Source organism: Vibrio sp. Vb1127, from assembly GCF_033338735.1.
GTDB classification, from domain to species: domain Bacteria; phylum Pseudomonadota; class Gammaproteobacteria; order Enterobacterales; family Vibrionaceae; genus Vibrio; species Vibrio alginolyticus.
The window spans coordinates 1-57,671 of sequence record NZ_JAWOTF010000011.1 but is presented as its reverse complement, the minus strand read 5'-3'; the positions used below and the strand labels follow the sequence as shown (position 1 = coordinate 57,671).

The 57,671-nt window shown below is 43.3% G+C and carries 48 protein-coding genes (1 of these 48 running past the window's edge); 23 read left to right on the top strand and 25 right to left on the bottom strand.

Annotation, left to right across the window (positions count from 1 at the left end; translation table 11 throughout):
* The 3 genes from R7H07_RS15455 to R7H07_RS15445 all read right to left on the bottom strand — a co-directional run.
* Positions 1 to 784, bottom strand: partial view of a tripartite tricarboxylate transporter permease gene (locus R7H07_RS15455; RefSeq protein WP_042523757.1) — the 5' portion only. Its footprint begins 743 nt before the window's first position; 784 of the gene's 1,527 nt are visible here — the first part of the coding sequence; its start codon is at positions 782 to 784; its stop codon lies beyond the left edge, outside the window.
* A 19-nt stretch (positions 785 to 803) separates the two neighbouring features.
* Positions 804 to 1,298 carry a tripartite tricarboxylate transporter TctB family protein gene (locus tag R7H07_RS15450; RefSeq protein WP_005388179.1) on the bottom strand — a complete coding sequence of 165 codons (495 nt, stop codon included), beginning with the start codon at positions 1,296 to 1,298 and terminating at the stop codon, positions 804 to 806.
* Between the two features lie 238 nt (positions 1,299 to 1,536).
* Positions 1,537 to 2,508 (bottom strand): tripartite tricarboxylate transporter substrate binding protein, encoded by a 972-nt coding sequence (locus tag R7H07_RS15445; protein ID WP_005388181.1) that lies wholly within the window; start codon positions 2,506 to 2,508, stop codon positions 1,537 to 1,539.
* Positions 2,509 to 2,773: 265 nt separating this feature from the next.
* On the opposite strand from R7H07_RS15445, the gene R7H07_RS15440 reads away from it, so the two are divergent.
* The 10 genes from R7H07_RS15440 to R7H07_RS15395 all read left to right on the top strand — a co-directional run bounded on the left by R7H07_RS15440 (position 2,774) and on the right by R7H07_RS15395 (position 16,285).
* A complete protein-coding gene (locus R7H07_RS15440) occupies positions 2,774 to 3,172 on the top strand; it encodes a GFA family protein (protein WP_017633774.1) in 399 nt (132 codons plus the stop codon).
* A gap of 263 nt (positions 3,173 to 3,435) precedes the next feature.
* Positions 3,436 to 4,149 (top strand): GntR family transcriptional regulator, encoded by a 714-nt coding sequence (locus tag R7H07_RS15435; RefSeq protein WP_005377279.1) that lies wholly within the window; start codon positions 3,436 to 3,438, stop codon positions 4,147 to 4,149.
* Between the two features lie 12 nt (positions 4,150 to 4,161).
* Positions 4,162 to 5,058 (top strand): methylisocitrate lyase, encoded by an 897-nt coding sequence (gene prpB, locus R7H07_RS15430; protein WP_206959820.1) that lies wholly within the window; start codon positions 4,162 to 4,164, stop codon positions 5,056 to 5,058.
* A gap of 132 nt (positions 5,059 to 5,190) precedes the next feature.
* Entirely contained in the window at positions 5,191 to 6,333 is a 1,143-nt protein-coding gene (gene prpC / locus R7H07_RS15425; protein WP_005377283.1) for a 2-methylcitrate synthase, read from the top strand.
* 156 nt (positions 6,334 to 6,489) lie between these two features.
* Entirely contained in the window at positions 6,490 to 9,081 is a 2,592-nt protein-coding gene (acnD, locus tag R7H07_RS15420) for a Fe/S-dependent 2-methylisocitrate dehydratase AcnD (protein ID WP_206959822.1), read from the top strand.
* 9 nt (positions 9,082 to 9,090) lie between these two features.
* Entirely contained in the window at positions 9,091 to 10,287 is a 1,197-nt protein-coding gene (gene prpF, locus R7H07_RS15415) for a 2-methylaconitate cis-trans isomerase PrpF (protein ID WP_206959824.1), read from the top strand.
* A 97-nt stretch (positions 10,288 to 10,384) separates the two neighbouring features.
* A complete protein-coding gene (locus tag R7H07_RS15410) occupies positions 10,385 to 12,262 on the top strand; it encodes a propionyl-CoA synthetase (protein WP_206959826.1) in 1,878 nt (625 codons plus the stop codon).
* Between the two features lie 189 nt (positions 12,263 to 12,451).
* Positions 12,452 to 12,931: a GNAT family N-acetyltransferase gene (locus R7H07_RS15405; protein WP_005377290.1), complete on the top strand. Its 480-nt coding sequence runs from the start codon at positions 12,452 to 12,454 to the stop codon at positions 12,929 to 12,931.
* A 191-nt stretch (positions 12,932 to 13,122) separates the two neighbouring features.
* Positions 13,123 to 14,454 (top strand): trypsin-like serine protease, encoded by a 1,332-nt coding sequence (locus tag R7H07_RS15400; protein WP_031781180.1) that lies wholly within the window; start codon positions 13,123 to 13,125, stop codon positions 14,452 to 14,454.
* Between the two features lie 385 nt (positions 14,455 to 14,839).
* The gene (locus R7H07_RS15395) at positions 14,840 to 16,285 is read left to right on the top strand and encodes a bifunctional NUDIX hydrolase/phosphatase PAP2 family protein (protein WP_206959828.1); all 1,446 of its coding nucleotides are present in this window, start codon (positions 14,840 to 14,842) and stop codon (positions 16,283 to 16,285) included.
* Positions 16,286 to 16,445: 160 nt separating this feature from the next.
* Here R7H07_RS15395 and R7H07_RS15390 read toward each other — a convergent pair whose 3' ends face one another.
* On the bottom strand, positions 16,446 to 17,255 hold the full coding sequence (locus R7H07_RS15390) for a Cof-type HAD-IIB family hydrolase (protein WP_017821691.1): 810 nt from the start codon (positions 17,253 to 17,255) through the stop codon (positions 16,446 to 16,448).
* A 216-nt stretch (positions 17,256 to 17,471) separates the two neighbouring features.
* Here R7H07_RS15390 and queE point away from each other — a divergent pair, with 216 nt between their 5' ends.
* The gene (queE, locus tag R7H07_RS15385) at positions 17,472 to 18,122 is read left to right on the top strand and encodes a 7-carboxy-7-deazaguanine synthase QueE (RefSeq protein ID WP_005377296.1); all 651 of its coding nucleotides are present in this window, start codon (positions 17,472 to 17,474) and stop codon (positions 18,120 to 18,122) included.
* Positions 18,123 to 18,431: 309 nt separating this feature from the next.
* Here queE and queC read toward each other — a convergent pair whose 3' ends face one another.
* The 3 genes from queC to eamB form a co-directional block, all read right to left on the bottom strand.
* Positions 18,432 to 19,088, bottom strand: coding sequence for a 7-cyano-7-deazaguanine synthase QueC (gene queC / locus R7H07_RS15380; protein ID WP_005377298.1), 657 nt, complete (start codon positions 19,086 to 19,088; stop codon positions 18,432 to 18,434).
* 67 nt (positions 19,089 to 19,155) lie between these two features.
* Positions 19,156 to 19,494, bottom strand: a complete 339-nt coding sequence (locus R7H07_RS15375; RefSeq protein WP_005388200.1) for a helix-turn-helix domain-containing protein — start codon at positions 19,492 to 19,494, stop codon at positions 19,156 to 19,158.
* A 299-nt stretch (positions 19,495 to 19,793) separates the two neighbouring features.
* The gene (gene eamB / locus R7H07_RS15370) at positions 19,794 to 20,378 is read right to left on the bottom strand and encodes a cysteine/O-acetylserine transporter (protein ID WP_005388201.1); all 585 of its coding nucleotides are present in this window, start codon (positions 20,376 to 20,378) and stop codon (positions 19,794 to 19,796) included.
* Positions 20,379 to 20,490: 112 nt separating this feature from the next.
* On the opposite strand from eamB, the gene R7H07_RS15365 reads away from it, so the two are divergent.
* On the top strand, positions 20,491 to 21,390 hold the full coding sequence (locus R7H07_RS15365) for a LysR family transcriptional regulator (RefSeq protein ID WP_017821689.1): 900 nt from the start codon (positions 20,491 to 20,493) through the stop codon (positions 21,388 to 21,390).
* Between the two features lie 1,233 nt (positions 21,391 to 22,623).
* On the opposite strand, the gene R7H07_RS15360 is transcribed toward R7H07_RS15365, so the two are convergent.
* The 3 genes from R7H07_RS15360 to R7H07_RS15350 all read right to left on the bottom strand — a co-directional run bounded on the left by R7H07_RS15360 (position 22,624) and on the right by R7H07_RS15350 (position 28,021).
* Positions 22,624 to 23,553 (bottom strand): LysR family transcriptional regulator, encoded by a 930-nt coding sequence (locus tag R7H07_RS15360; RefSeq protein ID WP_137282041.1) that lies wholly within the window; start codon positions 23,551 to 23,553, stop codon positions 22,624 to 22,626.
* Positions 23,554 to 23,698: 145 nt separating this feature from the next.
* The gene (locus R7H07_RS15355) at positions 23,699 to 26,839 is read right to left on the bottom strand and encodes an efflux RND transporter permease subunit (RefSeq protein ID WP_025768140.1); all 3,141 of its coding nucleotides are present in this window, start codon (positions 26,837 to 26,839) and stop codon (positions 23,699 to 23,701) included.
* 12 nt (positions 26,840 to 26,851) lie between these two features.
* Positions 26,852 to 28,021, bottom strand: coding sequence for an efflux RND transporter periplasmic adaptor subunit (locus tag R7H07_RS15350; protein WP_025768141.1), 1,170 nt, complete (start codon positions 28,019 to 28,021; stop codon positions 26,852 to 26,854).
* A 378-nt stretch (positions 28,022 to 28,399) separates the two neighbouring features.
* On the opposite strand from R7H07_RS15350, the gene R7H07_RS15345 reads away from it, so the two are divergent.
* Both R7H07_RS15345 and R7H07_RS15340 read left to right on the top strand, forming a co-directional pair.
* The gene (locus R7H07_RS15345) at positions 28,400 to 29,323 is read left to right on the top strand and encodes a LysR family transcriptional regulator (protein ID WP_017821684.1); all 924 of its coding nucleotides are present in this window, start codon (positions 28,400 to 28,402) and stop codon (positions 29,321 to 29,323) included.
* A gap of 140 nt (positions 29,324 to 29,463) precedes the next feature.
* Positions 29,464 to 30,438 (top strand): porin, encoded by a 975-nt coding sequence (locus R7H07_RS15340; protein WP_005377322.1) that lies wholly within the window; start codon positions 29,464 to 29,466, stop codon positions 30,436 to 30,438.
* A gap of 608 nt (positions 30,439 to 31,046) precedes the next feature.
* On the opposite strand, the gene R7H07_RS15335 is transcribed toward R7H07_RS15340, so the two are convergent.
* The gene (locus tag R7H07_RS15335) at positions 31,047 to 31,391 is read right to left on the bottom strand and encodes a DUF3316 domain-containing protein (protein ID WP_005377323.1); all 345 of its coding nucleotides are present in this window, start codon (positions 31,389 to 31,391) and stop codon (positions 31,047 to 31,049) included.
* A 461-nt stretch (positions 31,392 to 31,852) separates the two neighbouring features.
* On the opposite strand from R7H07_RS15335, the gene R7H07_RS15330 reads away from it, so the two are divergent.
* The 4 genes from R7H07_RS15330 (at position 31,853) to R7H07_RS15315 (ending at position 35,651) form a co-directional block, all read left to right on the top strand.
* A complete protein-coding gene (locus tag R7H07_RS15330) occupies positions 31,853 to 32,641 on the top strand; it encodes a transporter substrate-binding domain-containing protein (protein ID WP_005377324.1) in 789 nt (262 codons plus the stop codon).
* 135 nt (positions 32,642 to 32,776) lie between these two features.
* On the top strand, positions 32,777 to 33,724 hold the full coding sequence (locus R7H07_RS15325) for an amino acid ABC transporter permease (RefSeq protein WP_005377325.1): 948 nt from the start codon (positions 32,777 to 32,779) through the stop codon (positions 33,722 to 33,724).
* Between the two features lie 14 nt (positions 33,725 to 33,738).
* A complete protein-coding gene (locus R7H07_RS15320) occupies positions 33,739 to 34,473 on the top strand; it encodes an amino acid ABC transporter ATP-binding protein (RefSeq protein WP_086047138.1) in 735 nt (244 codons plus the stop codon).
* 275 nt (positions 34,474 to 34,748) lie between these two features.
* Positions 34,749 to 35,651, top strand: a complete 903-nt coding sequence (locus R7H07_RS15315; protein WP_206959836.1) for a homocysteine S-methyltransferase family protein — start codon at positions 34,749 to 34,751, stop codon at positions 35,649 to 35,651.
* 151 nt (positions 35,652 to 35,802) lie between these two features.
* Here the strand turns inward: R7H07_RS15315 and R7H07_RS15310 are convergent, their stop codons facing one another.
* Positions 35,803 to 36,795, bottom strand: coding sequence for a zinc-binding dehydrogenase (locus R7H07_RS15310; protein WP_054728511.1), 993 nt, complete (start codon positions 36,793 to 36,795; stop codon positions 35,803 to 35,805).
* 346 nt (positions 36,796 to 37,141) lie between these two features.
* Between R7H07_RS15310 and R7H07_RS15305 the strand changes: the two genes are divergently transcribed.
* Positions 37,142 to 38,215, top strand: coding sequence for a permease (locus tag R7H07_RS15305; RefSeq protein WP_237667893.1), 1,074 nt, complete (start codon positions 37,142 to 37,144; stop codon positions 38,213 to 38,215).
* 98 nt (positions 38,216 to 38,313) lie between these two features.
* Here the strand turns inward: R7H07_RS15305 and R7H07_RS15300 are convergent, their stop codons facing one another.
* The gene (locus R7H07_RS15300) at positions 38,314 to 39,075 is read right to left on the bottom strand and encodes a transporter substrate-binding domain-containing protein (RefSeq protein WP_086046774.1); all 762 of its coding nucleotides are present in this window, start codon (positions 39,073 to 39,075) and stop codon (positions 38,314 to 38,316) included.
* Between the two features lie 120 nt (positions 39,076 to 39,195).
* Entirely contained in the window at positions 39,196 to 39,714 is a 519-nt protein-coding gene (locus tag R7H07_RS15295; RefSeq protein ID WP_054728508.1) for a cysteine hydrolase family protein, read from the bottom strand.
* A 120-nt stretch (positions 39,715 to 39,834) separates the two neighbouring features.
* Here R7H07_RS15295 and R7H07_RS15290 point away from each other — a divergent pair, with 120 nt between their 5' ends.
* On the top strand, positions 39,835 to 40,746 hold the full coding sequence (locus R7H07_RS15290; RefSeq protein WP_054728505.1) for a GlxA family transcriptional regulator: 912 nt from the start codon (positions 39,835 to 39,837) through the stop codon (positions 40,744 to 40,746).
* Between the two features lie 204 nt (positions 40,747 to 40,950).
* On the opposite strand, the gene R7H07_RS15285 is transcribed toward R7H07_RS15290, so the two are convergent.
* The 3 genes from R7H07_RS15285 to R7H07_RS15275 form a co-directional block, all read right to left on the bottom strand.
* Positions 40,951 to 42,000, bottom strand: coding sequence for an alcohol dehydrogenase family protein (locus R7H07_RS15285; RefSeq protein ID WP_054728594.1), 1,050 nt, complete (start codon positions 41,998 to 42,000; stop codon positions 40,951 to 40,953).
* Positions 41,997 to 42,518 (bottom strand): TetR/AcrR family transcriptional regulator, encoded by a 522-nt coding sequence (locus R7H07_RS15280; protein ID WP_053307056.1) that lies wholly within the window; start codon positions 42,516 to 42,518, stop codon positions 41,997 to 41,999. Before R7H07_RS15280 ends, R7H07_RS15285 begins: the two co-directional genes overlap by 4 nt.
* A 143-nt stretch (positions 42,519 to 42,661) precedes the next feature.
* Positions 42,662 to 43,843: an MFS transporter gene (locus tag R7H07_RS15275; RefSeq protein ID WP_206959837.1), complete on the bottom strand. Its 1,182-nt coding sequence runs from the start codon at positions 43,841 to 43,843 to the stop codon at positions 42,662 to 42,664.
* Positions 43,844 to 44,002: 159 nt separating this feature from the next.
* Between R7H07_RS15275 and R7H07_RS15270 the strand changes: the two genes are divergently transcribed.
* Positions 44,003 to 44,887 (top strand): LysR family transcriptional regulator, encoded by an 885-nt coding sequence (locus tag R7H07_RS15270; RefSeq protein ID WP_042523726.1) that lies wholly within the window; start codon positions 44,003 to 44,005, stop codon positions 44,885 to 44,887.
* 115 nt (positions 44,888 to 45,002) lie between these two features.
* On the opposite strand, the gene R7H07_RS15265 is transcribed toward R7H07_RS15270, so the two are convergent.
* Positions 45,003 to 45,908, bottom strand: coding sequence for a TIGR03571 family LLM class oxidoreductase (locus R7H07_RS15265; RefSeq protein WP_017635965.1), 906 nt, complete (start codon positions 45,906 to 45,908; stop codon positions 45,003 to 45,005).
* Between the two features lie 132 nt (positions 45,909 to 46,040).
* Positions 46,041 to 46,946 carry a LysR family transcriptional regulator gene (locus R7H07_RS15260; RefSeq protein WP_206959838.1) on the bottom strand — a complete coding sequence of 302 codons (906 nt, stop codon included), beginning with the start codon at positions 46,944 to 46,946 and terminating at the stop codon, positions 46,041 to 46,043.
* A gap of 112 nt (positions 46,947 to 47,058) precedes the next feature.
* On the opposite strand from R7H07_RS15260, the gene dkgB reads away from it, so the two are divergent.
* Complete coding sequence (gene dkgB, locus R7H07_RS15255; protein ID WP_053304418.1) at positions 47,059 to 47,859, top strand: 2,5-didehydrogluconate reductase DkgB; 801 nt, start codon at positions 47,059 to 47,061, stop codon at positions 47,857 to 47,859.
* Positions 47,860 to 48,057: 198 nt separating this feature from the next.
* Here dkgB and R7H07_RS15250 read toward each other — a convergent pair whose 3' ends face one another.
* From R7H07_RS15250 to R7H07_RS15225, 6 genes are all read right to left on the bottom strand, one after another.
* Positions 48,058 to 48,750: an SDR family oxidoreductase gene (locus R7H07_RS15250; protein WP_054577009.1), complete on the bottom strand. Its 693-nt coding sequence runs from the start codon at positions 48,748 to 48,750 to the stop codon at positions 48,058 to 48,060.
* 106 nt (positions 48,751 to 48,856) lie between these two features.
* Positions 48,857 to 49,555, bottom strand: coding sequence for an IclR family transcriptional regulator (locus R7H07_RS15245; protein WP_017635969.1), 699 nt, complete (start codon positions 49,553 to 49,555; stop codon positions 48,857 to 48,859).
* Positions 49,556 to 49,642: 87 nt separating this feature from the next.
* A complete protein-coding gene (locus R7H07_RS15240; RefSeq protein ID WP_206959839.1) occupies positions 49,643 to 51,613 on the bottom strand; it encodes a diguanylate cyclase domain-containing protein in 1,971 nt (656 codons plus the stop codon).
* Positions 51,614 to 51,800: 187 nt separating this feature from the next.
* Positions 51,801 to 52,154: a DUF2750 domain-containing protein gene (locus R7H07_RS15235; protein WP_005377352.1), complete on the bottom strand. Its 354-nt coding sequence runs from the start codon at positions 52,152 to 52,154 to the stop codon at positions 51,801 to 51,803.
* Positions 52,155 to 52,329: 175 nt separating this feature from the next.
* The gene (locus R7H07_RS15230) at positions 52,330 to 52,944 is read right to left on the bottom strand and encodes an OmpA family protein (protein ID WP_005377354.1); all 615 of its coding nucleotides are present in this window, start codon (positions 52,942 to 52,944) and stop codon (positions 52,330 to 52,332) included.
* A gap of 2 nt (positions 52,945 to 52,946) precedes the next feature.
* Entirely contained in the window at positions 52,947 to 54,257 is a 1,311-nt protein-coding gene (locus R7H07_RS15225) for a TolC family outer membrane protein (RefSeq protein WP_017635971.1), read from the bottom strand.
* A 400-nt stretch (positions 54,258 to 54,657) separates the two neighbouring features.
* Here R7H07_RS15225 and R7H07_RS15220 point away from each other — a divergent pair.
* On the top strand, positions 54,658 to 57,671 hold a 3,014-nt coding region (locus tag R7H07_RS15220), incomplete at its 3' end, for a tandem-95 repeat protein (RefSeq protein WP_242539611.1).

Sequence of the window (57,671 nt, the reverse complement as noted above, 5' to 3'; positions counted from 1 at the left end):
TTGAAGAGCGAATTGAAACAGGCGCAACATCTTTGATTTCTTCCTTGGTCACTTTCATTGAGCCAATGTTGCTCAGCTTTTCTTGTTCTTCATCGCTGGTGTCTTTTGATGGTTTAAGAATGCCCATCAGTGTCTCACCCAGTGCGAATGTCGCCATTGCAAGCAACAAGAAGCTAAAGCCATCCATTAAATCCGTTAAACCGAAGGTAAAGCGTTCAACGCCTACGCCTTTATCGATTCCAACTGTAGATAGCATCAAACCAAGAATGGTCATCATCCACGCTTTGATTACCTGACCTTTCCCCGCAAAAGCCGCGACTGCTGATAACCCAAGTAGCATCAACGCAAAATAGTCCGACGATTGGAAGCTAAGGGAGACGCTAGCCAATGCTGGTGCGGCAACAAGCAACATAATGGCAGATAGCGTACCGCCAGTGAAAGACGAATAAGCTGCCAAAGCTAATGCTTTACCTGCCTGGCCTTTTTGAGCCATTGGGTAGCCGTCGAATGCTGTGACCACGGTTGAAGAACAACCCGGCGCGTTAATTAAAATCGACGATGTAGAACCACCAAATACCGCACCGTAATAAACACCCGCCATTAAAATAAGGCCAGAGGAGGGCTCTAGGCCATAAGTAATTGGGATCATCAAAGCAATGGCTGAGATCGGCCCAAGTCCAGGTAACATGCCGATAAATGTACCGACGAAGCAACCAACGATCACCATCATAATGTTCATTGGCATTACTGCGGTGGATAAACCTTGTAGAATTCCATCTAACATAATTCAGTCCTTTCTTTGACTACCAGATGGTGAAAATCAAACCCGGTTCGAGATAGATGTCCAAACCTTGAGTGAGTAATAAGTAGAACGCGATCACGAATGGAAACGACGCGCCAAACAGAACGGGTTTACGTCTTTCCCCGAGCAGATAAAAGCCAGCCAATAAAAAGAAACCAGTAGCTATCACAAAACCTAGATAAGTCAGGCCCACTCCGTAGAGCGCCATTAAAATTAAAAAGGCAATCAGTAACTTCCAATTGAAGGTCAGCACTGCGCCACTTTGTTTGTCTGGTTGTCCTGTCACCAGCAATAGCAAAGAAAGGCCGACACCAACGTAAGTCAGGATGGTTGGCAGAGTGCGTGCGGTGAATGGTTCATACTCATCACCTGGAAACAATGGAATCTGCGAGGTTTGATAACCGTAGCAAAGACAGAAGAGTAGAAAGATCATTGCGCCGACGCGGTCACGACAGAGCAAGTACTCTTTGGTGAAAAAGTTGGTTGAACGAGGCATATTCAACTCCTAACAAAAGTAAAAAAGACCGCATATGGACGTCAATGAATAAACTAAACCATTAACAATTAAGCATTTCGCTGCTAGTCGAGCCGCTTTGGGTATATAAACAAAGGAGTGTGCATGCCGATTGTCGACAATGTCCATATGCGGTGAAACTTAGAGTGCAAATACAATGGGGAAATACCAACCTACGTTATTCATTGAGGTTGGTATCTGAGGGACCCCAATTCGACTGTTACTTCAGGAAGCCTAACTCGCGCATTAAGTCACCCATCTGTTGCTCTTGATCTTCAAGAAACGCGAAGAATGCTTTATCCGCTTTATAGTTGTCGATCCAACCATTGCGGTCTCGAACGACTTGCCATTCGTCGGTGTTATACATTTTAGTAAATGCGGCATTCCATTCATCTAGCTTTTCTTGGCTTGTGCCTGGTGCTGCAAAGAATCCACGCCAGTTAGCAAAGACAGTTTCATTACCATATTCGGTGAGAGTTGGAATGTTAGGCGCAGCTTCTAAACGTTTTGGTGCTGTAATCGCTAACACTTTCACTTGCCCAGACTTAGACATTTCGAGTACTTCACCTAGCCCTGTAGAGAGCAGTTGTGTTTCGCCTGAAAGTAGGGCAGCCATGGCTTTTCCACCTGCATCATAGGCAATGTAACGAACTTTGCGCGCATCAAAACCTTCACCTTTGAAAGCTGCTGCTATAACCAAATGATCCATAGAACCACGAGCAGAGCCACCAGCAACCTTCACCTTACGTGGGTTTTCTTTAAAAGCTTTAACGACATCTTCCCAAGAGCTATAAGGAGAATCGGCTGATGTAACAATGGCGCCATAATCGGCAACCGTTGCGGCAACAGGTGTCAAGTCGCGGAAAGATTGTGGGAAGATCCCACTGAGCGAACGAACGACGATCGGTGTTGAGTTCACCATGAGTGTATCTTCTTGACGATCAGCCGTTTCAATCAAATGTGCGATTGCTTTGCCACCGCCACCACCAGATAGGTTTTGAAATGATACGGTTTCGACGATGTCTGACTTTATTAATACATCACCAGTACCTCGGGCGGTCATGTCCCAACCGCCACCGGCACCTCCAGGGATAAGAAAGTGCATTTTTTCAATATCTGCAGCAAGAGCGTTGAATGAAAATGAAGCTGCGATGATTGAAGCGGCGAGCGTTGGTTTGAGTACCTTTAACATGTTCACGTTCCTTATGTTAGCGACTCTATTTAGTTGAGCCTTATTGTTTTTGCTCAGTTGTCATGCCTTGTAAGCGTTAAAGCTGAACTTGGTGTAAAGGTTAATTAAGTGTTAAATATCTGTCTGTAAAAGAGATATAAAGAGAATATTGAGCATTTCGGTTATTTTGTTCATAAAGTTCACGGCGAGAAGTTGGTGTTAGGTCACGCGGCTTTACGCTTTGGTAGGCCATAATAAAATGACGGAAATGAACGAGGAAAAGAGAATGAAAGGGACGTGTTTGTGCGGCGCAATTGAAGTCATCGCTGAGGTTAAAAATGAGGTTAGCCTGTGCCATTGCTCTATGTGTCGAAAATGGTCGAGTGGCGCACTTCATGCGGTGCATTGTGGGCCTAACGTGACGTTTAAAGGTGGCGAACCTAAACGTTATCAGTCGTCAGACTGGGGAGTGAGGGGGTTTTGCGGTGAGTGTGGTACAAACCTTTTCTACCATTTGTTGCCGACAGGTGAGTACATTCTTTCCGCTGGTTTGTTCGATAACCCAGATTTCAAACTCACTTTAGAGATTTTTACCGATGAAAAGCCAGCTTATTATGACCTCAATTCCGCTTCACAAAAGATGACTTCGCAACAAGTCTTTGATCAATTTGTACCTAAAGAATAGTTTTTATCCGATTATTGTTCGACAGCTGAGCTTTTAGTCTTTAGATCATAAGCTTAAAGGTTTATAAGTTGTCGACAATATGAACTCACTATTCTTTATTTCTGCTAAAAATGGCACTTAATGGGCATTTTAGGCCCATTTAAATTACGACCTTAGTCTAAATTGTCGACAATTTACTTGATTGTCGACACTTTGATCGACTACTTTATATTCAGGTTAAGAAATTGTAGACATTTCGATGTCGGTAACAAGAGTATCTGAATATGAACTCTGAGTTGAAAGCTCGTTATAAAGTGCTGGGTTCTGAGAAAGAACACACCAAATCCGAAACGCTGACCGAAACACTGATTGAAGTCATTGTTAATGGCGACGTGAAGCCTGGCCATAAGATATCAGAGCCTGAGCTAGCAAAGAAATATCAAGTCAGTCGTGGGCCTTTGCGTGAAGCATTGATGCGCTTAGAGGGGCTAGGGCTCATCGAGCGAATTCCTCATGTTGGGGCTAGAGTGACCACTTTTTCTCCGGAAAAGCTGATAGAACTTTATGCCGTTCGAGAAGCATTGGAAGGCATGGCGGCAAGGTTAGCTGCGCGACACATTACGCAAGAAGAGCTCTTAAGCTTGGAAATGCTATTGTCGACACATTCCAAGCATATAGACCAAATGGAAGGCGCGTCTTACTTCCATCAACATGGTGACTTTGATTTTCACTATCGCATCATCCAAGCGAGCAGAAACAGTAAGTTAATATCTCTGCTGTGTGATGAACTCTATCACTTATTACGGATGTATCGTTACCAGTCGCCACGTGCGCAATCTCGCCCGAATGAGGCGCTCACCGAACACAAATTCATTTTGGAAGCCATTCGCAATCGCGATGAAGAGCTTGCAGAAATGTTGATGAGAAGACACATATCAGGAAGTCGAAAGCTCATCCAATCTCAAATTATACATACAGAAAGTTTAGACAAAGACTAGAAGGAATTCGTCATGAGCTTAACACCGGGAGCGAAATTCAGACTCGCCATTGAACAAAATAATCCACTACAAATTGTCGGCACTATAAACCCGTATTGCGCCATGATGGCAAAAAACTTGGGTCACCAAGCGATTTACTTGTCTGGTGGCGGTATCGCAAATGCTTCATACGGATTGCCGGATCTCGGTATCACAACATTAAACGACGTTTTGGTTGACGTTGACCGCATCACTAACGCATGTGATTTGCCTCTTTTGGTTGATATCGACACGGGTTTTGGCGGTGCATTTAACATTGCTCGCACGATCAAAGCGATGGAAAAAGCAGGCGCGGCAGCGGTGCACATGGAAGACCAAGTCGCACAGAAACGTTGTGGTCATCGTCCGAACAAAGCAATAGTCAGCCAGCAAGAGATGGTTGATCGTGTAAAAGCCGCGGTTGATGCACGCAATGATGAAAGTTTCGTGATTATGGCTCGTACTGACGCGTTAGCTGTTGAAGGCATGGACAGCGCAATCGAGCGCGCGATTGCGTGTGTGGAAGCTGGCGCAGACATGATCTTCCCAGAAGCGATGAACAAGCTGGACCAGTACCTTCAGTTCTCAAATGCGCTTGAGCAAGCGACCGGAAAGTACGTTCCTATTCTGGCGAATATTACAGAATTTGGCGCGACACCGCTGTATGGCTGTGATGAGCTAGCGAAAGCAAAAGTGGACATGGTGCTTTATCCATTAAGTGCGTTCCGTGCCATGAACAAAGCTGCTGAAACGGTCTACAAACATTTGCTAGAAGTGGGTAATCAGGAAGCACTGGTTGATTCGATGCAAACACGTAAAGAGTTATATCAGCACCTGAATTACCACGACTACGAAGACAAACTTGACCAGTTATTCTCTGAAGGGAAATAGTGGGGGAAAAGTAAAAATAGACGGAAGCCCAAGAAAAAGATAATCGGAATTTATCTCATCTAATAACGTGAAATTCGTTTGGCTAAAAACACCCCAGAGAGGGAAAAGTCAGACAGAAAAGGAGTTCAAACAATGTCTCAAACTGCAGAAAAGAAAGCAGAATTAGGTGGCGCAGGCCTTCGTGGTCAAAGCGCAGGAAGCACAGCTTTATGTACTGTCGGAAAAACGGGAACTGGTCTAACTTATCGTGGATACGATATTACTGATCTTGCGAACAACGCACAGTTTGAAGAAGTGGCTCACCTTCTGTTACGCGGTCACTTGCCGAATCAACAAGAACTTGATGCGTACAAAACACACCTACTCAGCCTTAGAGGTTTGCCAGCCGAGCTAAAACAAGCTTTAGAGTTGATTCCTGCAAGCGCACACCCAATGGACGTAATGCGCACGGGTTGTTCTGTATTGGGTAACCTAGAGCAGGAAATGAGCTTCGAGGAGCAACTGAAAGCAACCGAACGTATGTTAGCCTTGTTCCCTGCCATCATCTGTTACTGGTACCGCTTTAGTCATGATGGCGTGCGTATCAACACCGAGGATCAGACTGAAGATTGCATCGGTGGTTACTTCTTGCGATTACTTACAGACAAAGCGCCATCTGCGCTGCACAAACAAGTGATGCATTGCTCGCTCATTCTTTATGCTGAACATGAGTTTAATGCTTCTACATTCGCAGCACGCGTTTGTGCATCAACGTTGTCAGACATTCATTCTTGTATCACGGCGGCAATCGGTACGCTTCGTGGGCCACTTCACGGAGGTGCGAACGAAGCGGCGATGGAAATGATTGAAGATTGGCAAACGCCCGACGAGGCGGAAGCGAACATCATGAAAATGCTAGCCAATAAAGACAAGATCATGGGCTTTGGTCATGCGATTTATCGTGAAAGTGACCCTCGCAACGCCTTAATAAAACGCTGGTCCAAAGAGTTATCGAAGCAAGTTGGTGATACACATCTATATGCGGTTTCTGAGCGTGTTGAATCAGTGATGAAGCGAGAGAAAGGTCTGTTCTGTAATGCGGACTTCTTCCATGCATCGGCTTACCACTTCATGGACATTCCAACCAAACTATTCACCCCAATCTTTGTGATGAGTCGTTTAACGGGCTGGGCTGCACACGTTTATGAACAGCGTGCCAATAACCGTATTATTCGCCCAAGTGCCGATTATACGGGCCCAGATCATCAAGAATGGGTGCCTATCGAGAATCGCTAGCGCGAAGGTCAACGAGGGCATTATATGCTTTGGTTGACCACCTCCTTCCTTTGTCATTCTCTCTAACAGAGGAAGGAGATCCTCTCATCACTGTGTTTCTGGAGCAATGGAAAACCTTGATGAAGGCAAGATGTAAAGACTGAATGGAAGCAAACCATGAACACAAATATTAATACCCAATATCGTAAGCCGCTTCCGGGAACTCAACTGGATTATTTTGATGCACGCGAAGCCGTCAATGCCATTTCTCCTGGAGCCTATGAAACACTCCCTTATACCTCTCGCGTGCTAGCTGAGCAACTGGTCCGCCGCTGTGGCCCGAACACATTGACAGATAGCCTGAAACAGTTAATTGAACGCAAACGCGATCTTGATTTTCCTTGGTATCCAGCACGCGTTGTTTGTCATGACATTCTTGGTCAGACCGCTCTAGTCGATTTAGCGGGTCTGCGCGATGCCATTTCAGATCAGGGCGGTGATCCTGCAAAAGTGAACCCAGTGGTTGAGACACAATTGATCGTTGACCACTCTTTAGCGGTTGAACATGCGGGCTTTGACCCTGATGCCTTCGACAAAAACCGCGCGATTGAAGAGCGCCGTAATGAAGACCGATTCCACTTTATTGAGTGGTGTAAAACAGCGTTTGAAAACGTCAGCGTGATTCCAGCTGGGAATGGCATCATGCACCAAATCAACTTGGAAAAAATGTCTCCTGTGGTACAAGCAAAGCAGGGCATTGCCTACCCAGACACCTGTGTGGGTACGGACAGTCACACGCCTCACGTAGACGCTCTTGGTGTTATTGCGATAGGTGTCGGTGGTCTGGAAGCAGAAACCGTCATGCTTGGCCGACCATCAATGATGCGTCTACCAGATATTGTCGGTGTCAAACTGACGGGTAAACGTCAACCGGGCATTACCGCAACGGATATTGTCCTTGCGATTACTGAGTTTCTGCGTAATGAGCGTGTGGTATCTTCATATCTTGAATTCTTCGGAGAAGGCGCACGTGATCTAACGATCGGAGACCGCGCAACGATTTCAAACATGACACCAGAATACGGCGCAACAGCTGGCATGTTTTATATTGATGAGCAGACCATCAATTACTTGAAACTAACTGGTCGAGATGAAGAACAAGTTGCTTTAGTAGAAAATTACGCAAAACAAACCGGTCTTTGGGCAGACGATCTTGATAGCGCCGTTTACGAGCGCGTACTTGAGTTCGATTTATCATCAGTTAGCCGTAACTTGGCTGGTCCGTCAAACCCTCATCGTCGTTTACCAACTTCTGAGTTGGCACAGCGCGGCATTTCTGGAGCGTGGGAAGAGAAAGAAGGCGAGTTGCCAGATGGTGCAGTGATCATCGCTGCTATTACCTCATGTACGAATACTAGTAACCCAAGAAACGTGGTTGCTGCTGGTCTTGTGGCGAAGAAAGCCAACGAACTTGGTCTTGTACGTAAACCTTGGGTGAAATCGTCTTTTGCTCCGGGTTCTAAAGTTGCACGCTTGTATCTGGAAGAAGCGGGCTTATTACCAGAGCTAGAGAAGCTTGGCTTTGGCATTGTTGGTTACGCATGTACAACTTGTAACGGTATGAGTGGTGCGCTGGATCCAAAAATCCAACAAGAGATCATCGACCGTGATTTATATGCGACAGCGGTGCTTTCTGGTAACCGTAACTTTGATGGTCGAATCCATCCGTACGCCAAACAAGCTTTTTTGGCTTCACCACCATTGGTTGTCGCTTATGCGCTGGCCGGTACGATTCGTTTTGATATCGAGCGCGATGCACTGGGCACTGACCAACATGGCAAACCAATTTACTTAAATGATTTGTGGCCAAGCGATGAAGAGATCGATGCAGTTGTCGGTACTCATGTTAAACCTGAGCAGTTTAAGCAAGTTTACATTCAGATGTTTAAGCTGAATGATCAAGAGCAAAATCCCAACCCGCTGTACGACTGGCGTCCGATGAGTACCTATATCCGCCGACCACCGTACTGGGAAGGTGCGCTAGCGGGAGAAAGAACATTGTCTGGCATGCGTCCATTGGCGATTCTGGGCGACAACATCACCACTGATCACTTATCACCATCCAACGCGATTCTCGCAAGCAGCGCAGCAGGTGAATACTTAGCGAAAATGGGTGTGCCAGAAGAAGATTTCAACTCTTACGCGACTCACCGTGGTGACCACCTAACGGCGCAACGCGCGACCTTCGCTAACCCAAAGTTGTTCAATGAAATGGTGAAGGAAAACGGCGAAGTCGTGCAGGGATCTCTGGCGCGTGTAGAGCCAGAAGGGCAGGTGGTTCGTATGTGGGAAGCGATTGAAACCTACATGAATCGTAAGCAACCATTGATCGTGGTGGCTGGCGCGGATTACGGTCAGGGGTCATCCCGTGACTGGGCAGCAAAAGGCGTTCGACTGGCAGGCGTAGAAGCCATTGTTGCTGAAGGCTTTGAGCGTATTCACCGTACTAACTTGGTTGGCATGGGCGTACTACCACTGCAATTTAAGTCGGGCGTTAACCGCAATACGCTAGAGCTGGATGGTACGGAACTTTACGACGTGGTTGGAGAAATCAAGCCGGGCGCTGATTTAGCGCTGGTTATCACACGCAGCAACGGCGATAAAGTCGATGTTCCGGTTACTTGTCGCTTAGATACCGCTGACGAAGTTCACGTGTACAACGCAGGCGGTGTTCTGCAGCGTTTCGCGCAAGATTTCTTGGCACAATAAGGAGTGCGTATGTCAAATAATACTCCGAATCAAACAAGCCAAATAAAAGTGCCCGCGACGTACATGCGTGGCGGCACAAGTAAAGGTGTTTTTTTCAGCCTTGAAGATTTGCCACCAGAGGCACAAGTCGCAGGTGCAGCGCGTGACAAACTGTTGTTGCGAGTTATCGGCAGCCCGGATCCTTACGCGAAGCAAATTGATGGCATGGGGGGCGCGACGTCAAGCACCAGTAAAACAGTGATTGTTTCGCGCAGCAGCAGAGCCGATCACGATGTTGACTACTTATTTGGTCAAGTGTCGATCGACAAACCATTCGTCGATTGGAGCGGTAACTGCGGCAACTTGTCTGCCGCTGTCGGTCCTTTCGCCATTCATGCTGGTCTGATCCCACAAGACCGTATTCCAGAAAATGGCATTGTGACGGTGCGTGTTTGGCAAGTGAACATAAGCAAAACGATTTTGATTCACGTGCCAATCGTCAATGGTTTCGTCCAAGAAACCGGAGAGTTTGAACTCGATGGTGTCACGTTTCCAGCGGCAGAGATTCAAGTGGATTTTGTTGATCCTTCCGATGGCGAAGGAAGTATGTTCCCAACGGGCAACTTAGTTGATGATTTAGTGGTGCCGGATGTGGGTACGTTCAACGCGACCTTTATTAACGCGGGCATACCAACCATTTTTATTGATGCTGAATCGATAGGATATCAGGGCACCGAGCTGCAAGACGATATCAATAACGATGACACAGCATTAGCAATGTTCGAATCCATCCGTGCATATGGCGCGTTAAAAATGGGCCTGATTTCTGATTTAGAAGAAGCTCAAACACGCCAACATACGCCGAAAATAGCGTTTGTTTCTAAACCGAAAAGTTACCTGTCTTCAAGTGGTAAAGCCGTTAATGAGTCGGATATTGATGTGCTCGTTCGCGCGCTGTCGATGGGCAAGCTACATCATGCAATGATGGGAACAGCAGCCGTTGCTATCGCTTCTGCTGCGTGTGTGCCCGGAACGTTAGTGAATTTAGCCGCTGGTGGCGGTGAAAAAGAGTCCGTGACTTTTGGTCACCCGTCAGGAACGTTAAAAGTTGGGGCACAAGCGAAACAAACTGAGCAGGGCTGGGTGGTGCAAAAAGCCATTATGAGCCGAAGTGCGAGAATACTGATGGAGGGATTTGTGCGTGTACCCTTCTATGTCTTCGATTAAAAGAGACGATCTTTGGATTAAAAGAGCGATCTTTGGATTAAAAGAGCGATCTTTGAGTAGAACGAGAGCAATGTCAGGACATACTGGAGGAAGCAATATGTCTTCATACGAAAAAGAATACTTATGGGCGAAGAATGAACCGGAGAGTTTTTGGCGCGCTCAAGCGGAGAATCTCGATTGGTTTGAATCTCCTAAAACTATCTTGAAATCTGATGAAAACGGCATAGAACGTTGGTTTCCAGATGGTGTAATGAATACGTGCTGGTTAGCATTAGATTACCATTGCGAGCAAGGACGTGGTGATAATACTGCACTCATTTATGACTCGCCAGTGACAGGTCGTAAAGCCACGTACACCTATAGCGATCTACGTGACCAAGTAGCCAAAATTGCTGGCATGCTGTCTGCTCAAGGTGTTGAAAAAGGCGACCGAGTCGTTATTTACATGCCGATGATCCCAGAAGCCGCAATGGCGATGCTTGCCTGCGCGCGTTTGGGGGCGATTCATTCCGTAGTATTCGGCGGTTTTGCACCTAATGAGCTTGCTGTACGAATTGAAGATGCAGAGCCGAAAGTGATCATGACGGCGTCGTGCGGGATTGAGATCAACAAAGTCATTCCATACAAACCAATGGTAGACAAAGCCATTATGGACAGCCGTTGGAAGCCTGAGAAAGTGTTTGTTTTCCAACGTCCAGAGTGCGACGCTGAGCTAAACCAAGATAGAGACTTAGATTGGCAGCGAGAGTACAAACAAGCGCTGCCACATGGTTGTGTTCCGGTGTTAGCAACCGATCCGCTCTACATACTTTATACATCGGGTACGACAGGTAAGCCGAAAGGCGTTGTGCGTGATAACGGTGGCCATGCTGTCGCGATGAAGTACTCCATGAGCGCAATCTATAACATTCCTCAAGATGGCGTCTTTTGGGCGGCATCTGATGTGGGCTGGGTAGTAGGGCACTCTTACATTGTTTACGCTCCACTGATTCACGGTTGCACTACTATCCTATTCGAAGGCAAGCCTGTTCGAACACCGGATCCTGGCGCATTTTGGCGAGTGTGTGATGAATATAAAGTAGATGCGTTGTTCTCTGCACCAACGGCGTTTCGTGCGATTAAGAAAGAGGACCCGGAAGGCGAGCACTTAAAACGGTACGACTTGTCGAATCTGAAAACCATCTTTATGGCGGGAGAACGCCTTGACCCTCCGACACTGGAGTGGGTTCAGAGCAAAGCGGACAAGCCCGTTATTGACCACTGGTGGCAAACCGAGACGGGCTGGGCCATCGCGGGCAACCCGACAGGTGTCGAAATGATGCCAGTTAAAGCTGGTTCTTCGACGAAGCCCATTCCGGGTTATCAGGTCGAGATTCTGAATGAACTTGGAGAGGCTGTCGGGCCTAACCAACAAGGCTTTGTCGCATTAAAACGTCCGCTACCACCAAGCTGTCTGCCAACGGTTTGGCGTAATCATGACCGTTTTGAAACTGGTTATCTTAGCCAATTCCCAGGCTACTACGTGTCAGGTGATGGTGGCTATCTGGATGAAGACGGTTACCTGTTTATTATGGGACGTATTGATGACGTGATTAATGTCGCGGGACACCGATTGTCGACAGGTGAAATGGAAGAAATAGTAGGAGGCCACCCAGCGATTGCAGAATGTGCGGTGGTTGGTATCCACGATGATCTAAAAGGTCAGCTTCCACTTGGTTTTGTTGTACTGAAAGACGGCGTCAAAGTGGATGAGCTAGACCTTGAAGGTGAGCTTGTTGGCAAAGTGCGTAGTGAGATAGGTGCAGTTGCTTGCTTCAAGCATGCGTTGGTTGTAGACCGTTTACCGAAAACACGTTCAGGTAAAATTTTGCGTCGAACTATACGTCAAATAGCTGATGGTGAAAAATACACCGTTCCCTCAACGATTGATGACCCAAGTAGCTTGAACGAAATTGAGCGAGTGCTACGACGCTGAGAAAAACTCAATTCTAACTAACCCCTGATCCTCGAACTCTGTTGGTTGGTTCTGCCTCTGTACGTTTATTAAGTGCAGGGGCCTTTTTGTTGTTCAAACAGTACAAACGTATCGTGAAAGCATTTGTGACTTGCCAATACGACGTTTTCCTCACAAACTACAGCCATTCCATTTTTAGTGACCCTTTGTATGACCACGTTTGCGATTAAACCTGCGTGTTTTAGCGACCTAGAGTTGCTCAACGATCTTATGTTCGAGCTTCATGATGAGCATCATCTTCAATCTCCTGAGCTTTTCAAAACGGCAGAGGAGATAGAACAAGAAAAAAGCATTGCTCGATATATTGACGACCCTGAGTGCCTTGTTTACGTAGCAAAACAAGGAGATGAAATTATTGGCTTTATCTCTGGTCACTTCTGTGAACTTATTTCTACCGTCAGCCAGCCAGTTATGATGGGAAGTGTGGATGAGCTCTATGTGCTGCCTGAATATCGAAAACAAGGTACGGCGCAGGCATTGATTAATAAAATTGAGTCAACGTTCTCTGATTACGGTGCAAAACAGATGTTTGTTGAAGTATGGCATTTTAACCAGGGCGCAATATCTTTGTATGAAAAACAAGGATTTGCACATCATATCCACTATTTAAGAAAACCGCTGAACGAATAATCGTATTTAACTTTAATATTGTGATTTAGGTTCTATCGAATTGAAATCATTCAGTTCGTCAATAGACTTTTCTCTATAAGTTGCTCGCAATGTTAACAAATTGATATGCACCCACATTGGTATCGGCGTTTTTGTCTGCTTGTTTATTAGTAGCACGAGGATCGTGCTTACAAAAACAAGAGGACAATATTTTGAAACTAACAAAATCGTTACTTGCTTTAGCCGTTTTGCCAATGTTCGCAAGTGCTGATGATTTGTCACAGACGCAAAATCATACTATCCAACCCCAGATCGTAGGCGGAGTAACTGCCGACCCACGTGACTGGAAATTCTACACCCAAATTGTTAGTCGTTATGGTAACCGATCATATTGTGGGGCCAGTTATATCGGGAATGGTTACGTCCTGACTGCTGCGCATTGTGTTGAGGGAGATTCTCCGAATCAGATAGCGGTTAAAATCGGTGGCGTTGTTTATAACGGTAGTGACGGTGTTCGTGCAAACGTCAGTGAGATCCATATGCACCCGGCATATCGCCGCGCGACGCTTTCTCATGACCTCGCGGTATTGAAGCTCGACTCTGTGCCTCAAGGTGTTTCTTCAGTTGAGATTGCGAATGGTAGTCTAACGCAATACGCGAGCATCGGAGATTGGCTTAGTGTTGCTGGCTTAGGGCGAACTTCTGAAGGAGGAAGCTCTCCGTCTCGATTGCAAGAGGTTGACGTCCCACTTGTATCGGATATGACTTGCCGTCAAGCCGGTGGCAACTACACAACGGTTGGAGAAGTGTCATTCTGTGCGGGTATTCCTCAAGGTGGGATAGATTCTTGTCAGGGAGATAGTGGTGGTCCAATCGTCATTAATCGCAGTGGTGTAATTACTCAACTTGGTGTGGTCAGTTGGGGAATAGGTTGTGCTCGTCCTGGTATGTATGGGGTTTATAGCGATATCGCTGCTATGCGCAATTTTGTCGATGGTGTTATCGGAACAGCAACACCACCAAAAGAGAATGTTTCTGTTGGATACACCACCGAACAGACACTGGCATCATTTAATGTTGGGGAGTTACAGCAACATAGCTTTGTTATCCAGAATTCAGGGAGCACCACGTTCACTGTGGAAAATGTTCGCGCGTTTGCTTCGGGTGTTACTGATGCAGCTGTTATTGCCAATGATCAGTGCTCTCAGGCGACGTTAGCAATGAATGCAAGTTGTCGTGTTGATGTTGAATTTGGTGCTACTCAGAGCGGAGAAGCAAGAGTGGCTTTGAACTTCAACGTTGATAAGACCAGCACACAATACCAAGCGTTAGTATCCGCTCAAGCGAAAACGGTGACAACGCCTCCCACAGATAGCTGTACAACTGTATGGCAAGCCAGCTTAGTGTACCTCAAAGGAGATACGGTTACTTGGAATGGTAAAGTTTGGCAAGCGCAGTGGTGGACTCAAGGTGATAATCCAGCAGACTCAGGGCCTTGGGGTGTTTGGCAAAAAGTAGGCGATGCGAATTGCAAGTCTAACTAACGATCGGGCCAGTGAATTTGATTCGTTGACCATGAGATAAGATTCATTCTTGGTTTCAACGATCAGTACATAGTTATTATAACTGGGGTTTATTGTTTGCGAATAATAAGCCCTTTTTTATTGTGTCAACTATGAGAACCCACAAAATGTGTATGACTTTGTCCTGACGTTATCTTTATATAACTGGCAGAATTGCGATCAACATTTTATGTTTTGTCTGATCTTTGTCAGGTTTGCATTAAATTATTCTCCAGTGAGCGTTGAGATCGGGTTTTACGCGATCAACTCAGTTTGGCATAACTCGTTACTTAATTTTTGTCGAAAAAGATAAGATTAACTGCCATGATTCATTGGTTATCATTATGTTTATTTAAGGTCATATTTTGTGTTGAGACAGCTGTTATTACTCATCCTTTGTTTTATTTTGTTACCTGTTTCACCGATCTCTACGGCTAAAGCCACTGCGAGCGAAGTTAAAGGAGCGCTCTGTATTGTTCGCGCTGATGACAAGTTAGTGCTAGTTCATGAAGTATTAACGGATAAGATTTCTCTACCTGGCGGAACCATCATTGATGGTGAGTCTCCACAAGTTGCTGCTCAACGAGAAACGTGGGAAGAAACCGGTATAGTGGTTACGGTTGGAGAGGAGCTTGGCAGAACGGACACTGCGGTTTTTTACGACTGTATATCAGACTCTGACATTATCGCTTTTTCTATGAATAATTCTTTAGGTGGAAATGAACTGCCTATTTGGTTTGCCCCTCATTATGGAGTAGAAGTTGCGTCAGCGATGTTGCTTAGCCCATCTGAATTACCATCATCTTTATATCGTTATCCTGAGCAATGGCCACAAGCCACTCAGTTTTTTGATCAAGCTACCAAGCAATCAGTATCTTATGTGACTCAGTTGATCGAATCCGCGCCTTCATTTCGTCAGGTTGAATTGGCGTGGCTGATAGATTTACAGAGTTGGGTAGGGGCGTTGTCAGAAACGAGTTACGAGGTAGCTAGTCAGATCTCGAAACTCGTTATAGATCTGACAGAACCAACGGTACTACTCTTTCTATTTCCTTTTGCCATGATGCGCTTTGGTAGCCGGTTTGTGTACCGACTCTTTTTCGCAATTAGTGCAACGTCGCTTATGGTGCTTGTCGCTCAACAAGGCTTTTCGCTACCGCGCCCACATGTCTATATACCAATGATGGAGTTAACGCACAGCTTTGGCTTTAGTTTTCCTAGCTTGCCTATCGCTGTGTGGTTTTGTGTGCTGACGTTCTTGTTTCATAGAACCCAGTATTTTGGTTTGAATGGAACAACGGCAGTCTTCGTGTTCATCACTCTTACTGTGGTGTTAGGTAAGTTTTTCCTCGGCAGTGCCTTTATTTTAGATATGTTATTTGGCGCGCTGTTAGGCAGCTTGGTGGCTTGGCATGTTCTTCGACTGGAGACAAATCAAGATGTGAACGTTGATAAAGTTCTAAGCTCAAAAGGCGTCTGGTTCATTATGACTGCGGCAACATCGGTCATCTCTGTCATCTGGCCATTACCTGTGTTTGGTCGCTGGCTAGCAATTTTAATCACTGCATCAGCGTTGGTCATGACATTTAAAGAGTCGAAAGCACATTTAGATACTCGGCAGATGATCTTTGTAACGCTGGCATTGTTGCTTGTTGATCAACTCTATTTGTACTCGGCTAATATCGTATCGTTTAGCGGTTTGTGGTCATTAGTCTTGTCGACGTTACATTATCCATTATTAATGTTGTTATTTATGCTGCTTGCAAGGAAGCTGACTTGTGAAAACCAACCGAGCAAAACGTTGCTAGATTGATGGCTGTATTTGTTATCTATTAGTATTTGAGTAAAAACAAAGCCTTGCATTACAGCAAGGCTTTTACACGTTTAGTCTACGAACAACGCCGCTTGCCTATCTTGGACGGCTAGGGGTGTTAAACGTAAGAAGCTTAACGCAACAGACATGGCGGAAAGGGCTATGCATTGAGCACGAACTTTTCTATAGCTTTAGCGACACCGTGCTCATCATTACTTGCCGTAATGTAGTCAGCGATTTGCTTGGTTTCTTCCATTGCATTTGCCATCGCGATACCAAGGCCAGCGTATTTCAGCATGTGGTGGTCATTTTCTGCGTCACCCATACAGATAACTTCTTCCGGTTTAATTCCCAGATACTCGGCAATTGCGGCAACACCAATACCTTTGTTGCTCGCAGGGTTAAGAAACTCAAGGAAAAACGGAGCGCTTTGAACAACCGTAAACGCTTCGCGCATTTCAGCTGGCAGTGCTGCTATAACTTCTGTTAGTTTGCTTGGCTCCGCAACCATCATAGCTTTGATGATTGGATGATCGTCTTCTAGTGATTCGAAGTTCATCTCGGTGACATTTAAGCCATTTATCTTTGCTTCAATATCGGTGTAAGGGTTGTGCTCGTTGGTGATTAAACCATGAACTTGACTAAAAGCATGGACGTACGCACCTAGCTCTTCGGCTTTTCGCGCCACCAATTTTGCAGCTTTACCATCTATGATTTGCTGGTGGATGATGTCGTTTGTGCCTACGTTCTTGACCATCGAACCGTTGTAGTAAAGAACAAAATCTCGATCGGAATGGATATTCAGTTCGTCGAGCTTGTCTTGCATTCCTTCTAATGGGCGACCAGAAGCGAGAACGACAGTAACGCCTGCTTCTCGAGCTTTTGCGATCGCTTGTTTGTTTTCTTCAGAAATGGCTTTATCACTATTGAGTAGCGTGCCATCCATATCTAGTGCGATCAGTTTATACATCATTTCTTACCTTAAAGTTTTTTGGGAGCTGTCAGTGAATAAGGCTTGGTTTAGCGTTAACCAGAAACCTATATTCATTACGCTATGAAACTACAAAATGGTCTATTTTAACAATTAATTTTTGGTTTAAATTGACCTAGACACGCGTGTCCATTATGGTCTTCGCCTCGAAATGTTATGAGTTGAGTGAGTTCTGCGTTGTATAAGCTAAATGAGATGTTTGAAACCATCCAAGGGGAAGGGGTTTTCACTGGAGTCCCTGCTGTTTTTGTTCGGCTTCAAGAGTGTCCGGTTGGTTGCTCATGGTGCGATACCAAACAAACGTGGTATGCAGATGAGAATGATCAACGTCAAATAGGCGATATTCTGGTGAAAACGGAAGATTCTCCGACGTGGTGTGTTGCATCTGCCGAGAACATCGTAGAGCAATATCAACAGCAAGGCTTTAATGCTAAGCATATCGTGATTACTGGTGGAGAGCCTTGTATTTATGATCTGCGCCCTTTAACAAAGGCGTTTGAAGATATGGGGTGCCAATGCCAAATTGAAACCAGTGGCACATCAGAAGTGATTACTTCAGAAAATACGTGGGTGACAGTGTCACCAAAAGTGGCTATGAAAGGTAAATTGCCAGTGCTTAATAGTGCGTTAGAGCGGGCAAATGAGATTAAGCATCCAGTCGGTACCCAGAAAGACATCGACCACCTTGATGACCTTTTAGCAAATGCGAACGTAGCGGCTGAGACTATCATTGCACTACAACCAATTAGCCAGAAGCCTCGTGCTACGCAATTGTGTATTGATACGTGTATTGCCCGCAATTGGCGTTTGTCTGTTCAAACTCATAAATATTTGAGTATTGCTTAGACGAGAGACTCGTCATCATTCGAGGTAGCTTTTCTATCTAATTCCGGTTTCGCGAGTAATGCCGTTGGTAGCTTTGCTATGGAAACATTGTCGATATATCTAAACAATTTATAGCGTTGTAAAAGCTAAGCAGTGTTGGCTGTTGTGGTGTGGTGCTATCTTTGGTTCGACAATCGTTTCGCATTTAATTGATGCCACCAATCTGGCGGCATCAAAATGAAGCTCTGTTGGCTGGAGTTTCACGCTGAGATAAAACGTTTAGAAGCTAACGCAAAAGGTTTTATCCACCGCTATTACCGCTAACAAAGACTATTTGCTCGCTAAGTATTCTTCTAAGCCGCTTTGTCGCAATAGGCACGCTGGGCATTCACCACATCCTTTACCAACGATTCCGTTGTAACATGTTAAAGTATTGTTTTGGACAAACTCCAACATATTGTGCTTATCAGCTAGAGCCCAGGTCTCGGCTTTAGTAAGCCACATTAAAGGAGTCTTAATATTGAAGGCTTTATCCATACCTAAATTGCAAGAGAGATTTAGAGAGCGAATAAAGTTGTCTCGGCAGTCAGGGTAACCACTAAAGTCTGTTTCGCAGACTCCCGTAATGATGTCTTGAATGCCAAGCTGGTAAGCATGGATACATGCGTAAGTAAGAAAGAGAATGTTTCTCCCTGGAACGAATGTATTGGGTACGTTAGCGTCGCTTAAGTCATTAGATACCGGAATGTTGTCTCTTGTCAGCGAGCTTATCGCTAACTCATTAATTGATTTTACATCCAGGACTTTGTGGCTTTTGATGTTAAGTTGCTTACCTAGTTCGATAGCGATATCTATTTCATCTGAATGACGCTGGCCATAATCAAACGTTATAGCATGAACTTCATCATATGTATTTAATGCATCGATTAAGCAGGTCGTAGAGTCCTGCCCACCGGAAAAAACCACAAGTGCTTTTGTTGTAGCCATGTTGAACCCTTAGTTATGCTCTTTGATTCTTTGGTATTGATACGTATTCTTAGGCGTTTAATCCCAATTACGTACTCGACTTCGTGGCGATTGCGTCTGCAATCAGCTGGGCTGTGCTCTCAAGCACTCTTTGCTTGTCATCATTTGACAGCTTGTGGAGATTCACCGCAAGTTCAGCGGTGATTTCATCTTCACAAAAAAAATAGTTTAGAGGCACGTTTAGCTCATCTGCGATAAGTTTGAGCGTTTTTACGTCGGGAGTATGGCGCTCCCTTTCGTATTGATTCATCCTTGCACTTGCAGAACTATCATCCATGCCGATACGGATGCCCAGTGCTTTTTGGGACAGATTCGCTTGTTTACGCGCATGCTTAAGGCGGGCTGGGAGTGGGTTATTAAACAACACTTAAAGTTCATACGAAGGACTTGGATGACTAAGATTATCTTAGTTTTTCTGATTTGTGTATACTAAGCAATGCTTAGTTATTGCCGAGGTCGCCAAGGCCGTGTCTGTAAAACTAAAAAAGATTTCGTATCTTTAGGTTGATTAAGTGACGTTGAACCTACTTCTTCAAAAACTGCCGTATGAAGGAGCGAGTAAGGGCACGAGAAACCGCAGCTATTTGTAGAGCAGAATTTGCTCTTCACATAAACGTAGTCGTCTAAGTTGAAGAGCAATATTGTTCTTGATGATCAACTATATACTTAAGTAAATAACTGTGTCGCACAATAGATCAGAGCTGCTGCTAAGCTCATATTTATGACTTTGCCATATCTCTGGAATTGCGATTGAAGTAGCTTTCCTGCAACGGCCCAAACTACGTTGCTAAGGAGTGCGATCAAAGCAAGAATGAGGCTAGTCGCTAAGATCCAGTAGATATTCTGAGTGTGGGGCAGTACGAACGTAGAAATAGAGGTAATTCCATAAAGAATGATTTTCACATTAACGAACTGCAAACCGAAACCTGTTAAGAAACTGATACCTTTAGAATTATCCGATGAAGTTTTGATCTCACTCGTAGCAAGCCCCCAAGCCAACCAAACAATATAAGCTGCTCCAATCCATGTTAGCCAAGGTGTAATCACGGGCAAGAGGCTGATCATGTTATACGTGAAAGCGCCACAAAGTAGCATCAAAACAACATAGCCACAAAACATCCCCGAAATCACTTTTGTTGAGCGTTTTAGTCCATATTGCGTCGCGATGCTGAGCGATAAAATGTTGTTTGGCCCTGGTGTAATTGAAGTAATGATTACGTAAGTAAAAAATGCGGTGTAGATGGCGGTCATCTCTATCTCTCCTGTTTTTACTGCACTATACTTCGCTACAATTGATTAAAAAATTGAATAAATTAAAACTTAGACTTTTAATTTATTGAACTGTTGGTTGTGGAGTCTAGTCATGAATCTAAAACGCTTTCTTACTTTTAAAGCTATTGTTGAAGAAGGATCGTTTCTAAAAGCGTCACAGAAGCTTTATTGCACGCAATCAACCGTCACCTTTCAAATCAAGCAGTTGGAACAAGATCTGTCTTTGCAGCTGTTCGAAAAAATAGGGCGTAAGATGGTTTTGACTCAAGCAGGAGAAAAGATACTGCCTTACGTCTATGAACTGGCGCGAGTGATGGAAAATATTGAGGGAACAGCACAGCAAGAAAACTCGGAGCCGACCGGTGAATTGAAAGTGCTGGTTGCTGAGACTCAACTTGCTTATAAGATGGCTAATGTTTTAAAAGAGTTCAGGATCAGAGCGCCCAATGTCAGACTCTCTCTGCAATCACAAAATTGCTATCAGATTCGAGATGAGTTGATAGCGGATAAAGCTGATTTAGGTGTGTTTTATCGAGTAGGTAATGACGATACGCTCAAGGTCCACGAGTTTGAGCAGGAGCCACTGGTATTGGTTGCTTCACCGCTTTTAAAAGGGCTAGATTTAAAGAAGAGAGAGCAACATATTGATCTAGGGTTTATAAGCAATGGCCCTAAGTGCCTTTTTCGACAGATGTTTGAGAGCATTATTCAGGAGCGTGATATTAGCATCGACAACATGATCGAACTTAGCAGTATTAATACGATCAAAAACTGCGTTGAGAGTAATATTGGTATCTCTTATTTACCTCGTTTTACGGTTGAAAAAGAGTTGCAAGAGGGCAGTTTACAAGAGCTTGAGTTCACCGAATTTTCACAGATGATCAAGCCACTCTGCGCTTATCATGCTGGGAAGTGTGTGACGCCGGCGATGGAAGTCTTTATTGATTGTATGCGTAACGAGTATGAACGGTTTTCTACTCAGAGTCGGTGATCTTTAATATGTTCTATCTGACATAGTTTCGTTTTTACTCCTTTTTATTTTTTAAGTGACCACTTCTAATTTATTGATTTTTATTGCTTTGTTGTAAATCCGACTGTTGTGGGATGATAAATGGGATCTGATGTGAAGAGCTATTTATTGACGGAAAGAGATAAGATATCAAAACGACGGCGTGTGATAACTAGATTAGATAAGGTTACATAATTAACAGTGTAATAAATGCCATTCTTTATGGATTATTTTCAACGAGACTTAATTGTTACGGTTCGTTATTATTAACTCGTTAACGCATCCATTGCTAGGAAGTTAACTTACGCATATTGTTTTTTTCATCATTTGCAGCAAATATAATTTGCTGCTTTTTTTTGGTTAAAAAAGTTCAAAGCTTGAACTACAAGCTCTGAACCTTTATTTATACTTAGTGGTTTTCTACTTTAATAAGTAAAACACCGTTTAAAAGTATCGCGTAACCTAGTAACTCTAAGCTTTCTTCGACCAAGTTTTTCACGTCTCTATCGTATGAGTTCCCCATGAACTCGACCCAAAAATCACCATACCCTGCAAAGCGTGAGAATAAGAAAACAATAAAAAAGCCAATCGTTAATGTCGTGAAGCTAGAATGAGAAATGAAAAATTTTACCTCATTTTTTATGTTAACTATGTTATTAAAACAAAAATAACAGACCGAGACTATTATAATCCAAGCAGGGTACTTCCATGAACCGTGAGGGAAATACTGCTCTATGTGGTAGTCCATTTCTCTAACGAATATAACCATAAAAAATGAAGAAATTATTACTAATATGTGTTTGAGTTCAAGATATTCCTTAGATTTATACAAACACATTAACGATGAAAAAAGCACAAATGCTATTTGAGTCATTTCTATAAGAGAGTTCTCCGATGTGCTTTTGTCCATTTTTACGCTAAAGTAAATCGTTGCTAACGTATAAATAACCAAAAAAATAAGATAAGATATTTTATATACTAACAAACTAGTGACCGAGGTGTGTTTTTCTTCAATATACATCGTAACTTGTATAGGTGATGGATTTGTTAGTATTATAAATCAAGAATTTTTTATATTTAGTGAATTAAGCGCCATTTAGAATGGAACTTAATTCACCTAACATTAAACTTCGATGAATATTAAACGTTGCTGGTTTAATTTATTGATTTTATTTGATGTTTTATTTTATGTTTATTTTGGTTAAATAGAATCACCTAGCTTTTATTGAAATGCTTTTCCCATATTGGTGGTATGCCAATTTCTTCTTGAACGATATCAATGAATGCCCTAACCAATGGTGATTGCTGACGGTGTGAGTACATGGCATAAATATCACCAAAATCTTGAGTTTCATATTCTGGTAAAAGTTGAACTAAATTAGAAGACTCTAGGTTGTTAGGGAGCATAAATTGACCTATAAGTGCTGCGCCCAGACCTGACTTTACGCTTTCAATTATTAGCTCAGCTTCATTGACCATGTATGATCCTGATATTGGGTATGTATCTAAACCATCTGATTTTTCTTTGTCGTAGAATTTAAGTTTATCGACAATAAAATTACCATTTGAATAAATAATAAAAGGTAGCTTAACTAACTCATCAGGCGTTTCTGGGTTACCATGTTTTTCAATTAAATTTCGAGAAGCAATGATTGCAGTCGTATTTTTTGCTAATTTTCTTGCTACCATTGATGAATCCCTCATAGGTCCGATTCGAAAAGCAATATCAAAATTACTTCTAATCACGTCTACATGAAGATCATCTAGCATTAGTTCAACACTTGCTTTTGGGTACTTATGTAAAAACTTCTCTATCGAAGGTTGTAGATAGAGTTTTCCAAATAATGTTGAGCTTGAAATTCGTACTTTCCCTGAAGGCTCAGTCTGAAAGTTCTCCGCTATTTGTTGAGTATCATCAAGGAGTTGAGATATTTGGTCTGCTTTTTCAACTATTTGCTGGCCGACTTGTGTTAATGAAAGAGAGCGAGTTGTTCTGTTTAATAGCCTAACGCCTAAGTGCTCTTCTAACTGCTTGATGTGTTTAGATAAAACAGAGCGGTCGATATTCATCCCATCTGCTGCTTTTGCAAAAGATCCAGCTTTAGAGACTTCTAAAAGCAGGTGTAGTTTATTTGCTAAATCCACAATGTTTATCCAAGTTAGATATTAGCGTATTAGTTTCATGTATAACTGCTGCTCTGTCTAGAAATTATTAATATACTTAATAACCAAAAGAAAAGGGAGCAATAGCTCCCTTTAGTATGAATTTAAATGAGTATTTATATTATGGTTATAGTGTTTGACGTTTTTTGTTTCGACTCACTAACATGTAAAAAACAGGTGTGAGTAGTAATCCAAATACCGTTACGCCTACCATACCCGAGAATACGGCAATACCCATTGCTTGTCGCATTTCCGCTCCGGCCCCTGTACCAATCATTAATGGAATAACACCAGCGGTAAATGCAATTGATGTCATTAGAATCGGTCGAAGACGTAAACGACATGCTTCCAAAATCGCTGATAAGGTATCTTGGCCATTGTCTTTAAGTTCTTTAGCGAACTCCACCATCAAGATGGCATTTTTACACGCTAGAGCCACAAGGACAATCAAAGCAATTTGTGTGAATATATTGTTGTCACCACCAATGAACCAAACACCTGCTAGTGCAGAAAAAATGGTCATAGGAACGATCAAAATGATAGCGAATGGCAGTTTTAAACTCTCGTACTGCGAAGCTAGCACCATGAAAACTAACAAAACAACAAGTGGGAATATATACACCATCGTGTTACCAGCCAAAATCTGCTGGTAGGTTACATCAGTCCATTCATAAACCATTCCCTCTGCTAGGTTTTGATCCAGTACTTCCTCAATAGCCGTTTGGGCTTGGTCAGAGCTGTAACCAAAAGCAGGACTGCCGTTTAGTTCTGCACTAGGGTAGCCGTTATAGTGCATCACGCGGTCAGGCCCAATCGTGGGTATGATCTCCAGTACAGCGCCGAGAGGAACCATTTGTCCGGCAGCATTTCTTACTTTGTAGTTAAGTATTTGGTCAGGTTCGAGACGATAGTTCATGTCTGCCTGGGCATTCACTTTGTATGTTCTACCAAACATATTGAAGTCATTGACGTATAATGATCCTAAATAAACTTGAAGCGCATCAAAAACCTGCTCTAGAGGAACACCTTGCAGCATCGCTTGTTCACGATCTATTTGGATGTCCATCTGCGGCACTTGTATGCGAAATGTAGAATATAATCCCATCAGCTCGGGTCTTGTTGATGCCTCACTTATTACCAAGTTCAATTGCTTGAAGAGCTCATCAAACCCCTTGTTCGCTCGGTCTTCGATTTGAAGTTTAAAGCCGCCAGTAGAGCCAAGTCCTTGGATTGGTGGTGGTGGAAAAATCGCAACGAAGGCTTCATCAATGATTGAAAAGCTCTTATTCAAAGATGCAACAATCGCATTTGCTCCGAGAGTTGGATCATTTCGTTTATCGAAGTCCTCAAGCGTAACAAAAACGATGCCACTATTCGGACTGTTAGTAAAACCATTGACCGATAAGCCTGGGAAAGAAATGGTTTGTGCTACGCCAGGTGTTGCCAGCGCGAGGTTTTCCATTTCTTTAATAACGGACTCTGTTCGATCTAAACTTGCTGCATCTGGAAGTTGGGCGATCGCAACTAAATACTGCTTATCTTGTTGAGGAATGAATCCTCCAGGAACTGCTTTGAATAGAGAAGCCGTTCCCCCGAGTAACGCAATGTATACCACCACAACAACAAGGCTAAAGCGAATCAGCTTCTTGACCAGAGCTTGATATTGGTTCGAGCTGTACTCAAAAATTCTATTGAATGGCGCAAAAACATACTTACCAAAAACCGCATCCAATAGCTTGGTTAGCCGATCGGGTTTTGCGTTCTTATCTTGTAATAGCAGTGCTGATAAAGCAGGCGATAACGTCAACGAGTTAATTGCTGAAATAATCGTCGAGATCGTAATTGTTAGTGCGAACTGCTTATAAAACTGACCGGATAACCCTGTAATAAAGGTCGTCGGGATGAACACCGCACATAACACTAAAGCAATTGCAATAATTGGCCCGGTAACTTCGGTCATTGCTTGTTTCGTTGCTTCTAGTGGTGCAAGGCCATTATGGATGTTCCGTTCCACGTTTTCGACGACGACAATGGCGTCATCGACGACGATGCCTATGGCGAGAACAAGTCCAAACAACGAAAGTGTGTTAATCGATACTCCGAGCATTTGCATTACAGCGAACGTACCGATTAATGAAACAGGCACCGCAATGATAGGGATGATAGACGCGCGCCATGTTTGCAAAAACAAAATGACTACGACAACAACAAGTACAATTGCCTCTAGCAGAGTATGAACCACCGCGTCTATCGAACCACGAACAAAGACGGTCGGGTCGTAGGCTATTTCATATGAAACTCCAGCTGGAAAGGCTGTTTGTAAACGGTCCATGGTTGAACGAACCTGATTAGATAGCTCAATAGCATTAGCACCAGGGCGCTGGAATACGGGCATCGCCACCGCTGGTTTACCATTTAACAAGGCGCGCAGTGCATAAGAGTTTTGACCTAGCTCTACGCGTGCAACGTCTTTAAGACGTGTCAAAGCCCCTGTTTCGTCAACTTTTACTACAATGTCGTTGAATTCATCAATATTCTCCAAGCGGCCTTTTACGTTCAACAAAACTTGGAATTGGTTTTCATTAGCGGCTGGTTGCGCACCTAATGAGCCTGCTGCCACCTGTTGGTTTTGAGATCGGACGGCGGAGACAACGTCCATTACGGTTAGATTTCTAGAAGCGAGCTCATCTGGATTTAACCACAAGCGCATTGAGTACTCGTCACCACCGAAAAGGCGCACATCACCAACGCCTCCGAGCCGAGCTATCTCATCTTTCAAGTTTAAATTAGCGTAGTTAGCTAAATAACTGACTTCACGGCTAGAATCTGGAGAATATATATGCACAACCATGGTGAGATCAGGAGAGGCTTTTTCGGCAACAACTCCTAACCGTTGGACGGCTTCTGGTAACCGGGGCAAAGCTGTAGTGACGCGATTTTGAATTTGAACCTGAGCTTTGTCCAAGTCCGTACCTAAAGCAAAGGTTACGGTCAATGTCATTCTGCCGTCACTGGTTGCCTGTGAAAACATATATAACATGTTTTCTGTACCATTAATTTCTTGCTCCAGAGGCGTAGCAACTGTTTCTGCGATTACTTTTGGGTTCGCACCAGGATAGTTTGCTGTAACTACTACTGTAGGAGGGACAACCTCTGGATATTCACTCACAGGCAACTGCAAAAGTGAAATTGCGCCTACTATTAATATCAATAGCGATAACATAGAGGCAAATATGGGTCTTTGAATAAAAAAGTGTGCAAATTTCATTCGGTTGTCTTCTTAGTCTTGAGCTAAACGTTTGTTTGGCAACGATGTTGAGTTTGAAGCCATAATCAATGAAGTATTGCTAATATCTAGCGTGACATTTTTTGGTGTGACTTTGCTATTTGGGCCAACTTTTGCTGGGCCATTTACCGCAATAATTGAGTCGGCGTTCAAGCCATTCTCGATAGCACGAAATGTTCCGTAACGTTCGCCTAAGGTTACGATGCTGTATTGCAACGTATTCTCTTCATTGAGTGTTAATACAAAGCGGTTTTCTAGATCTGTGCCAATAGAACGCTCTGGAACGAGAACTCGTTCAACTGGTTTGGTTGTTGATATCTGAACTCGGCCAAACGATCCCACTTTTAAGTTTGATTTTGTTGCATCGAATACCGCTCGAACCTGCAAAGTACCGGTGTTTTCGTTGATGGAGTTGTCGACAAAGTCAACGCGTCCAAAAAACACCTGCCCATTTTGTCCAGATAGTTCAAGACGAGTAGGTAAGTTAGAGTCGGCATTGATTGTCGAGAAGTAACGGTTCCAAGTTCGCTCATCGACATCAAAGTATGCATATACCTGATCGTTAGAGACAATGTTTGATATAACGCTTTGATTTGCGTTTACATTGTTTCCTTTAGTAATGAATGCTCTTGAAATAGTGCCGCTAATAGGGGCATATATCTTCGTAAACTCAAGATCTAACTTTGCGGATTCTAACTGAGCACGCAAGGCCATTAGTTCTGCAGAGCGTTGCTTTACTGCGGTATCTCGGGCCTCTGCTTGTTCCGCTGAGATGGCTTTTCGCTTAACCAGTTGGGCGGCTCTCTTTTGTTCGTTTGCTGCTTGCTCTAGCGCAGCTCGAGCACTCTTAACTTGCGCTTCAAGTCGTGAGACCTGAGCTTTGAAGGTTCGATCATCAAGAGTGACGAGTAAGTCGCCTTTGTTGACACTCTGTCCGTCTTTGAACTCTACCGTTTCAATAACTCCGGAAACGCGTGGCATTAAAGAAACTTTCTCTGGGGCTTGAAGCCTTGTTGTAAAGGTGAACCACGATTGAACGGGCTCATAGATGACTTTGGAGACGTCTATCGTAGGTAAGGGAGTATTAGGTTGCTTGGTTATCTCTTCGTCTGCACAAGCAGCTAAAACGGATAAAAGGCCAATGCCGAAAACTTTCTTTAACATTTGTCTCGCCCTAAATGATTCTGTTCATACTAAAAGGAACGGCATTGTATTCATTGTACCTATGGGTAAATAGGCCCTCAGCGAACATAGAGTAGTGATAAAAATGCACGATTAAATATTGGTCAAAATGCTCATTTTTTGGTTTGAAAAAGGTCAGTTTAGGGTTTTAAAGACGTGGAGTATTGTTAAATGTAATAAGCCATAATAGATAGGAATAACTAAACAGAAGCTAAAGATAGCGACGAAAATTAAAGCGTTTTTAATTCGTGCATTATTTGCAATTCACTGATGCAATTTGAACCATAAAAAATTGAAATTAATTTTGTAAAATCCATTTCCCATCACATAAAGAATAAAAACTAAATAAGGAATTGTGCAGTGGATCTCGCAAGCCAACTTGAATTACTACTGGATGTCTCTGAATACGGAACTTTTGCTAAAGCTGCTGACAGAAATCATATAGATCGTTCAGCTTTGTCAAAACAGATCAAAAAGCTAGAGGATGAATTAGGCTTACGGCTGTTAAACCGTTCCACACGTTCGCTATCCCTGACCAATGCAGGTGTTGAGATGGTGGCGCAAGCTAAGAAAGTAAGAGAGGTTCTAACTGAAACTCGTAGTATTGCTGCTACATTTCAGGATGAACCGAAAGGTAATCTGAAAATATCAAGCTCCACTTTCTTTGGCAGAGCATACTTAAATCAGGCAGTTAAAGAGTTTATAAAACAGTACCCAAACATTACTGTAGAGCTGCTGCTCGATGATAATCGAGTCGATGTTATCCACGAAGGTTTTGATGTTGTGTTTCGTATCGGACCAATCCGAGAGTCCAACATGATAGTACGTAAGTTGGCAAGTAATAATATGGCACTGGTTGCATCGAAGAGTTTTATTGACAAGTATGGAACCCCGAGCTCTCCAGAAGAGCTTATAAAAATGCCAGCAGTAATATACTCGAATGCTAACTTTAAGGCGGATAAGCTACGTATAGCGCCAAGCCAGTCATCAAGCGACGTTAGAACGTATAATATCAATGGGCAGTACTTCGTGAATGAAACTGAGTTAATGCTCGATGCCGTAAAATCTGATCTAGGGTATGCTTTAATTGGGCAGTTCTTTCTTCAGGAGAGTTTGAGTAAACAAGATCTTGTACAGTTGCTTCCTGATTATAATCTTCCCGCAATAGGGGAAATATATGCAATGTATACTCACCGAAATCAACAACCATTAGCCAAACTGTTCATTGATACTGTTCAAAAAATAATAGGAACGCCTCCTGTTTGGATGGATTATCTCGACTAATATGAGTACTAGGACATAATGTTTTAGATTGAGAGCTTGTTTATATTTATCCATAGAATATGGTTGAATTTGCACTTTAAAAATAATTGCCACTGTTCATAATTTCACTCGATTCAAACAACACAAGTAGTGGTAATTAAATGAAAATGACAAGAACGTCGATCGCAATCGCAGCACTTTTCTCTGCAAGTGCTGCAAATTCAGCCGTAGTTTATGAAGATCAAGAATCAGTATTAAATATTCATGGCCGAGCGCAAGGGATGTATTATTTCTCTGATGATAAAAATGCTGACGGAGATAATAGCTACATTCGTGTAGGACTTTCAGGTGAGTCTAAAATAAATGAAGATCTTTATGCATTCGGCTTATATGAGTTGGAATTTAAGTCTAATCGCAGAGATGCTGATGGGATTGAAGATGATGAATTTGATATCCGAAAAGGCTATGTAGGCGTTGGTGCAGATTACGGAACAGTAAGTTATGGACGTCAATACGGTGCGGTCACTTTAGTATCTGACTACACGGATATTTTCCCGGAGTTTGGTAATGAAGCTGCTGGCGTAAGTGCGGATCTATATGGTACCGGTCGCTCCGATTCAGTATTTAAGCTAACGACAAGCTATGAAGGCTTGAATATTCATGTTAGCTATCAGGCTGAAAACGATGAAGTGTCAACAGATGCAGCCTCTTATGGTGCGGCGGCGGACTACAAGTTGCCATATGGCTTCAAAGTTGCGCTTGGTTACAACGAAGGTGAAGGGCAATCGGGTGCAGAAGATGCAGAGCTGCTAACGGGTGCTATTGCATTTGAATACGACAAGTTTTATGCCTCTGTTTTATACAGTGATGGTGAAAACTGGGCTAAAGATGGTTCTGAAAGTAATATTGATTACACCGGTATTGAAGCAGTTGCCACTTATGAAGTAACAGATAAGCTTTGGGCACTAGTTGGCTATAACAATCTAGAGCGTGATGATGAAGATGTCGTCGATTACTACTCACTAGGTGCAGAGTACGATTTGACTTCTAATTTTAAAGCACTAGCAGAATACAGAATTACAGATGTAGACAATGAAGACGATATTCTTGCAATAGCTGCGAGATATTCATTCTAAAAAATTAATAAATCTAAAAAGCCTGAAACTATTTTCAGGCTTTTTTATTTATCGGTGTAATTTAATAAGTGCTGATTTTCATCCATATATAATGGATTATATTGATCGTTACTTGTTTAAGTGTTTTGAATATAATGGTTTTGTTAGCTAGTCCACTGCTAGTTTTCATTTTCATATTTTTTGAATGATGTATTTTTTCTTTGGCAACAAGAAGTGTCTTGTTGCCTTTTTTTATTTTCACTCTTTATGGTTAATTAAAAAAAGAGTCATTTTATATATTGCTATAAACGATAAAAATGTAACGACAATTGTCGATCTTAGATTTAGTTAATCTTCATAGAAAATTTAACTCAATTTCAAGGTTTTTTTTCATTTAAGTGATGTGGAATCCATATGGCGAACCAAGTGAATGATAAAGCGCCAAACGACGAAATGTATCTCAATGAAGATTGGAAAAATTATTTTTATGTAAACGATAGAGGTAGGGATTGATACTGTTTATGTAAGGAGAGAGCGATTTATGAAAAGCAGTCGTTTCAATATGATTAGACACCTTTACTTTCTTAAAATAGGAAGGGCTCTAAGAAAGTAAAGGTGCAGATGATTTTTTAGTTTTTACCGCCGTCACTTGTTCTGAAGTGATAATCGAAGTTTATGATTGCACGATATTTAACTTCATCACGGTTAAGTGCGTATTCTTCAACTCTCACTTTACTATCATCGATTGCAATATCACGAGGGAAACCGCTTCCAATGATGTTTAGACGATTTCTAAGTTCATGTTTTGATAGCGTTTGGTATTCATCGACAAGATCAAACGCAGAGCTATAAGCGGCATCTTTTGTCGTAAAGTCATTGAGAACAACTTTGTTTGTAGAGTGTTCGACATGAATACCAGCAGTAGCAGATAAACTGAATAATAATAGTGATGAGAGCGTCATTAGTTTTTTCATATAGTCACCTTTTTATTTGTATTACAAAGTCAAGATGTCCAACGAATCCTTGTTAATATCTCTCGACAAAGGTGATAGTGCCATTATAGAAATGTGCTGTACATCACATTTGTGACCATTAACTATGGAAGAATTGTCAACAATAAAACTCAAGCACTTTTGACATTACGGTCAATGTGAAAAAGCGAATATCTGTATGGTTTCGTTATTAATTAAACCACTCTCGGAAACGCTGACTATTCAGTCAAAGCGTATGTTTCTTGTCGTTATAGTGACCTGCCTACAACTTAATCACTTAATGCATGCAATTCAATTGCAATGGCTTGGTATAGATTTTCATTCAGATCTTCCAGCTTAGTAACGATCCTACAAATTCTAGTGATTAAAAAGTCATTGTTTGTGGTTTTTTATTCTATTGTCGTGTATAAAAAAACTTTACAACAAATGATAAAGGAATATCCATGAAAAAGTTATTGTGTTTTGCTGCACTGGGGTTAGCTGTTTCGACGACGGTTAATGCAGACCCAATTTTAGACGACATCAAAAGTACAGGGGAGCTAAAAGTCTGCTTTGATTCTGGGTATATGCCTTTTGAAATGACAGCAAAAAATGGGCAGTACATCGGGTTTGATATCGATTTGGGTAAGCAAATGGCGCGTGCCATGGATGTTAAGTTTGTGCCGGTAAACACTTCATGGGATGGCATTATCCCAACACTGTTGACTGGTAAGTGTCACATGATTATGGGCGGGATGACTATCACACCTATGCGAAATACTCAGGTGAATTTCGCTGATCCCTATGTGGTTATTGGTCAATCCATTCTCGTAGATCTCAAACATGAAGGTAAAGTGTCTAGTTACCGTGATCTCAATAGTCCAGAATATGTTGTTGCAACTAAGCTTGGGACAACGGGTGAGCAAGCGGTAAAACGATACCTTCCGAAAGCTAAGATAAATCTATACGAAACTCAGTCTGAAGCGGTACTTGAGGTTGCCAACGGAAAGGTAGATGCGTTTGTTTATGACTTTCCTTACAACTCTATTTATGTGGCGGAAAACAAAGGGCAGTTAATGCACTTGGCTAAACCGTTTACTTACGAGCCTTTGGGTTGGGCTGTGCCGCAAGGAAATCCAGATACGCTTAACTTCTTAAACAACTATTTACGTCAAATTAAGGGCGATGGAACTTACGATCGCATTTACGATAAGTGGTTTAACGACGATAAATGGTTAAAGCAAGTTAAGTAATCATTTTGTTATTGTAGAGGAGCGGCTAGCTTCTGGCTCGGTTCATCGCCAACCAAACGGTTCGTGCTGTGAAGCTAACGCTTTTCTTTATTCAAATACCCAACCAACTTTAATCAAAGTCATTCTCGGAATCACATGCAAAATAACTTTAAATCCCTATTGTGGAACGCTGTTTTTGTTCTTGTTTTGCTATCAATTTGCGGCCTTGTCTATCTGTCAGGTAAGCGAATCGATTACAGCTGGAATTGGGAGCGTGTCCTTCCTTATATTGCCACTAACGCTGCTTCATCCATTACCGCGCCTGTCGATGGGAACATCATTCTCGACGAGAATAACCAACTGGCTCTGGAGAGTATTCATGGTGATATTGTTCTTGAACTAAGCCAATATAAGTCTGTCGACGTCTATGAAGGTGATCTTATTTTTGAAGGAGATACCTTAGCAACTATAAAAGAGTGGCGCTCTGGCCCAATTTTAGATGGTGTTGTGACGACCATTAAAATCTCGCTCTGGTCACTTATCATTGCTCTAGCGTTGGGCTTAGTTGTTGGACTAATGCGCATATCCAGCAATCCGGCATTAAAAAAGCTGGCGCTTGTGTATGTCGAGGTCATTCGTGGAACGCCTCTTTTAGTACAGATTTTTATCGTTTACTTCTTTATTGGTACTGTGCTTGACCTTGAGCGTTTTACTGCGGGAGTGATAGCGCTCTCCGTGTTTACCGCCGCTTACGTCGCAGAAATTGTGCGGTCGGGAATCCAGTCAATCCCAAGAGGACAAATGGAAGCGGCGCGTTCACTAGGAATGAATTATCCCAAAGCGATGATTTATGTCATTTTACCTCAAGCGTTTAAGCAGACATTACCTCCCTTAGCCGGGCAGTTTATCAACCTGATAAAAGATTCCTCACTTGTCTCCGTGATTTCGATTACTGATCTGACAAAAGCGGGCAGGGAAGTCGTAAGTGGTAGTTTTGCCCCATTTGAAGTTTGGTTTACCGTTGCGGCCCTTTATTTGCTTCTAACTAGTACCTTATCTTGGGCAATACAAACGTTAGAAAAGAAATTGGCAGCAAGTGATTAATGGTGGAGTCATTAATGGAATACATTATTTCAGCAAAAACAATTAATAAAATTTACCCTAATGGCTGCCATGCGCTCAAGGACGTATCGGTAAATGTAGAAAAAGGGGAAGTGATTGTCATCGTAGGACCGTCAGGTTCTGGTAAGTCAACATTCTTACGGACGATCAATCAATTAGAGACAATAAATAGTGGGTCTATTATCGTAGATGGTATCGATATGTACCACAAATCTACGGATATCAATAAACTACGCGCTGATGTGGGCATGGTATTTCAAGGCTTCAACCTTTTTCCACATAAAACGGCGATAGAGAACGTCATGTTAGCACCTTTAAAGGTTTCTAAACGTGCCCCTGAATCGGTGAAGAAAGAAGCAAAAGATTTGCTTTATAAAGTCGGTCTGTCGGAGAGAATGGATAATTATCCTAATCATTTATCAGGTGGACAGCAGCAGCGCGTCGCAATCGCTCGTGCGTTAGCAATGAAGCCCAACATTATGTTGTTTGATGAACCCACATCAGCACTAGACCCTGAAATGGTTGGAGAAGTTCTTGATGTGATGAAAGATTTGGCCAAGGACGGAATGACGATGGTAGTGGTTACTCATGAAATGGGTTTCGCAAAAGAGGTCGCTGATAGGGTGTTGTTTATGGAAGATGGTGAGCTTTTGGTTTCTGACTCTCCTGAGCGATTTTTTGATAACCCCACCAACCCTAGATTGCAGAAGTTTTTATCTAAAGTCTTATAATAAAAAGAAAATTTGATTGAGGGCGAGTCCCTCAATCACTTCATGCACTATTGTGGCTCGTAACGCTCGCCTCGCCGAGAGACATAGATAATGGGCTTTTACTCGAAGTTAATGGCGATAACATTAGCTTGGTCCGAATGAAAGGTCTGGTAAATACTAGAGTGTTTAATCAGCCATTAAGTCTTTGTTCACTTTAAACATAACAATTTCATTTTGAATTGATAAAAATTGTGTTTGAATAGAGCTTATGGATGTTTGGCGGTATGGATGTCTAAATGAAGAAAGTAACAATTTTAGATGGTGGCATGGGGCGAGAGTTGAAACGTATTGGCGCCCCTTTTTCTCAGCCGCTTTGGAGTGCACAAGCGCTAATTGAATCACCACAATATGTAAAAATGGCCCATGAGAATTTCATAGACTCTGGCGCTGAGATTATCACTGTTAACAGTTATGCATGTGTTCCATTTCACTTAGGCGAGGAACTCTATGCGAAGCGAGGGATTGAGTTAGCAAAATCTGCAGCCAAAATTGCCAGAGATGTAGTCACCAGCTCTAACGATAGAGTGCTCGTTGCGGGGTCTCTTCCTCCTGTCATGGGGTCTTACAGGCCTGAATTATTCGAGCCGAAAAGGGCACTGGAAGTGGCTTCTGAGTTATTTGAAGCTCAAGATCAATATGTTGATATTTGGTTAGCTGAGACCGTGTCTAGCCTCGCTGAAGTTGAAGTTCTATCAATAATTTTAGCCAAAACAGATAAGCCCAATTATCTTGCTTTCACCTTAATGGATGAGCCTAACTCTTTGCCTCGCCTTCGCTCAGGGGAATCTCTCAAAGCCGCGGTCAATACGCTGTTGAAAACAAATGTTTCAGGTATCTTTTTCAATTGCTCTATTCCTGAAGTTGTCGAGCAAGCGATCATTGATACACAAGCAGTATTGTGTGAGTCAGGTAGAGAATTGACGATAGGTGTTTTCGCAAATAGCTTTGCTCCGATAAAGCAAGCGCACCAAGCCAACGAGACCATTCAGGAAGTTCGTCATTTCTCTCCGACTGAATATCTTGAGTATGCTAAAAAGTGGCATGCGCAGGGAGCGAGCATTATTGGTGGTTGCTGTGGGATTGAACCACGTCATATTAAATTGCTAGCGACTTGGAGAGACACTCTCGAAAACGCCTAATTTTGGTGAAGCGCAGGGAAGTATGGCAAGAGGTTTTGTTTTTCATTCATCGTTATAGACAAAATAAAGGTCTTTCATATCTGGCAAAGTAACAAGATGCTTTAACTTACTCATTCATTACCTTGCCAGTTTGCCTCGAGATTTTTATTAATTATTTTTGGTTCAGATTAACGACAATCTTTCCAACTGTTCTCTGATTTCGCATGTCCAAGAGTGCGTTACCTACATCCTCTAAGCCGATGATCTTCAGTTTCGGTACTTCCAATTCTCCATTTTCTAATAGCTCAGACACTTCCTTTCCGGCATTAACGATACTTGCAAACCCTCTCTCGCCAAAGACATGACCAGAGCCCAAACTTATTTGGTGGAAGCCCAAGCCTTTTAAGAAGGCATCTGGATATTGAGAAGGGTCGACAGTCTTGACGAGCTCCACCATTTCTCCCTCAAAGGTTAACACCGAGGCTGCAATTCGGTCGTTATCACCGCCTACACAATCGAGTGCAACCTCAACGCCATGATTTCCGGTAATGTCCATTACTCGTTGAAATACATTTTCATGATGATAATCAATCGTATGGGTTGCTCCTAACGAGGACAAATATGCGTGATTAGCTTCTGAACTAGTAGCAATGATCTGTTCAACACCAAATGTCTTTGCTAACTGAATAGCAAAGCTTCCAACGCCGCCAGCACCTCCGGCGATAAAAATGCTGCTTCGATTTGAAATATCGAGCTTGTCTACCAAAGCGCGATATGCGGTCCAGGCTGCGCAAGGTGTAGATGCTGCTACTTCAACCGGAACCTGAGGGTGCTTTATAAGCGTTCTTGAATCATGGATAGCAAATTCAGCGAATCCACCGTGATGGCGTCTCATGTTTCCGTGATACAACACTTTATCGCCAACCTTCCAATCAACGACCGCATCGCCTACAGAGACTATTTCTCCTGATACGTCTAACCCGCCAACAAAATTGTTATCCATGTTAGTGACCATGTCTGACCAATAATGAATTTTTGCATCGACAGGGTTCAAACCAACAGCGTTAACTTTAACCAATACATCAAATTGGGTTTCTAGTTTTGGTGTAGGTAATTCGGATAAAGAGAAAGTATCGTTATCTCGTTGGTAAGTTATCGCTCTCATAGGTTTTCCTTATTATTAAGAATGGTCGAAAGTCATACTAACTCAGAGGGTGCTGCTGCAATAATTATGGTTTTTTCTTATTTTGATAATTTTAGGTTATGTTTGATAAAAAGGATTTGAGATGCTCTGAAATTATCATCGACAACCAGTCTGCATAGCTAACGACATGTAACTTTATGATAAGTAATGACTAGTTTTATTATTCCATTTTTATGGAAATATTTTGTTGATCTTTTGTTTTGTGATTCTATAATTCTAGAAATATCGAAATAAAGGCTTATCTATCAGGTAAGCTTGTTAGCGAAAAATGACGAGGAGAGTAAATGTGAATACAGAAATTATAACTATGGCTAAAGAAGCGCTGGATATGTTTGCGTTTCTAGCAACCGAACTTATCATCTTATTTCTGGCAATTAGCTACATTGTCGGTGTGTTGCAAGATTTTCTAACGCCAGAAAAAATTCAATCTATTCTCAGCTCGAAAAAGGGTAAAGGTTACTTCATTGCTGCGTTGCTAGGTTCGATTACGCCTTTCTGTTCGTGTTCGACCATTCCTTTCTTAAAAGGCTTGTTGCGTGCAAGAGCAGGTTTTGGACCTATGATGGTGTTCCTATTTGCAAGCCCGTTGCTTAACCCAGTGATTATTGGCTTGTTTGTGGTGACTTTTGGTTGGAAAGTTGCGGTATTTTACTTTGCTATCGCGATGTCAGTATCAGTGGTAGCAGGCTATGTACTTGAAAAACTAGGGTTTGAACGTTACGTCAAACCAGAAGCATATCAAGCGGTAGGTTCTTCTTCGTGCGGTACTTCTTGTGGCGATTCAAGCAAGAAAAAAGAAGAAGCGAGACCAGCATCAATCTGTGGTACCAGCGCCTGCAATGAACCTACGCCAGTTGCGGCGAAAACATCTTACTGTGGTGATGCACCAAAACCTGAACCTAAAGTGGAAGTGTCTTGCTGCTCATCAGACGGTAGTGCAACAGCGACAGTCTTGGAAGAGAAAGAACCTAGCCGCTGGGCACGTATTTGGCAATCAACTTGGAAAGACTTTAAGCAAGTGTTCCCTTATCTCATGATGGGCATTGCGATTGGTTCATTTATCTATGGCTTCATCCCGACGGAGTTCATTGCGGAGTTCGCTGGTGAAGCGAAGTGGTACGCGATTCCGGTCGCAGCAATCATTGGTATTCCATTGTACATCCGTGCAGAGGCGGTCATTCCACTTAGCGCGGCACTAGTACAAAAAGGTATGGCTCTTGGATCTGTTATGGCGCTTATTATTGGTAGTGCTGGCGCAAGTCTTACAGAAGTGATTTTGTTGAAATCAATTTTTAAGAACCAAATGATCGCTGCCTTCCTAATCGTTATCTTAACGATGGCCATGGGAGCGGGTTACTTATATAGCTGGGCTTTTTTATAAAAATAACCCTCGGGCGATTGCTCGAGGGCTCTGTTTTTGTCGCCATATAGGGAAAGGGAAGTTTCCTATACCGCGCAGACTATAAAAAAATAACGAGGTTACTCGTAAATACTATAGGAGAAATACTTGCTGGCGATGGTTTTATGCTTACCGCTCTGGATCAATTTTTGTATTCCGCTATCGAGTAATGCTTTTAATTCTTTGTCTTGTTTTCTCACTGCTACGCCAATGCCACGGCCGAACCACTTTTCCTCTGTAAACGCTGGTCCAGTAAAGTGATAGCCTTTACCTTGTGCAGTTTCAAGAAAACCAGCACTTAAACCGATTGAGCCGCCAAATACAGCATCTAACCGTCCATTGAGTAGATCGGTAAATGCCTCATCGAACGTACCATAACGACGAATATCAATATCTGGATACAAGGCAGAAAGGTACTTATCACCAATTGTGGCTCTTTGAACTCCAATAGATAAACGATTTAGGCTGCCGTCATCCATGTTGATTTCTCTATCATTTTTCATTACAAAACGAGTCGGTACTTTTGCATAAGGGACGGTGAAATCGACTTTCTTTTCTCGTTCTTCTGTGATTGTCATTGCAGCAATAATCGCATCGTTCTTGCGACTAAGGAGAGAAGGGATGATGCCATCCCAATCCATTTTTGAGATAACGCACTTTACTTCTAACTCTTTGCATAACGCGTTAGCGAGGTCGACTTCAAACCCTTCTAGCTTTCCCTCTTTTGTCGTCCAGCTAAATGGGGGGTAAGCCCCTTCAACAGTGAAGCGAATTTGTTTCCACTCTTTCGCATGGCTGAAAACTGAAAATAAGCTAATAAACAATACGACTATCCATTTCATAAACGTTTCCTTGTAACTATTTGGAAACCAATGTTTAACACAAAGTAAGCAAATATCAATGGAAGTGCATATATGTGTGACCTTTCGCCCGCATTGTGTGAGCGAAAGGTTTTGCGTGTATTACAGCTTATCTTCAATAGTTACGAGGGGAACTCTCGTTGAGACAGCGTGAAGTGCAATGTTGTGAATCATTTCATCGACCGTGGTACAGCTATCCATTAAGATCGAAACATCATACTTGTCCGCAGATTTTGAAATAGCAGTATGTGTCACGCAGTTTTGTGTCATCATTCCGCATACAAGTAACTCCGTTACATTTTTGCTTGCCAATACTTCTTCTAAACGTGTTCCTTCAAAGCTATCTGCGAAGTGCTTTACCACGATTTCGGAATTCGGCGCTAAAGCAAGAACTTCTGGGTGAATATTGGCACCGTCGCTGCCTTCATTGAAGAACGGGGCAATACCCATGGCAGGGTCGGCAATATGCTGAATATGAATCACAGGAATGTTTTGCTCATTGGCTTTAGTTATTACTCTCTTAACATTGTCTAAAGTCGATTCTGTATTCCATAAAGGAAACTTTCCTTCCGGGAAATAGTCGTTTTGCAAATCAATTACAAGTAGGGCTTTTTGAGTCATTTTCTTTTCCTTTTATTCAGGATCATTGCGGTACGAATAATATAAAGACTTTTAGCTACCTTCTTTAGAGTCTAAAATGACACAAAAGAGTCAAAAAGCGACACTTGAAGATAATTGAAAATGAAAATAGCACTCGTTAATTACCCAGATAGCTCGCAAGCCTCCGTATATGGTTTAAGCGAACTCTTCGAGATGGCAAACCGTGCGGCGGCTAAATTGGGCGTTGATGTGCACTTTGAAGTAGAGATATTGGATCACTGGCCAAACACGCACTTCGATGTGAAAACAGCGGTAATGATTCCGCCCAGCGGCACTGGTCAATATTACTTAGAACCAGAGCCAGAGCTACTCGACTGGTTAAATGTCCAATATAGTAAAGGTGCGATTTTAGCCTCCGCCTGCGCTGGTACTTTTATTCTTGCTCAAACCCAGTTGTTGACCAATAAGTCTTGTACAACACACTGGGGCTTGGCTCCTTCATTAGCGAGTCAGTTTCCCGATATCCACGTAAGACAAGAAGCCATCCTTATTAACGAAGGAACGATCATTACGGCTGGGGGTATGATGTCATGGGTGGATTTAGGTTTGGAATTGGTTTCCTTATTTGCGTCACCGGCAGTAATGCGCCTGCTAGGAAAAATGTTGGTTATTGATACTGGTCCGAGAGAGCAACGCTTTTATCAACAGTTTACTCCAAACTTCCAACATGGTGATGGGGTAATTGTTCAACTACAGCACTATATAAACGATCATTATCAAGGAAAACTGAGCAATAAAGAGCTTGCAGAGTTGAGTTGTTTAACAGAAAGGACATTGCAGCGACGCTTTAAAAAGGCGACAGGTTTCAATGTTAACCAATACATACAAAGCTTAAGAGTACAAAAAGCTTGTGATTTACTTGAGTCGACAACCCTAACATTTGACGCAATATCATTTAGAGTGGGTTACCAAGATGTGAGCGCGTTCAGGAAAATATTTAATAGGATCGTAGGTTTAACACCGAAGTCGTTCAGATCTCGGTTCTGTTCATGAACGCCAGAAGTAAGATAATGTTGGTATTAAACATTTATAACTCAGAAGCAAACACCGCATATTTTTACAAGCTGGCTTAGCGTGATGAAAAGGGATAACAAGCTAAGCCAACCGTAGCGATCTTCTAAGTATTGAGAACTTTTTAGGATGCTTAAAGTGTTCTCAAATTACAACGACTTGTATAGGCCGCTGTTAATCGAAAAGCTATGTGATTTCCAAAACCAGTTTCCCAGTATGTTGCTTGCGTGAAAATACTTCTTGCGCTTGACCTATCTGGTTTAAGGGAAATGACTCCGCGACTAAGGGGCGAATTGCGTTCTGTTCGATATAGCGAACCAAGTTACCGAATACTTCTGGTGCCAAAACGGTACAACCAAATAACGCTAGGTCTTTAAGGTAAAGAGTTCTTACATCCAGCTCGACAATTGGACCGCCTATGGCGCCGGAAACAGCGTATCTTGATCCTGGTTTTAGTACCTGAAGAAATTGTGGCCACTGCTCTCCTGCGACCAGATCAATCACTACGTCAACGCTGTTTTCTCCGAGAGTCGCCGGCAAATTTGCATCGCGAGGGATAACTTGGTTTGCTCCTAATGCCGTGATCTGTTCTTTCTTTTCTGGGCTGGCGATAGCAATGACGTATGCTCCACGCGCCTTCGCCAGTTGGATTGCGGCAGAGCCAACACCGCCGGATGCCCCTGAAATCAGTACGGTATCGCTCGCTGTGACATTAGAGCGGACAAGCATGTTCTCGGCAGTTGAATAAGAACAAGGGAAGGAGGCCAAATCGATATCCGATAAACTACTATTCACAGCATATGCATGTTTACTGTCAACAACAGTGAACTGAGCAAAGCCACCATCACATTCTGAACCGAAGTACCAAGGCGAGCTAAGTGCTTGACTGTGGAAGCGCGTAATACATGGTTCGATAAGCACACGCTGACCGATTCGTGATGGGCAGATATTCTCACCAACAGCGACGATGGTACCGCATACATCGGCACCTTGGATTCGAGGGAGAGATAGCGCGTCTCCTGACCAACTTGCATCCATGCTATTGGCGTCATTTTTAGAATACCATGCTGTTCGGGTATTGATGTCGGTGTTATTGACTCCGGCAGCGGCAACTTGGATCAATACATCATCAGGCGAGGGGACTGGCACAGGTAGATCATCGCGGTAACGAAGCATATCTGGCCCACCATGACCGATAAGTTGGACGCCTTTCATGACTTTCGGGATTGTGGTCATTGATTGTTCTCCTTCATTAGTTCTAGCAGAGTGCGTTCAGCGGATGCAAAGGCAGCGTGACCGAGAACCGGCCATGCGTTGGATAGACCTTCATGTAACAAGAAGAGTGTGGTTGCGAGGTCTTCTCGCTGACTTAGTTGGCCCATAAGCTGACGGACCGCCAATTTGTGTTGTTTTACTGCTTGATTAATTGATAGATTTTCTGGATAGGCTGCTAATGCATTGATGGACATGCAGCCATTCGGTGCAAACTCCTTCATCCAATCCTCGAGGCGAGTGAATAGGTGTAATACAGCCGGTGTTCCATTGGCAGGGGCGTCTTCGAGCAAAAAACTCAAATACCTTTGATGGCGATGCTCGAGAGCTGCAACAATCATCGCTTCCTTGGAGGGGTAGTATTTGTACAGGGTTCTCAGGCTGACTTCGCAGGCGTTTTTGAGTTGGGGTACGCTAGGCTCGGCGAAGCCATACTGACTGAATGCTTTTTCTAGGCTTGCTGCGATTTTTTCTTTCACTATTTGATACACCAGGTAGAACGTTTGTTTTACCTAAGGGTAGAATAAACTTTCTACCTCAGTCAATGGTGTATTTGAACTCTGTATTGAAAGCCCGACGTAATGCCGGGCTAATTTAAGTGATTTTTATCGATTTGGAACGTGAATCAGTGTGCCGTTGCGTGCTGCTCTCCACGCTTGTCTAGCATTCCGCTGAAACGGGTTAGTAGTAGAGCACCTAATACTACGATCGCGCCAATCCAAGGTGTGTGCATCAGCCCAGCATTGGCCACGATAAGGCCACCGCCCCAAGAACCCAGTGCAATACCTACGTTAAACGCAGCAATGTTGAGACCAGAAGCGACGTCGACTGCATTAGGTGAATATTTCTCTGCTAGTTTGACAACATAAACTTGAAGTCCTGGAACGTTACCAAAGGCAAAGGCACCCCAGACAAGAATGGTCACTACTGCAGAAATTGGATTAAATGCTGTGACACTAAACACGAGCAATACCACAATTAGGCCCGAGAAAATCGCTGTCAGAGCTTTGATTGGCCCCATAGAGTCGGCCATCTTTCCGCCCCAGATGTTGCCGAATGCGACTGATACACCATAAACCAACATAATTAGGCTGATAGCGCTAGAGCCAAACCCCGAAACTTCTTCCAAAATAGGAGCCAAGTAAGTGAAGGCTGTGAACGTACCACCGTAACCGAGCGCGGTGATTGCGTACACCAAAAGTAGACGAGGTTGAGTCAAGACTTTTACTTGCGATGACAGCTTGGTTGCTGGTGGTTGTTTCAGATTACTCGGCACTAGCAGAGCGCTTCCTATCAGTGCGATGATTCCAAGGATCGCGACGATTAGGAAGGTTGCCTGCCAACCAAATGTCTGGCCAATCCAGGTGCCAAGTGGCACGCCTGTCACTAGAGCTACGGTGAGACCGGTAAACATAATAGCAATTGCGCTAGCGGCTTTTTCTTTTGACACTAGGCCAGTGGCGATAGTCGAGCCGATCGAAAAGAACACACCGTGTGCAAGCCCGGTCAGTATCCTTGCTGTAACTAGTGTGTTGTATCCAGGTGCTTGCCAGGCTAACAGATTGCCAAGAACAAACAGTGCCATAACAGAAAGCAGAACGTACTTTCTTTTCCAGTTACCAGTCAGCGCTGTTAAAGCGGGAGCACCAACCGCGACACCAAGTGCGTACAGGCTAACTAAAAGACCCGCTGAAGGTAATGATACGTTGAGGTCGGAGGCCATAGTCGGTATCAGACCGACAATTACAAACTCCGTGGTTCCAATAGCAAAGGCGCTAAGCGTCAATGCAAGTAAAGCTAAAGGCATAACAACTCTCTCTTAAAATCATTGAATATGAATGGATAAACGAATAGCCCGTCTCCATGTCGTGTATTATTAAAGAGTTATTCGTTGCGAAAAATGGTGTTTATTACAAAATACTTTTGTTATAAATGATTAAAATGCGCAGTTAAGAAAGGGGATGAAATGTTAACCCGATCAGATGAATTAGAGATTCTCATGGCAGTTGTGGATAGTGGTGGATTTTCTTCCGCTGCTGATGCACTAGGTATTCAAGTCGCTAGGGTATCTCGTGCGGTTAGTAAAGTTGAATCACAGTTGGGGGTAACCTTGCTGAATCGCACGACACGCAGAGTGGAAGTTACTGAGGAAGGGCATCAGTTTGTTGAAGCGGTTCGCTTAGGTTTACTACAAATACAGCAAGCTGAAGAAGAGATCATCACACGAGGTGAATTACCCAAGGGGCGCTTAAGAGTTGATGCCGCTAGCCCATTTGTTTTACATCAACTCGTGCCGTTAATTCAGCCATTTAAAGAGGCTTATCCTGATATTCAACTCGATCTTACCTCTAATGAGGGTTTTGTGGATCTATTGGAAAAAAGAACCGATGTGGCGATACGTATTGGACGATTATCGGATTCAACACTGCATGCTAAACCTTTAGGAACAAGCCCACTATTTATCGTTGCCACGCCTGGTTATTTATCTAAACGAGGTTTCCCTGAAGCGGTGGGCGATTTGCGCAGTCATAACTTGATCGGTTTTTCTGGCGCTAAAGTGTTAAATCAGTGGCCATTACGAGGGTTTGAGATGATAGAGCCTGATATCCTATCCAGCAGTGGTGAAACGGTTAGACAGTTAGTGCTGGCAGGGAACGGCATTGCATGTTTATCTGGCTTTATGGTGAAAGATGATCTTGATTCTGGACGGTTAGTGGCATTGTTTGAATCGGAAAAAATCACAAATACTGGACGAGAACAGGTCAATGCTGTGTTCTACAAATCTTCTTCAGTCTCTAAGCGTATTTCCGCGTTCATCGACTTTATTCAACCAAGACTTACTTTAAAATAACACTATTATTGTTGTTTTAACAAAAGAATTTTGTCGTTATTGCAGCTTTTGTTTTTCCAACTGCCAAGCCTAGCGTGCCACCCCTTAGTAAGGTGGCACATATTTTTATTTGATCTTAGTTAAAGCGTGGCAACACGTACTGAGCGATCTGTTCCATTGATTTATCAATTGGTTGGCTATTACGACGGAAATGCAACCCGATGTGATTGACTCCTGCTTCTTGCATTTTTTCTAGCTCATCGCTCAAGCCATTGACTCCGGCCCGGATACCAAAATGATGCCGAACGACTGGTGCATTTGGGTTATCGACTAAATCAAGATGAATAAAGCTGGCGTAGGGTTTGTTTCCCGCTACGGAGCGCCAAAGTGCAACGCGGTGTTCATGATCATCAGGTGTGCCTGGGTAGGCGAGCCAGCCGTCTAGGTTTTCTCCTATCCATTGTGGACTTTGCTGCGCTAACCCTGCGACATAGATAGGAATATCAGCAAACTCGGGTAATAACTGTAGATCGTTACCCAGTTTATCATTTTGCGTATCTTTCAAAATCTCTACACTTTCTCGAAAAGCTGAGCCACGGCTGTCAAAGTTGGCATTAAAAACGGGATATTCACTAGGGCGGTCTCCACTAGCCACACCGAGTATCAGGCGGTCACCACTTAACTCGTTGATGGTCGCAGCGGCTTTTTTCACTAGCCAAGGTTGTCTTAACGGTAATACTATCGCTGCTGTCCCTAGTAGAATGTTGTCGGTGCACGCAGAGAGATAGCCAAGATAACTGAACGGTTCATAAATTTGTGCCGCGTCTCCAAAGTTAGGGTCGTACAACGGGACATCTCTCACCCACGCTACGTTAAAGCCTAACTTATCGGCTAACATAATACGCTGTTTATGTGCACTCATGTCTGGTACGCCGAATGGTTTTCGTTGGAGCAGGCGTTTTGTCTGGCCTTCTTGGGTCCAGTCATTATCTAGGGGGAGCTCAACACCGATGGTGAATCTGTTACTTAAATCTTTATGCATTATGAAGCCTGACTATTACTTTGAGTACTAGGAGGCAAGGTGCCTCCCTGATATTCAGGACACTATGAGATTTTTGTTGTGAGAAAAAGCGGCAAAAAGACAAAAGTGTTTTGCCACAAACAGCGGTGGTCTTTAAAGGAACTGGTGGTTCTCTACCTTGATTTCTTGCTTGATGAAGTCAATAAAAGAGCTGATCCGGCGTGAGGTACTGGCATTTTTGTAATACACCGCATGAACTGGCTGTTCGACTTTATGCGTGTGTTCACTAAGCACGCCCACTAAGCGACCAGCTTGTCGGTCAGAGTAGGTCATAAAGTCAGACAGGCAAGCTATCCCCGCACCATGTAAGGCTAAACATCTTAGCGTCTCGCCATTATCAGATCTTAGGCTACTCATAATACGCAGAAGTTTGTTCTTATCATCCATGATCGGCCATTCCTTAAGATACTCCGGCTTGTTGAATCCAAGTAGCTTGTGATTGAGTAACTGATCTATTGAGGTTGGAGTACCATGTTGTCTTAAATACTCTGGACTCGCGACGATTCGAATCCGACTTTTACCAAGAAATATCGCGCGCATGGTTGAGTTTTGTAGCTCACCGATACGAAAAGCAACATCGGTTTTTGTTCCCAAAAGGCTAATATTTTCCTCATTGGAATTGAGATCGATTTCGACTTCTGGATACAAGCTCTGATATTTAGCAATGTGCGGCGTTAGTACGTGCAGTAAGAAGGGGGTAGCTGCGTTTATTCGTAGGAGGCCAGAAGGCTTATATTTCTGGCTTTTCAGTTGTGCTTCGGCATTCTCTACTGCTTCTACAATATGTCTGACTTTATCGAGGTATATCGTTCCTTCATTAGTAACATCTAACTTACGGGTTGTGCGATTTAACAAGGTCGTTTCGAGTTTGGCTTCTAGCCGAGATACCGATCGACTCACCGCCGAGACGGTCATCGATAACAGTTCAGCCGCAGAGCTGATTGAACCCGTATCGACCACGGCCATAAAGGTGCGCATTTCATCTAGAGTAGCTTTCATTGTTGAATATATTTCAAATTAGATTTGAGTATTGTTAACTTTACGGAAAGTTTCTTGCGGCGTAAAGTTTTGCTTCGAATCAACTATAAAATCGATAATTCAGGAGATTTAGATGAAAGTACCATCATTTGGCGTCGGCACGTTTCGTTTAGAGGGTGAAGTAGTTAAGGATTCAGTCCGTAATGCGTTAGAAGTGGGTTACCGCGTAATTGATACTGCACAGATTTACGGTAATGAGGCAGAAATCGGTGAAGTATTGACACAGTCCGGTATTGCACGTGATGAGCTATTCATTACGACCAAGATCTGGGTTGATAACATGAACACGGAACAACTCATTCCAAGTCTAAAAGAGAGCTTAGAAAAGCTAAATACAGATTATGTGGATTTGACCTTGATCCACTGGCCTGGCAATAACAATAACTTGAACGAATACATGGCTTCATTACTTGAAGCTAAATCGCAAGGCTTAACCCGTAATATTGGCGTATCCAACTTTAATATTGACTTGTTGCAACAAGCGATAGAAGTGGTCGGTAAAGAGAATATTGTTACTAACCAAATCGAGCTTAGCCCTTATTTGCAAAATCGTAAGTTGGTCAGCTTCATGCAGGAAAACGATATTCAGGTAACGTCTTACATGACCTTGGCATATGGGAAAGTACTTGGGGACCCAACTATTGCAGGTATTGCTGAGGACTATCAGGCCACGCCAGCTCAAGTCGCGCTTGCTTGGGCTTTGTCAAAAGGTTACGCGGTGATCCCGTCTTCAACTAAACGAGAGAATTTAGCAAGTAACCTGAAAGCACTTGAACTTAATCTGAGTGAAGAGGCGATTGCAAAGATAGATGCGTTGGAAAGAAATGGCCGCGAAGTAAACCCTGAAGGGCTAGCGCCTGAGTGGGATGATTGAGTGAGTTTCACAGGAAATCATTGCCTAAATGACACCTCTGCAATCGCTGACTTCCTCAGCGTTTGACGGTAGTACAACACCATAGACGATAACGGCTCGCTTGTCTGACGATAGTGCGAGCTTTTATCTTTTTGGCCTATTAGTTTACTGTATTCTCCCGGCCTTCAATTTGGCCGGGAGACGTCATTTAGAGAACAGTTACCATTCGATTGTAGAGCCATCAAATACGCGGAAGCTTCCGGATTGCTCAAGTGTTAGCTGTTCTGCGACCGAAACAATGCCTGCAACACTTTCCTCGGCAGAAAAGGTTGCGTCCTCACCGCCCATATCGGTTTTTACCCAGCCGGGATGAACTGCGACAGTTTTTACTCCTTGCGATTCGAGATTGCGTGCTGCTGATACTAGAACCTGATTAAGCGCTGCTTTAGATGCTCGATAACTGTACATGTTACCTGAACTGTTATCGCTTAAACTCGCAACTCGGGTTGAGATTCCCACGATGGTTTTGTGCTGACTTTTCGCAACGTTGTCTTGTAGGGCTTGAATTAGCAGGGCAGGTGCGACGGTATTTATGTTTAGTACTTCTAGCCATTTTTTCTGGGTCATTTCGCCAAGCTTTGCACACTCTTCGCCTAATACACCTGCATTAAGAATTAAATGATCGAGCGGACGATCCGCTAATTGAGTGGCTAACTGATCGATATCTTGTTGGTTAGTGACGTCTAGAGCCATCAGTTGAAGTTGATTGGGTTGGGTTACTAGTTCATTGAGCTGCTTAGCATTTTCTGGTGAACGACAAGTTGCGATAACTTGCCAACCTTTTCCAAGGTAGTGGCGGACAAATTGCAAGCCTAAGCCACGGTTAGCGCCAGTGATTAATACAGTAGACATCGCTTCTCCTACGTTGTTGAGTTGAACAACGACTATATTAGAGGCGACGTATAAGCATGTAATCAAAACAGTACAAAAATGGCCTAGGATTCGACATTGTCAAATCTTAAAGTTTGAGAAAGATGCTGGCAAAGTGTTTTAGCCTAGTGACCGTCAGTTCGGAGGCAGCACCGCTAACACCTGCAACAGCAACGACCTTACCATCCAAGTAAAGGGGGATCGCTAAGCAATTGAGGTTTGGCTCTGCCTCTTCTAAATCGAGTGCGTAACCTGATAATACAACCTGATTAAGTTCAGTTTCTAACGTGGGGGATATTTGGCTTTCAAGGCGCAATGTTCGGCGAAGCTCATCATCAAAACTAAGAAAAACCTTGCCGATCGCAGATGTTGTGAGTCCTTCTCGTTTCCCTCTCGGGCTACGGATAGTAAGAGGGTTATCCTGCTCTATAGCATCGATATACAAGTACTCTTTAGCGCCACTTTGTACAGCGAGGTAAGCAGTGTTGTTAGTCATTTGGGCCATTTTTTTCAGCAATGGAACAAAGTGTTGTCGGATAGCTTCGTTTTTTTGTTCAATCGGCTTAGACAGTTCATAGCATCTAAACCCTAGGCTGTAGCTATGGTTGTGTTTGGATACATATCCAAGAGAGTGTAGAGTCGCAAGTAACCCGTGAACAGTCGTCTTATTTAACTGGATCGCATTACTGATCGTCTGTAATGATAGGGGAGACTCACTCATCGAGAGCAACTCGAGGATTAGAAAACCTCGCTCTAGAGACTGAATGTTTTTTCTTGCCTTGGGCACAAAGACTCCTTGATGATGGTGTTGCATCTGAATGGCTTACTGATGCTTCCACCTATAACAAACCACTACGCTGGTGGTTTGGTTTTATTAGAGAATATACTCAGCACTTAAACTGATCGGCTCGTTGTATGCGTCCACAAGGGAGTTTTTTCCTTGCTTCTTAGCATTGTATAACGCTTGGTCTAATATCGAATAGAGCTCATCAAAGTTGGTGAGTGGCATTGAGGTTGATAGATAGGCCAGACTCGCAGATATATTCAATTGATGGTTATTAAGCGAATGTACACTCTTTTCTGAAATTGTTTTATGCAGACTTTGTATTCTAAAGGGAACGTCAATCTCATCGACGTTTTTCAATAGCAAGATAAACTCTTCTCCACCTAAACGACCCAAGTAATCTCCCTTATTAAGTTTAGCTTTAAGCGCTTTGCATACCTGTTGTAGTACTAAGTCGCCAGTCGGATGACCATACTGATCATTAATCGCCTTAAAGTCATCTAGATCGATTAATGCTAGAACGTAGCGGAAGTCTCCTTCCGCTTTGGAGGTTTGGCTTTTAATCGTCTCTATAATTGCCGCTCTGTTTAATGCACACGTTAAGCTGTCTATTTTGGCTTTTAAGCGTGTTTGTCGCTGAACCATCAATGCCAGAGCGAGGAGAATCAATAAACAGAAAACAACAAAATTATAAGTGCGTTGTTGGTCTGTGAGTTTTTCAAACTGGTACTGACTTAGAAGAGTTTCGTTGTTCAACTGCGCGACTTGTAGATCATATTCATACTCTTTTTTAGTGAGATCTAGTGCCTCTAACGCCTTGATATTACTCGCGTCTCGGTTCGTTAGTTCAATCGTCGAGTAGGCCTTGTGATGCTCCAGTGCCTTTTTGTAATCATTTTGAGCTTGGTATGCTTTTGAGAGGAGTAATTGGGCTTGCGCTTGCAATAAGGGCCTAGCGTTTTTTACCGCTAATCTTAACGCTATTGTACTGTGTTCAATCGATTTTTCGGGTGTATGGTTCTTTAAATATGCCAATCCAGCAGCCAAATGACCCTCTGTTTCAAGGTGCGTATTCTCATAAGTTTGGGCAATGTTTAATGCTCTTCCAATGTAATCTACCGCGGTATCCAATTGCCCAGAATCGGCCAAAGCAGCAGATAACCCTAAATAGGTCAACCCTTGCCCGTATGGATAATGAAGTTGTTCGAGAATCGTTAATGCATTTTTGTAGTGGCTGATGGACTTATCGAGTTCTTTGGATTTTCTGTACATCGCTCCTAGACTATGTTCGACTTGCGCAACTTCAAGAGGTGTCCCTTCATCTTGGCGAACCAGTAAGGTTTGAATGAGATATTGCTCTGATTGTTCAAATTGCCCCAGCTCTGCAAGTAAATTGCCGACGTCATTGTAAATCCCTGAAGGATCGCTTTGCGTCGACATGTTGGCCATCAACTGTCGATACAAACTTAAGGCTTTTTCATAGTCACCGCGGTAATTGTAGTTATTTGCTACCACGCGCAAAGCGAGATCAACAGGGAAGTTTTCTTGATGCTTATGATTTAAGTGGCTCTCTAAGGATGAGCAATAAAAGTTTGCTTTGTGATAACGACCTTGTTGATTCAGCGTATAACAAAGTTGATAGTTCATCAGAGCCTTGCCTTCGGAATCGGATATTTTCTTCATTGTCTGTCGCAAAGAAGAAAAGCTATCTACTGAGGCCTCGTAACTACCATGCTTACGTTCATTTAAGGCAAGAATATATTCTGATTCTAATTGAGAAAAAGGGTTGTCTAAGACTTGACTGCTGCCGTAGTAAGGCTGATTTATGTTTGACATATATTCATAAATCAATCCACTTACGTAGAGCTTTTCGCTGTCCGATTTCGCTGTATGGTAGCGATCTTGAAGCATGCTCAATGCCGACTCAGGGTTGCTTCGTAGTGTGGTTTGGTAGACAGAGTGCCACTGTGTGATATTTTGGTTTGGTTCAATATCTTGAGTGTCGCTTGCATATACTGGAGTGAGCAAAAGTGACGCAAGCAAGGGATAGAGCACGCGCATGTTTAAACGAGCCTTTAATTTAAGGTGCCTTTAAAGTTGAGTTATCATAGCGCTTTTAACGCATCAGCGTTGTGATTGAGTTGGGTGTACTAAGAAAAAGAGTAGTAAAACTATGCACTTGGTCGAGATATTGAAAGAAGAGGCATAAAAAAGAAAGACCTCAACATAAAGTTGAGGTCAGAAATCTTTAATCAATGTAAAGCTTTGCTAGATCTTGAGGCTCCATTTCTTTGCCTTCTAACTGATCGTTCCAGTTAGTTCCAACAAGAACACCATCTTCAGCAAGAGTCAAAAGCCAATCTTCAACAAAGATATCTAATGGGATTTCTAGTACAGTAAAATCTGCCCATTCTTCAACATTATGTGCTTCTGCATCTTCTTTAGAAGACCAGAAAGGCATGACTTCGCTGTTTTCGAATTCAGTTGAATCGCAAGATAGCCAACCTTCTTCATTGCGTAAACCCCAAACCAATTGGTTTTCTTTCGTTTCTGCAACAAAAAGGTCAAGGTTCGCTTGGATATCTGATGTAAGTTTGCTCATTTCAAAACTCTCGTTGTTATGACGTGGCTAGAGTAACACTAAAGTGCCGATTCCTAAAGCATAATACGGTTGTCGAAATGAGTAAAAATAAAGGAGCCGAAGCTCCTTTTCTGAGGTTAAGTATTCACTCGTTTTTGTTTGCTTTGTGCTTGCAGAGCAAACAAAAACAGGTGCTTTACCTTTCTGGAAGAGTTGTGAATATTGTCCACTCTCTTTTTATCTCGCCTTTGTAACCAACGACTGATGCGGTTACTCGACGATTTAAAGCATGGCTGACTTCATCGGTCCCTTGCTGTGCTAAGTGAGTGTCACCAAAACCAACAATGCGGACTCTACTCGGTTCGATGTCGTAGCTTAGTAGGGCTTCACGGACATTGCGTGCTCGTCTTTCAGAAAGATCTTGGTTATGCTTTGAACCACCAACTTTACTAGCATAGCCGTGCAGCTCTATCGAAGTAGTAGGGTACTCTTTTAAAAAGTCGGAAAGCTCTCGGACTTGTCTTCTGAAGACTGGATTGATCTCATCAGAGTCGTTAGCAAAAAGTATCCGCACTTGCATGTTATCTGATGCTTTAATGTATTCTCCACAACCGTCGTTGTCGACCTCTGAGCCTTCAGGTGTACCTGGGCACATATCTCGAGCATTGATGACACCATCGTTATCGTCATCTTGCAAATCTGCTATTTGTTCTGCATTTGGTACAGGACGATACTCATATTCGTCTTCAGCAACAACGTGTTGAGTGATGGCGAGCATACCCAATGCAAATAGAATCTTCACTGGTTTCATGATCAGTACTCCACCTTTTCATTCCATTCTGTAGGTACATCGACACGCAAGGCATTTAACAATTGTCCTGTCGCGTTCATAACGCGGTACTTGGCGTACTGCTCTGAGTATCGAGCATCCAAGTAGTTCTTTCTCGCTTCGAAAAGTTCGTTTTCAGTATTTAACAAGTCCAGCAGAGTGCGTTTTCCAATGCGATACTGCTTTTCGTAGGCGATGACAGTTTCAGAGGCCGAATCTACGTGATCCGCTAGGAACTCTTTTTGTTGAAGTGTTAAATCTAACGCACTCCAAGATAGACGAAGACCTTCTTCTACTTGGCGGTATGCACGTTCTCTTAGGTCTTTTGCTTTATTTAGTTGGTAGGCAAAACTTTCAGCGTTGGCTACGTCACTACCACCGTTAAAGAGGTTGTAACGCATACGTAACATTGCTGTTGTCTCTTCGCTGCTTCCTTCGATACCGCTTGCATCATCACGCCATGTTTGAGCCGCTTCTACCGATATCGTTGGGTAGTAAGTTCCCTTAGATTGCTTGTATTGGAACTTTGCAGAGTCCACATCAGCTACCGAAATTTTGATTACTGGATGTGACTCGAATGCCAAGTCAATCGCTTCATCGATGGTGTAGGGAATAAAGTTTTGGTCCGCTCTTGGGAAAATCAATCCTTGTGGTGACTGTCCGACAAGGCGTGTAAAGGTGGTGTGGCTGTCATATAAGTTGTTCTGAGCTGCCACCAAGTTACCGTGAGCCTTTGCTAAACGAGCCTCTACCTGGGTTAGGTCTGCTGTAGAACCGATACCTGAGTTAACTCGCTTTTTAATGTCTTCATAGATCTTCTTATGCACTTTCAAGTTATTCTCGGAAAGTGTAAGAATTTCATAAGCTTTTACTGAGTCTAAATAAACTTTCGCGACCTCTAGAGCGGTGTCTTGGGCATCAGCTAGAAGTTGATAACGGACCGATTCAGCATCAGCTGCTGTTCGATCCATATCATTAAGTGTCGCTGAGCCATCCCATATTAGCTGGGTTAGTGTCACGGTGGCTTCTTTTCTTGTCAGATCGGTTGAATCTCGCCCTGACTCTGCGGGTTTGATTCCTTCGTAACCGATACCGGCATCTAAGTCTACGGATGGGAGGTAAGCACCACCAGATGCTTCATTCACATACTGCTTGCTAACGAATTCATTGAACGCACTTTTGATGTCAGGATTGGTTTTTAATGTGTTTTCAACCGCTTGCTCTAGCGTTTGCCCAAAAGCATGACTAGCGGTGAACATACCAATACAAAAGGCGTTGGCACGAGTCCACTTCACTGTGATTCTCCTAGATAATGGTAAAAATTCTCGAGGTGATAGGGCTTATAAGTGGAATACTTATAAGGGCGTCAATAATTTAGCGCACAATAACATTAATATGCGATGAAGTAACCTGTTGATTCGCTGTTCATTTGTTTCAATTTTGATAAATCAACCTACTAAATCTGCCTGAAACTTGAATTAAGATCTCAAATTAAAGATGAAGGTAATAGCTAGGAACGTGTGTCCAGATTTTAATAAAATAAAACACTTATGCATCTGGATTCTTATTGATGTATGACACATAATTACTTTATTGAGCATCAAATTGCTGTTATTGCACTATATATTCGGGCAATATATAGCAAATTAGTATTGTTAGTCAAAAACTTGACAGTTATTTAGGGTTAAGGTTTATATGGATCGTACAGCATTAGTGCCACTCGGTAATCAAGTCGTCGTAATAGGTTTGGATGGGCAGCTGAGAGTCCTTGCAGAAGGACAGCAGCCTCTACCAGGTGAAGTGATAGTGGCAATGACAGATGCTGCGCCTCAAGACCTGAAAATTCAGCTTGCTCAAGAGCAAGGTTTAAAAGATATTTCAGACGATGTAGCACAGATTATTAGTGCTATTGAGCAAGGTCAAGACCCTTCTGCTATTGATGAAGAACTCGCACCTGCAGCGGGTGAAAATAGTGGCTCCAGTTTGCAAAATAGTGCCACGATTGTACGAGATGGTACTGAAGTGCTAGCCTCAACAAACTTTGAAACTATTGGCTTAGAATCCCTCGGCTTATCTGAAACTCAAGCGTTGACCTTAAATGATTTCTTCACAACAGGTATCGAGACAAGTGGGGATGGCTCAAGTAAGCCACTTACTAATTCTCCAGTGACATTAAGCGCTGTTGAGGAAGATAGCGATCCAATCACGATAACTACTGAAGAATTACTATCGAACGTCAATATTGATGATGCCGATACTCTTGTCATTACAAACGTCACTATTGAGAGTGGGAATGGCACCTTAATTGATAACAGCGATGGATCTTGGACTTACATTCCAGAGGCTGACGATGACACTGAAGTGTCATTCTCCTATGACATTATTGATAACGATGGCGGTGTTATTAATGGCACTGCTAACTTAGATATTACGCCTGTTAATGACGCGCCAATAGCAACTAATGATGCGATTCAAACTGACGAGGATTCCCAGGTTGTAATTGATGTGCTCGCTAACGACAGTGATATTGAAGGTGATGATTTAATCATTACCTCTGCTTCTGTACCAGAAGAGCAAGGTATCGTTGAGATTATCGATGGTAAGCTTGTTTTCACTCCGGCTGAAAATTTCAACGGTAATGCAACGATTAGCTACACCATCTCAGATGGTGAGTTAGAGGATGAAGCTCAAGTTTCGGTAACAGTAAACTCAGTTAACGATGCGCCTATTGCCTCTAATGATACAACAATTACAGAGGAAGATAGCTCAGTAACGATTGATGTCCTGCCAAACGACACCGATATTGATGGCGATACGCTGTCGATTGAATCGGCGTCCGTACCTGAAGCGCAAGGCACAGTCGAGATTGTTGATGGCAAACTGGTCTTCACACCGGCTGAGAACTTCCATGGCGATGCTGAAATTACTTACACCGTGACCGATGGTGCACTGACCGACCAAGCGACGGTTAACGTCACGGTGAATGCGGTGAACGACACACCTGTGGTTGAAAGCAACCTCGCAGACCAAACCTTGGCAGAAGACTTTACGCCATACAGCATCGATCTAAACACCGCTTTCAGTGATGTGGATAATGTGGATGGCGAGTTAACGTTTAGCGTCTCTGGTAATAGCAACATTCAAGTGGCGATCGTCAACGGTATTGCTACGTTCACTCCAACCGCAGACTGGAACGGCTCAGAAGCGTTAACCTTTACTGCCACCGATCCAAGCGGTGAAAGCGTCAGCCAAACGGTGAACTTCACAGTAGCGCCTGTGGCGGACATCGTGGCAGATAAAGCGACGGTTGTGGAAGACACGCCGACCATCATCAAGGTCTTAGGTAACGACACGTTCGAAGGCAACGACAACGTGGTGTCGCTGGATACCAATAACGGTCCAGCCAACGGCACGGTCTCGGTCAACCCGGATGGCAGCGTCACTTACACGCCAAACGACAACTTCCACGGTACAGACAGCTTCACCTACATCGTCATGTCCGGTGGGGTATCGGAGTCCACCACGGTGAACGTCGATGTCACACCAGTGAATGATGCGCCAGTGGCGACCAATGACAATGCCGTTACTGACGAAGATACACCAGTGACGATTGATGTTCTGCCAAACGATACTGACATCGATGGTGATGCATTACGTATTGACTCGGCATCTGTGCCGAGTGACCAAGGGACAGTTGAAATTGTTGATGGCAAACTGGTGTTCACACCGGCTGAGAACTTCCATGGTGATGCCGAAATCACTTATACCGTCACCGATGGTTCGCTGACTGACCAAGCGACGGTCAACGTCACCGTGAATGCGGTGAACGACACGCCTGTGGTTGAAAGCAACATTGCAGACCAAACCTTGGCGGAAGATTTCACGCCATACAGCATCGATCTAAATACTGCTTTCAGCGATGTGGATAACGTGGATGGTGAGTTAACGTTTAGCGTCTCAGGCAACAGTAATGTCAATGTCTCAATAGAAAATGGCATTGCTACGTTCACTCCAACCGCGGACTGGAACGGCTCAGAAGCATTGACCTTTACTGCTACCGATCCAAGCGGTGAAAGCGTTAGCCAAACGGTGAACTTCACAGTTGCGCCTGTGGCGGACATCGTGGCAGATAAAGCGACGGTTGTGGAAGACACGCCAACCATCATCAAGGTCTTAGGTAACGACACGTTCGAAGGCGACGACAAAGTGGTGTCGCTGGATACCAACAATGGACCAGCTAACGGCACGGTCTCGGTCAACCCGGATGGCAGCGTGACCTACACGCCGAATGACAACTACCACGGTACAGACAGCTTCACCTACATCGTTACGTCGGGTGGGGTATCAGAGTCCACCACGGTGAACGTCGATGTCACACCAGTCAACGATGCGCCAGTGGCAAACGATGACACGGCCATTACTGACGAAGACACGCCAGTGACGATTGATGTCCTGCCAAACGATACTGACATCGATGGTGATACATTACGTATTGACTCGGCGTCTGTGCCGAGTGACCAAGGGACAGTTGAGATTGTTGATGGCAAACTGGTGTTCACACCGGCCGAGAACTTCCATGGTGATGCCGAAATCACTTACACCATCACCGATGGTTCGCTGACTGACCAAGCGACGGTCAACGTCACCGTGAATGCGGTGAACGACACGCCTGTGGTTGAAAGCAACATTGCAGACCAAACCTTGGCGGA

What these genes read in the sequence shown, in the direction of transcription:
- R7H07_RS15450 (WP_005388179.1), bottom strand. Translation starts at nt 1,298, where the DNA reads ATGCCTCGTTCAACCAACTTTTTCACCAAAGAGTACTTGCTCTGTCGT.
- R7H07_RS15445 (WP_005388181.1), bottom strand. Translation starts at nt 2,508, where the DNA reads ATGTTAAAGGTACTCAAACCAACGCTCGCCGCTTCAATCATCGCAGCT.
- R7H07_RS15440 (WP_017633774.1), top strand. Translation starts at nt 2,774, where the DNA reads ATGAAAGGGACGTGTTTGTGCGGCGCAATTGAAGTCATCGCTGAGGTT.
- R7H07_RS15435 (WP_005377279.1), top strand. Translation starts at nt 3,436, where the DNA reads ATGAACTCTGAGTTGAAAGCTCGTTATAAAGTGCTGGGTTCTGAGAAA.
- prpB (WP_206959820.1), top strand. Translation starts at nt 4,162, where the DNA reads ATGAGCTTAACACCGGGAGCGAAATTCAGACTCGCCATTGAACAAAAT.
- prpC (WP_005377283.1), top strand. Translation starts at nt 5,191, where the DNA reads ATGTCTCAAACTGCAGAAAAGAAAGCAGAATTAGGTGGCGCAGGCCTT.
- acnD (WP_206959822.1), top strand. Translation starts at nt 6,490, where the DNA reads ATGAACACAAATATTAATACCCAATATCGTAAGCCGCTTCCGGGAACT.
- prpF (WP_206959824.1), top strand. Translation starts at nt 9,091, where the DNA reads ATGTCAAATAATACTCCGAATCAAACAAGCCAAATAAAAGTGCCCGCG.
- R7H07_RS15410 (WP_206959826.1), top strand. Translation starts at nt 10,385, where the DNA reads ATGTCTTCATACGAAAAAGAATACTTATGGGCGAAGAATGAACCGGAG.
- R7H07_RS15405 (WP_005377290.1), top strand. Translation starts at nt 12,452, where the DNA reads ATGACCACGTTTGCGATTAAACCTGCGTGTTTTAGCGACCTAGAGTTG.
- R7H07_RS15390 (WP_017821691.1), bottom strand. Translation starts at nt 17,255, where the DNA reads ATGTATAAACTGATCGCACTAGATATGGATGGCACGCTACTCAATAGT.
- queE (WP_005377296.1), top strand. Translation starts at nt 17,472, where the DNA reads ATGTTTGAAACCATCCAAGGGGAAGGGGTTTTCACTGGAGTCCCTGCT.
- queC (WP_005377298.1), bottom strand. Translation starts at nt 19,088, where the DNA reads ATGGCTACAACAAAAGCACTTGTGGTTTTTTCCGGTGGGCAGGACTCT.
- eamB (WP_005388201.1), bottom strand. Translation starts at nt 20,378, where the DNA reads ATGACCGCCATCTACACCGCATTTTTTACTTACGTAATCATTACTTCA.
- R7H07_RS15365 (WP_017821689.1), top strand. Translation starts at nt 20,491, where the DNA reads ATGAATCTAAAACGCTTTCTTACTTTTAAAGCTATTGTTGAAGAAGGA.
- R7H07_RS15355 (WP_025768140.1), bottom strand. Translation starts at nt 26,839, where the DNA reads ATGAAATTTGCACACTTTTTTATTCAAAGACCCATATTTGCCTCTATG.
- R7H07_RS15350 (WP_025768141.1), bottom strand. Translation starts at nt 28,021, where the DNA reads ATGTTAAAGAAAGTTTTCGGCATTGGCCTTTTATCCGTTTTAGCTGCT.
- R7H07_RS15340 (WP_005377322.1), top strand. Translation starts at nt 29,464, where the DNA reads ATGAAAATGACAAGAACGTCGATCGCAATCGCAGCACTTTTCTCTGCA.
- R7H07_RS15335 (WP_005377323.1), bottom strand. Translation starts at nt 31,391, where the DNA reads ATGAAAAAACTAATGACGCTCTCATCACTATTATTATTCAGTTTATCT.
- R7H07_RS15330 (WP_005377324.1), top strand. Translation starts at nt 31,853, where the DNA reads ATGAAAAAGTTATTGTGTTTTGCTGCACTGGGGTTAGCTGTTTCGACG.
- R7H07_RS15325 (WP_005377325.1), top strand. Translation starts at nt 32,777, where the DNA reads ATGCAAAATAACTTTAAATCCCTATTGTGGAACGCTGTTTTTGTTCTT.
- R7H07_RS15320 (WP_086047138.1), top strand. Translation starts at nt 33,739, where the DNA reads ATGGAATACATTATTTCAGCAAAAACAATTAATAAAATTTACCCTAAT.
- R7H07_RS15315 (WP_206959836.1), top strand. Translation starts at nt 34,749, where the DNA reads ATGAAGAAAGTAACAATTTTAGATGGTGGCATGGGGCGAGAGTTGAAA.
- R7H07_RS15310 (WP_054728511.1), bottom strand. Translation starts at nt 36,795, where the DNA reads ATGAGAGCGATAACTTACCAACGAGATAACGATACTTTCTCTTTATCC.
- R7H07_RS15305 (WP_237667893.1), top strand. Translation starts at nt 37,142, where the DNA reads ATGGCTAAAGAAGCGCTGGATATGTTTGCGTTTCTAGCAACCGAACTT.
- R7H07_RS15300 (WP_086046774.1), bottom strand. Translation starts at nt 39,075, where the DNA reads ATGAAATGGATAGTCGTATTGTTTATTAGCTTATTTTCAGTTTTCAGC.
- R7H07_RS15295 (WP_054728508.1), bottom strand. Translation starts at nt 39,714, where the DNA reads ATGACTCAAAAAGCCCTACTTGTAATTGATTTGCAAAACGACTATTTC.
- R7H07_RS15290 (WP_054728505.1), top strand. Translation starts at nt 39,835, where the DNA reads ATGAAAATAGCACTCGTTAATTACCCAGATAGCTCGCAAGCCTCCGTA.
- R7H07_RS15285 (WP_054728594.1), bottom strand. Translation starts at nt 42,000, where the DNA reads ATGACCACAATCCCGAAAGTCATGAAAGGCGTCCAACTTATCGGTCAT.
- R7H07_RS15275 (WP_206959837.1), bottom strand. Translation starts at nt 43,843, where the DNA reads ATGCCTTTAGCTTTACTTGCATTGACGCTTAGCGCCTTTGCTATTGGA.
- R7H07_RS15270 (WP_042523726.1), top strand. Translation starts at nt 44,003, where the DNA reads ATGTTAACCCGATCAGATGAATTAGAGATTCTCATGGCAGTTGTGGAT.
- R7H07_RS15265 (WP_017635965.1), bottom strand. Translation starts at nt 45,908, where the DNA reads ATGCATAAAGATTTAAGTAACAGATTCACCATCGGTGTTGAGCTCCCC.
- R7H07_RS15260 (WP_206959838.1), bottom strand. Translation starts at nt 46,946, where the DNA reads ATGAAAGCTACTCTAGATGAAATGCGCACCTTTATGGCCGTGGTCGAT.
- dkgB (WP_053304418.1), top strand. Translation starts at nt 47,059, where the DNA reads ATGAAAGTACCATCATTTGGCGTCGGCACGTTTCGTTTAGAGGGTGAA.
- R7H07_RS15250 (WP_054577009.1), bottom strand. Translation starts at nt 48,750, where the DNA reads ATGTCTACTGTATTAATCACTGGCGCTAACCGTGGCTTAGGCTTGCAA.
- R7H07_RS15240 (WP_206959839.1), bottom strand. Translation starts at nt 51,613, where the DNA reads ATGCGCGTGCTCTATCCCTTGCTTGCGTCACTTTTGCTCACTCCAGTA.
- R7H07_RS15235 (WP_005377352.1), bottom strand. Translation starts at nt 52,154, where the DNA reads ATGAGCAAACTTACATCAGATATCCAAGCGAACCTTGACCTTTTTGTT.
- R7H07_RS15230 (WP_005377354.1), bottom strand. Translation starts at nt 52,944, where the DNA reads ATGAAACCAGTGAAGATTCTATTTGCATTGGGTATGCTCGCCATCACT.